The sequence below is a fragment of the Olsenella profusa F0195 genome (assembly GCF_000468755.1).
Classification (GTDB): domain Bacteria; phylum Actinomycetota; class Coriobacteriia; order Coriobacteriales; family Atopobiaceae; genus Olsenella_F; species Olsenella_F profusa.
The window spans coordinates 1-57,192 of the sequence record NZ_AWEZ01000050.1 but is presented as its reverse complement, the minus strand read 5'-3'; the positions used below and the strand labels follow the sequence as shown (position 1 = coordinate 57,192).

Sequence of the window (57,192 nt, the reverse complement as noted above, 5' to 3'; positions counted from 1 at the left end):
CAGCATATCCGATGGTCTGCAATGCGCCCGTGGGCGTGTAGCCATACGAGGTCGCGTATCCGTCCGCGTCCATGACGCGGACGGGGTGCCCAAGCGCATCGTAGGCGTAGGACGTCTCGTTGCCCACGGCATCGGTTGACGTGATCACGCGCCCGAGCAGGTCATGCGTCAGGGACCATGACGCCCCCTCCTCCTGGCGCAGCCCTGTCAGGCGACCGCACCCGTCATAGGCGAACGACCAGGTGACGCCCCGCATGGTGCGCGTGCGGGCGAGGAGGCCGCCCGGCAGGTACTCATAGGCCTGTCGCATGCCATGCGGGTTGGTGATGGCGCTCACGTGCCCCATGGCGTCATAGTCGAGGAGCGTCCGTGCCCCCAGCTCGTCCGTGAGGGCGACGAGCTGCCCCACCTCATCGAACTCCGCCGTACGCCTATGGCCGACGGGGTCAACGACCTGCGCCACCTGCCGAAGCGATTGTAGGTGAGGTGCGTCACCGCATCGGAGCAGTCCCTCACCCGTATCACGCGTCCCAGGCCATCGTAATCGAAGTGGGCCTGCGCCCCGTTCTGATAGGTCACCTGCGTGCAGCGGTCATCCGCGTCGTACTCGTAGCGCACGGATCCCCCGAGCGCGTCCGTCACGCTCTCAAGCCGTCCAAACCGGTCGTACGCATAGGTGGTCGATGCCCCGAGCGGGTCGGTGACCCTGGCAAGCCGCCAGAGCCTGTCGTACTCGAAGGTGCAGGTCCCACCCTGCTTGTCCGTAGCGGTGCGCAGCAGGCCGAACGCGTCGTAGGAGCGCTTCAGGGAGAGCCCGTCGTAGTCGCGCATCTCGACCATGTTGCCACAGGCGTCATAGCGGTAGTGACGGCTGTCGCCCACCGCGTTGGTCACCCGGACGACCTTGCCGCGCGCGTCATACTCGTAGCGCGTGACGCCTCCGTCGGCGTTCGTCCGCGCCACCACCCTGCCCAGCTCGTCGTAGGCATAGTCGACCCTGATGCCGGGGTCTCCCTCGATGCGCGTGACGTTGCCCCGCGCGTCCCTCGTCAGCACCACGACGCTGCCGTCCGGCTGGGTCAGCCTGATGGGCCGTCCCGTCGCGTCGTACGAGAGCCTCACCGCCCTCCCCAGGGCGTCCTCGCGTACGGTGAGGTGACCCTGTCCGTCGAAGGTGTTCCGTACGAGCATCTTGCCGTCGAGCCTGACCTCCAGGGGACGGCCCATCTCGTTGCGTTCGAACGCAAGCGTCTGACCAGCAGCGTTGGTGATGGAGCGGACCCGACCGGCCCTGTCATACCGGAAGCGTGTCGTGTGCCCCAGCCTACTCGTGTGGGCGGTCTTGAGGTTGCGCCGGTCATACTCGAAGCGCTCCGTGCCGTCGGGACGGGTGTACGCGACCGTCCGGTACAGCCCATCGCTCTCGTAGCTGCTCTCGTGGCCCTCCTGGTCGACGAGCGTGAGCTCATGCCCCAACTCGTCGAAGCGATAGGTGATCTCGGCACCGTTGGCGAACGCCTGGCGCGCCACGCGTCCATGCTCGTCATACGCGTTCCTGAGGGTCACCTCGCCCCTTGGGTTCGTGAGGCTGGCCATCCTTCCCAGATGGTCATAGCCGTACCGCCTGGTGTGTCCCAGCTCGTCGGTAAGGGCCACGAGCAGGGCGCCCTCATGCTCCAGGCCAATGGATCTGCCCGTGGCGTCGCTGACGCGCACAAGGAGGCCTCCCTCATGGTGGAAGTCGAGCCGCTCGCCCGACACGCTCACGACGCGCTCGAGCAGACCGCTCTCGTCATAGGCAAGGTCGGCCCCGGATCCGTCCACGTCGACCATCCGCACGAGGGTGCCCTCGGCGTCAAAGAGGAACTCCGTTGCCAACGCATCGGTGTAGCTCCAACCGCCCTCCGCGCGAGGCGTGAGCGACCCCTCGACGGTGGCACCGACATACTGGCCGCCCTCGGGAAAGAAGAGGGCCTCGTGCCCATCCGCCATACGGACGCTCACCATGCCCGAGTCATGGCGCAGCACGTGCAGACCAAGGTTCTGGCTCCACCCCTTTCCTATCGTTGCGTCCCCCTCGTCCACCGAGTTGTAGAAGAGCGAGAACGAGAGCGGAAACAGGCCACCCATGCGCAGGAAGACGCGCTGGTGGATGAAGTTTCCCGTGGAGAGGTTGACGGGGTCGCCCCCGAAGAGAGCGCTGTCGTTGGTTCCCTTGAGCTCGTTGAGGACGTACTTGCGAACGGAGGCCGGTGCGTCCTTGTTGTCGAGGATGAGGTTGATGACCGACCGCCAGTACTTGCTCTGCATGTCCTGGCTGTTCCATGAGCCATCGGACACGTTGCTGAGGTCGTACGTGTGCGACTGGGGGTCATAGGCCACCTGGCCCAGCGCCTCGCCCGCCTCCTTCAGGCGGGACGCCTCGCCTTGGGATGCCGAGTAGATGGAGCCGTTGCCCGTATAGTCGTACAGAACCTTGAGCTTCCTCTGCAGCTCGGCCCTGGCCCCCTCATAGACTTGGGCAAGGTGCTCGATCGACTCGATCGACCGCTGGCTCGCGTCGGTCGACTGACCCGCGGCGGACTGCTCCCGCTGCAGGCTCTGCTGCTCCTGTTGCTGCTTATACAATCTGTCGATGAGCCCATCGTACAGGGATATATTTGCCTCGAGCTCCTCGGAGTCGAGCGTCTCCCCACCGAACGCATCAAGCGCCGCGATGTCCGAGTCGAGGTCTCCGACGAGGGTGTCGAGAAAGACGAACTGGCATTGGAGGGCGGGAAGCTTCACGCGCAAGAGGTAGGCTCGGGCGCTGTCATACGCCGCCCCCTGGGTCCTGGAATCCGACTTGACGACGTCGTACACCGCATCGATCTGTGCCTGGCAGGCATAGGCCTGCTGTCGCGCCTTGGTCTTGTCGGAGTCCAGGATGGACTGGAGCTGGGACGGGTCAACCCTCATGGTGGTCTCCGCTCGAATCGATGGCCCGTACATGGTTCTGGATTGGTCAGCATTATAGCAGAAACAGATGGCGCCCCTTATGGGAATCGGATGGAAGCCTCCCGGGTGTCGGATGCCGGAACCCCATGACCACATGCCCTACAGCGCACGGTGCACGAGGCATTCCTCGCCGACGTTGCCGCCACCCTCCAGCGCCCTTCCCATCCTGGAGCCAAACGCCGCGGCAAGGAACTGCTGGAAGAGCGTGCCCGCCATCACGGGAAAGAGGGCGTCTGCGGGCAGGCTGCCCACTGCGATGACGGCACCGGCGGAGATGTTCTTCATCGCACTCGCAAACGTCATGCTCACGAAGCGGTCGCGCGGCTGGTGGGTACCTCGCGCGAGCAGCAGGCCCAACAGGTACCCCAGCGTACAGAGCACGCCCGAGAACGCCAGGACCCCCACGAGCAGGGGCGTCAGATGCAGCATGAGTGACGAGATGCCCGTGGTGTTGGTGGTCACGATGAGCACGAGCAGGATGCGTGCGAGCGGTGCCAACGCGGGCGCAAGCGTGCGGGCTCCCCAGCCATGCGTGGCGTCATTGAGCGTCGTGCCTGCCACCGCGGGCACGGCGACGAGCACCGCGAGCTCGCGCACCATGCCCGCCACGTCAATCTGCACGGAGGTCCCCACCAGCAGCTGCATGGCAAGGGGGATGGTGACGGGACTGACGAGCGCCGAGAGCAGCACCGCCGAGAGGCCCAGCGAGATGTCGCCCCCGTACAGGCTGATCCAGAGGATGCTGGAGGTTGCCACCGGTACCGCATACTCCAGCGTGAGACCCGAGACGACAGCCGGGCTCGCGCCAAAGAGCGCATGCCCCACCCCAAACGCGATGAGTGGCATGCCCACGTGGGAGAACAGCAGGATGAGCACGAGCGGCAGCGGATGGGCAAACGTCTCGCGCACCCGCGCGACGCTGTTGCCCAGTGCCCCCTGGAACGCCATGACCATGAACAGGGGCCCCACGAGGGGACGCAACGGCACGAACCACTCGGGTCGAAGGATACCCAGCGCCAGGCAGCAGGGCATCACGATGATCATGTGGCGCGCAATGAGCGACCCCAGACGCCTCCATAGGTTCCCTGCCACCGCCATGTTCCTCCGTCCCTGAGCCACGCGGTACCAGATGTGCAATGCACCAGGTATCATAGGCATACATGCCCACCCGCCACCCGTCAGTCCAGAGGAGCTTCACATGTACCGCGTAATCGCCAGCGACATGGACGAGACCTTCCTGGACAGGGGCCACGCCATCCCCCCAGCCAACATCGATGCCATCGCACGCATGAGGGAGCAGGGGATGCTCTTTGTCCCGGCATCGGGCAGGCCGTACGACTCCATCCTCGCGTCCCTCGACGGCATGCCCCGCAACCTGCTTGAAGGCTCCTATGTCATCTCCTTCAACGGCGGCTGCATCACGCGGGTGGGTGACGATGATCCCATCGTCTCGGCCTCCCTGCCCTTTGCCAAGCTCAAGGCCCTCTTCGACTACGGCACCACGCTGGACGTGGGCATCCATGTCTACGAGCTCTCGGGCACGGTGCGCACCTGGAACATCGACGAGGAGGAGACGGCGTACCTGCGTGGCCACATGGACACCAGACCACTCGCAAAGCCCAGCGTCAGCCCCCTCGCAGCCAGCCCCTGCGCCAAGATCCTCTACTGTCTCCCCGGCGGGATCGACCGGCTGCGCGACATCCTGGCCACGATGCCAGCGGGACTCCTCGAGGGCATAGCACCCACCTTCTCGTCCGAGCGCTACCTGGAGTTCAACCCGGCGGGAGTGGACAAGGGAACGGGCCTCGCGCGCCTGGCAGACCTTGTGGGAGTCCCCCTGTCCGAGACGATAGCCTGCGGTGACGCCGACAACGACATCGCCATGCTCAGGGCAGCCGGCGTGGGCGTGGCCGTCGCCAACGCAAACGATGCCACAAGGGCGCAGGCGGACTACCGCGCCACGGCCACCTGTGACGACGGTGTCATCGCCGAGGTATGGGAGCACTTCTGTGCCAGCGCATGAGCCTCCTGCCCGTCACGCTTGTGGCTTGAATGAAGCGCACGCAAGGGGGTAAACTCCCACAGCGTAAGTAGGAATTACCTCATATGCCGCTCTCCCGGGGGCGGCTCGCTGCCTTGTGGAAAGGGGCATCATGTCCGAAAAGCTGCTCGATGTGACGGGGCTCTCGGCAGGAACCGAGACCAAGCCCATCCTTCACGACATCAACCTCGGCGTTGGCGCGGGCGAGACCCACGTGCTCATGGGCCCCAACGGCGCCGGCAAGTCCACGCTCGGCCATGTGATCATGGGTGACCCCATCTACAAGGTCTCATCCGGCACCATCACCTTTGGTGGCGAGGACATCACGGACCTCTCTGCCGACAAGCGCTCGCTCGCGGGCGTCTTCCTCTCCTACCAGGCACCCGTGGAGGTGCCGGGCGTGCCGCTGTACAGCTTCCTGCGCACCATCACCCAAATGCGCCCCGAGCTCAAGACGGGTGCCCGCACGTTCCGCAAGCGCATCGCAGAGATCTCGGAGCAGCTGGACATTCCGGAGAGCTTCCTCACCCGCGAGCTCAACGTGGGCTTCTCCGGGGGCGAGAAGAAGAAGGTCGAGATGCTGCAGCTCCTGCTGCTCAAGCCTCGTCTCGCCATCCTCGACGAGACCGACTCCGGCCTGGACGTGGATGCGCTCTCCGTGGTGTCCCACGGCATCGAGGCCTATCGCCGCACGTGCGATGGCGCACTGCTCATGATCACGCACAACACGCGCATCCTCGAGAGGCTCGACGTCGATCGCACGCACGTGATGGTGAAGGGCCGCCTGGTGGCCGATGGCCCGGCCTCCCTCATCGGTGACATCGACGTCAACGGCTTCGCCCGCTTCGAGGGCGAAGAGGCCCAGGCCGAGGAGGCCGAGGCATAGCCATGAGCGACATCATCCAAAGGCCCGAGCTCGACGAGAAGGGCCGTACCAAGGTGACCGACGTCGACCGCTCGCTTTACGACTTCAGGATGTCCGAGGAAGGCTACGAGCGCTACGCCGACGGCCTCACCCCTGACATCGTGCGCTCCATCAGCCACAAGAAGGACGAGCCCCAGTGGATGCTCGACCTGCGCCTGAAGGCCCTCGAGGTGTATCACGACCGCGCCATGGCAACCAACTGGGGGCCCGACATCTCGGGCCTGGACATGGACCACATCTCCACCTACGTGAGCGCCGGCACGAAGCAGGCGCGCGACTGGGACGACGTTCCCAAGGACATCAAGGACACCTTCGAGCGGCTGGGCATCCCCGAGGCGGAGCGTGAGAGCCTCGCCGGCGTGGGCGCCCAGTATGACTCAGAGATCGTCTACCACAACATGCGCGAGGAGGTCGCCAAGTCGGGCGTCATCTACACCACGATCGAGGACGCCCTGCACGATCCTGAGTGGGAGCCCGTCGTGAGGGAGTACTTCGGCACGCTCATCCCCCTGTGTGACCACAAGTTCGCCGCGCTGCACTATGCCGTGTGGTCCGGTGGCTCCTTCGTGTACGTGCCCGCCGGCGTGCGCGTGGACTACCCGCTGCAGAGCTACTTCCGCCTCAATGCCTCCGGCGCGGGGCAGTTCGAGCACACGCTCATCGTCGTGGAGGAGGGCGCCGACCTCCACTTCATCGAGGGGTGCTCTGCGCCCAAGTACTATGAGGCGAACCTCCACGCCGGTGCGGTGGAACTCTTCGTGAGGGACGGCGCGCGCCTGCGCTACTCCACGATCGAGAACTGGTCCAAGAACATGTACAACCTCAACACCAAGCGTGCCAAGGTGGGCGCCGGGGCCAAGATGGAGTGGGTCTCCGGCTCGTTTGGCAGCCACGTGAGCTACCTCTACCCCACCACCATCCTCGAGGGAGCCAACTCCACCTGCGAGTTCACGGGCATCACGTTCGCCGGCGCCACGCAGGACCTGGACACCGGCTGCAAGGTCATCCTCAATGGTGCCAACACCACCGCCTCCGTGGACACCAAGTCCATCTCCAAGGACGGCGGTCTCAACACCTTCAGGAGTTCCGTCGTGGTGGGGCGCCATGCGGACAACGCGCGCGCAACGGTCAGCTGCCAGTCGCTCATGCTGGATGACATCAGCCGCTCCGACACCATACCTGCCATGGATGTGCGCAACAGCACGGCCTCGGTGGGTCATGAGGCCACCATCGGCCGCATCTCGGACGACACGATCCTCTACCTCATGAGCCGCGGCTGCTCCGAGGCCGAGGCGCGCTCCATGGTGGTCAACGGCTTTGCCAACCCCGTCTCGAAGGAGCTGCCGCTCGAGTACGCCGTCGAGATGAACAACCTGATCAAGCTCGAGATGGAAGGGGCGATCGGCTGATGGACACCGCCTATGCCACGCTCGAACGCGTCAACACCCCACCGGCACAGACCTGGAACTACCTCAAGATCGACGAGGCCACGCTCAGGCTGCCCGTCCCCACGAGCACGGGAGAGGTGCCCGCGCGCCTGCCCCAGCTCTTTGGCACGGTGGAGGACGGCATTGGGCCCGAGGCCACACAGTGGGTGGAGCGCTCCGCCGGTGACTCCCACTACATCGAGGTCCCTCGCAACGCCGTGCGCGAGCGTCCCATCGTCCTGGAGGCCGAAGCCGCCAGGGGTGCCGTGCGCGACACGGGCGTCATGCTGCGCGAGGGCTCTGAGGCCACCGTCGTGCTCGTGAGCCGTGGCACGAACGACGCCGAGACCACCTCTGCCAACCTGGCGCGCATCGTGTGCGAGGGCAACGTCAGGCTCACGGTGGTGGAGATCGTCGCCCTCGGGGAGGGCGGCACGCACCTCGAGGGGCTCGGCATCGCAGCCGGCGCGCACACCACCGTCAAGCTTCGTCAGTATGCCCTCGGTGGCCGCAACGTCGCCCTGGGGCTCGGCGTGAGCCTCCTGGGGGACGGTGCCCGTCTCGAGCTGGAGACCCGCTACTTTGCCAGGGGGCAGGAGCGCCTCGACGTCAACCACGTCGTGCGCCAGCGTGGCCATGACACCCGCGCCGACCTGCATGCACGTGGCCTCTTGGACGACGGCGCCCACAAGACCATGCGCGAGACCATCGACCTCGCCCACGGCGCCAAGGGCTCCCGGGGCAACGAGACCGAGACCGTGCTCGTCCTTGGTGACGACGTGGTCAACAAGACCCTGCCCATCATCCTCTGCGACGAGGACGACGTCCAGGGCAACCACGGCGCCTCCATCGGTTCGGTTGGCCCCGAGCAGCTGGGTTACCTTGCCAACCGCGGCCTTGCCGAGGACGAGGCGTATGCCCTGCATGCGCGCGCCATCTTCGACGATGCCGTCATTCACGCGCGCTGCGACACGGGACGCGACGCCGTGCTCACCCGTGCCCGAGCGGTGCTCGGCGACGAGATCGCCGGCGACCTCGCGGAGGCGTTGGAGCTCTAACGATCATCATATTTCCCGTACGACAGGGGGCCGCTCACGCCGCGAGTGACCCCCTGTGTCCCATGAATGATGTTCCTAACGCAGCGCACGGGTGGCATTGAGGACGGCGAGCACCATCACGCCCACGTCGGCAAAGACGGCAAGCCACATGGGGGCAAGGCCGAACGTCGCCAACACCAGCACGACGATCTTGACGCCGATGGCGAACCAGGTGTTCTCGCGGGCTATCCTCAACGTACGGTGGGCGCGCCGTATGGCCGCGGCAATCTTGGACGGCCTGTCATCCATGAGCACCACGTCTGCCGCATCGATGGCGGCATCGGATCCCATGGCGCCCATGGCGATGCCCACGTCGGAGCGTGCCAGCACGGGCGCGTCGTTGATGCCGTCGCCCACGAAGGCGAGCCTGTGGCGGGCATCCTCCTCCGTGAGCAGACGCTCCACGGCGGCCACCTTGCCCTCGGGCAGAAGCTCGGAGAGGCAGGTGGCGATGCCCAGTCGCCTGGCCACGTCATCCGCGACCTCATGGCGGTCACCCGTGAGCATGACCGTGCGCCTCACGCCCGCGGCCGCGAGGTCGCGGATGGCGGAGGCGGCATCGTCCTTGACCTCGTCCGCAATGAGGATGTGTCCCGCATAGGCGCCGTCGATGGACACGTGGATGACGGTACCCACACGCTCGCACTGATGCCATCGCGCGCCCTCGGCCTCCATGAGCGCGCCGGTGCCCACGGCAACGCGCCTGCCGTTCACCGTGGCCACGATGCCCCTGCCCGCGCTCTCCTGCACGTCACTGACCGTACAGTCGTCATCCACGTCCGGGTAGGCGGCGCGCAGGGCGTCCGCGATGGGGTGCGTGGAGAAATGCTCCACATGGGCAGCCAGGTGGAGCAGGTGTAGGCGCTCGGCCTCGCTGCCCCCGGTCTCGAGCCCCGCCATGCATGTGGGGTGTACGGCACGCACGTCAAACACGCCACGTGTGAGGGTGCCGGTCTTGTCGAAGACGACGGTGTCCGTCCGTGCGAGGGCCTCCAGGTAGTTGGAGCCCTTGATCAGGATGCCGTGACGCGACGCGCCGCCAATGCCGCCAAAGAACGTGAGCGGCACGCTGATGACGAGTGCGCAGGGGCACGAGACCACGAGGAACGTGAGGGCACGGTTGAGCCATGTGGGGAAGCTGGCCAGGTAGTCGCCCGTAAAGAGGGGTGGGACAAACGCAGCCACGAGGGCAAGCAGCACGACGACAGGCGTATAGACGTGCGCAAATCGCGTGATGAAGCCCTCGGACGTGCTCTTGTGCTCACTCGCGTTCTGCACGAGGTCGAGGATCCTGTTGGCCGTGGAGTCGCCAAAGGGCTTCTCCACACGCACGCGCAGCACACCGGAGACGTTCACGCATCCGCTCGCGACGCCCTCGCCTACCGTCACGTCACGCGGGACGGACTCGCCCGTGAGCGCGACGGTGTTGAGGCTGGACGTGCCTTCGACCACCTGCCCGTCCAGGGGCACGCGCTCGCCCGGGCGGACGACCACCACGTCACCAACCCGGACCTCCTCGGGCCTCACGACCACGACGGAACCGTCGCGCTCGAGGTTGGCGCTGTCCGGGCGGATCTCCATGAGGTGTGCGATGGAACGGGTGCTGTTGCCCTCGGCAAGCTCCTCGATGAGCTCTCCCACCTGGAAGAACAGCATCACGAACACGGCCTCGGCGAACTCGGGCTCGGAGCCCGGGAGAAAGCCGATGCACAGCGCGCCCATGGTGGCGAGCGACATGAGCAGGTCCTCGTCGAAGGGATCGCCCTCGCATATGCCCTCCCAGGCCTCCTGGAGCACGTCGTAGCCCACCACCAGGTACGGGATGGCGAACAGCAGCAGGCTGCCCCAGAGCGGCAGCGCGACCAGCCTCGTGAGTGCGACTGCGGCCACCAGCAGGACGGCCGCCACGATGATGCGTGCCAGGAGCGCGCGGCTCTCCCTCTCGTCCATCGCTTCCCCTCTCTGGCGCAGGCCTCGCCGTGTCTTGGGTGCAGCCCGCCCACCTGCGTCGTGGGCGCGACCGCTTTTTCTCTTTATATGAGTAAGTGCTCATATACTCAATCATAAGGGAGCGAGATGAGCTGTCAAGTGGTCAGCGGCCGAGCGGACCTCCCATCCGATTGTCCTTGAGGGAACGAAATGGCCCCAAGTGCGTGCTCGAGCGTGTGCTTACGGTGCATCGACGGCGCCCACGGATGACAAAAGCCCAGGATTGAGATTCGTAAAGGCGTCAAATGGCTCTCGATTCCTCGATGAGTCCGCCCTGCGCCTTGATGTCGGCACGCACTTGGGGCCATTTCGTTCCTTTGCCGCCATCGCGTGGCTACAACGACGTCACGATATTGCGGTTGATTGCCAAAGCTAGTGCAACTTTGGCGGGCTTAGCGCATCCGCCAGAGCAACTGCAGGTCGCGAGGGGTTCCCGAGGGCTTGCCACTTGCATGTTTGGCGGAGTAAGCGTAGGGAACCGACCAAATGGCACATGGCCACTGCATGGCTCACGGTGATTGCGCCAGCCTGTGTCAGACTTAGCGCGGCCCTCCGCCTTGCCCCGTCCCTGTCCGTGCCCGCGACCTCCGTCCCGCGTGGCTTACTCTCTGGCTAGCCGTTGGTGCTGTCGTGCTCCTTCCTGAGTCGTTCGACGAGCTCCGGCCGCATCTCGACCTCGTCTGGCGGGACGGGGGCAAGGCCGAGGCCTTCGAGAAGCGACGCCGGCAGCGCCGCCCTCGCGAGGGCCATCGGCGAGGCGTCGCCGACGGCCAGCCTGAGGCTGGAGTCCACGTTGGGGCAGATGCCGGCAAGGGCTCACGCATCGAGCCCAAGCCCGTCGATCGAGGTACCCTTCGGGATTACCTTCCTGAGCTCGACGTGGTTCTTCTCGCAGGCTCCCTTCTGGCCAGAGCGCTGGGGGTCGGCGTAGAAGGCGCGGCAGCGCCCGCCCCGCTCGATGCCGCCCACGTCGTCGAACTCGCTGCCCCGGTCGGTCAGGATGAGCCCGAAGGCCCTGCGGAAGGCCTCGGGTCCGCCCAAGGGGCCCTCCAGCCAGCCCGGGGCCGCCACGACGTGGGCGCAGCCGTGCCCCTTGAGCAGGATGTAGATCTGGGATCTGATCTGGACGAAGCGGGGCGTGAGCAGGGCCTGGGAGTCTCCCTCGGCACCCTCCACGCAGTCCATCTCGACCGTGCGCATGCGTTGCACCTCGGGAAGGGCGAGGTAGTCCGCGTACTCGCGGCCCCGGTAGAACTCCTTCTCGTGGCGGTTGGCCTTCCTCCTGTAGCGCCTCTTGTATCTGGCCTTCTTGCGCGGGCCCATCTCGGCCACGTCGATGCCCTCGTTCTCGACGTGGCGGCAGGAGGAGCGCTCGGAGCAGGGGAGGTCGTCCCTCAAGGCGAAGACGTGATGGACCGACTGGCCCCTCGCCAGCCCCGCCTTGACCTCCTGGGCCAGGAACGCCATCTCGCGGCCGGTCATGTCCAGCCCCCGCCTCGGCTCGACGAGGCGCTCGTCGGCCTTGGCCTGTGCCACCCTGGCCGAGTGGGTGAAGTGCCCCAGGGGGCAGGTCGGGCGCCTGCCGCAGCCGTTGCAGACCCAGGGCGCCCGGTGCGTACGAGCACACCACTGGCGCTCGTAGCCCGCGCATCTCCCTTCGCGCAGGAGAGGCACCTCCTCCTGCAGTCGGGGTCGCACATCCCTCGCCTTCCGCAGGTCTTGCGCCGGGCGCAGTCGTTCCTGAGGAAGCCGTTGCGGTTCCTTCCCTGGGCGCAGCGGTTGCGCCTGAGCTCCCGGGAGATGCTCGTCGTGTCGACACCGAACCTCTCCGCCATCCGGGCGAGGCTCCTGCCCTCGACGGCCCCGTTCTCGATCTCCCTGCGCGTCTCGAGGGTGAGGTGGACGTGATGCCTTGCTGTCGCCATGGTCTCACCGCCTTTCTGGGCGGCGTGCAGAGCAGGGACCAACAGCTTGGGGCGCAATCCGTTCCCAGGTGCGGATCCCTCGACGTCAAGGCGACTTCACGAGGTCGTCCGCCAGTATCGAGACCCTATGACAGACCTGCTGCAGGCTTTCCTGCACCAGCTTTGGCAATCAACGATTCAAGACAAAAGATGGAAGGCGATACTCTCATATAAAGAGGTAAAGGGTTTGCATCACTGAACAAAATATGTTATATATAGTCCACCTAAAGAAAGATTCCGTAATGGGTGCCTTGCTCTATATTGTTTACAGGGCGATACAACGTCTCCGATGTTTTGTGTGACCGTGTGATTCTCCCAATCCATCCGGGAGGCTGACATGATTTCCAACCGCGTTCGCCACATAGGGCCCATCTTCCTTTCCCTGTGCTTTGTTACGCTTGCACTCATCCTGCTGCCCCATCCTGCATTTGCGGCAGAGTTGTCCTAGCATAAGATAGATATGCGATTCCAGCAAATCGGTCAGACATACTCCCCTGGTGAGGAACTCTCCGAACAGGATGCAGCCTTTGTTAGACGGTATGCCACGCGCCCGGAAGCGACTCCCAATCCAGGCACCCGTGCAAGCAGTGGATCAAAGAATGTTAATGCAAGCCGAACCATGTACGGTGTTACCGCCAAGTTGAGCGGGAACGTTTGGCATAGTGGCACGTTCACGTACCAATGGGGAGCAACCCTTACCGGCAGAATACTGTCAGGATCAACCCCAAGGAGCATGACTGCATCTGCCAAGGTCCAGGCTTATGGAGCAACCACCTCTGGTGGACTTAGCCTTGCATACACACGTACACTCAGCAACACCTCATACAATTCCCGCACCGTCCAGATGAGTAAGAGCGACTCTTACGCTGGACTGGTTGTCGCATACTATGTCACCTCCCAACTTGACGTCACCACCTCATCCGGAAGCTCCTTTACCGTTCAAAGTAACTGGTAAATGCTGCGATTTCCCTCGCGGTATGCGCCATTTTCCGGAGGAGGCATCATGCGCTGGCTCAAGGCTTCGCTCCCACTGGCTGTCGCCGTCATGATCCACTGCTGGGCCCTTGGGACAGATGAGTTTGGGGGCCATTCACTCATTCACGATCAACTGACTTTTGTTTCGTGGAATGGATCGGCGCTTGCCTTGCCCTTCTGCGAGTTCATGCAGCGCCTCATCTGTGCGTACCTCTTCTTCGTCGTTCTGGTTGTGTTAAAAGAGCTTCCCCTGCCGCGACGCCTGCTGGCAGCAGCTGCAACCACATGGCTCTTTATAATGGTGGGAACCATGTTCTCTGGCCTTCTTTCACTACCAGGAACGCCGGCCGTCGTATGGTTTATCGCCCTATTCATAGAGCTAGGCTTCCTCCTCGTTCTTGTCTTGACGTACCGGCGCGAGATTGCGAGTGCCAGCTAGGCCCAAGGCGATTATGTGTTGAAACCTGGCCACCTGCCCAGCGGGCGGCTAGGTTCGTTAGGTAAAGAACACATGATGTGGGGTAGAGGGAACTCGTGTTCAAAGGCCATCCGAACGCCCATGGAAAAATGATTGACGGCGGGGCGAAGGGGTAAAATCCTACCCCGTAAGTAGAGATTATGTTCCACGGTGTTCCGTGGGTAAGGAGCATGTGCCCCATGCTGACCGAGACTCAGCTCTCCCTGATCGAGGACAACCCCCATAGGCAGGACTTCCCGCTGCTCGCGTCCAACGAGCGGCTCGTGTTCCTCGACAGCGCCGCCACCTCGCAGCGCCCCACCACGGTGCTGGACGCACAGCGCCGCTTCTATGAGACCATGAACGCAAATCCCCTGCGTGGCCTCTACAGGCTCTCCGTCAATGCCACCTCGGCAATCGACAAGGCCCGTGCGCATGTCGCACGCTTCATCGGCGCGCTCGACGAGCAGGGACGCCCTCAGGCCCACCAGATCGTGTTCACCCGCAACACGAGCGAATCCCTCAACCTGGTGGCAAGCTCGCTGGGCCGCACCGTACTGGGGCCCGGCGACGAGGTGGTCATCTCCATCATGGAGCACCACTCCAACCTCATCCCCTGGCAGCAGGTGTGCGCCGCCACGGGTGCCAGGCTCGTGTACCTGCGCCTGGATGATGACTATCGCATCACGCCCGAGGAGCTTGGGGCCAAGATTGGCCCGAGGACAAAGATCGTCTCCGTCACGCAGATATCCAACGTGCTCGGCATAGAGAACGACGTCGCCGCCATCGCGGCCCGTGCGCACGAGGTGGGTGCCTACCTGGTGGTCGACGGCGCACAGAGCGCCCCTCACATCGCCGTCGACGTGCGTAAGCTGGGATGCGACCTCTTTGCCTTCAGCGCGCACAAGATGATGGGCCCCATGGGCATTGGCGCGCTCTGGGGCACGGCAGAGGTACTGGACAGGATGCCGCCCTTCCTCACCGGCGGTGAGATGATCGATGCCGTCACCGAGACCGATGCCGTGTGGGCGCCGGTACCCCAGAAGTTCGAGGCGGGCACGCAGGACGCAGCGGGCATCTATGCCTTTGACGCCGCGCTCTCCTACCTCGAGAGTCTGGGCATGGAGCAGGTCGAGCGGCGCGAGCGCGCACTCGCCGCCTACCTCACCGAACAGCTGGCAGCGCTCGACTTCGTTCGGGTGATTGGCCCTGTGGACGGCAGCCGCCATGTGGGTGCCGTCGCATTCAACCTTAGCCACATCCACCCTCACGATGTCGCGTCCATCCTGGATGGCTTTGACATCTGCATCCGTGCCGGTCATCACTGTGCGCAGCCCCTGCTCTCCTACCTGAACGTTCAGATGGGCAGCACCTGCCGCGCCAGTGTGGCCCTCTATAATGACAAGCACGACATTGACCGCCTCGTTGGCGGGCTCGAGCAGGTTTGGACGGTGTTCAGCAATGGATAACAGGGAGCGCGCCGCGGGTGTGACCGGTCTCTACAATGCCGAGTTCATGGACCACGTGCAGCATCCAGACTACAAGTATCCCATGGAGGACGCCACCTGCAGCCATGAGGGCGTGAACCCCTCCTGTGGCGACGAGCTCACGTTCTACGTACGCATGGCGGATGACGGAACCATCGACGAGGCCTCCTACCAGGGCCATGGCTGTGCCATCAGCCAGGCGTCCGCAGACATGATGAGCGATCTCATGGTGGGCAAGACTCCCGAGGAGGCCATAGAGCTCTGCAGGCTCTTCGGGCGCATGGTACGAGGCGAGGAGACCGACGAGGACCTCTTGGACGACCGGCTCGAGGACGCTGCCATGCTGCGCGACATCTCCCATATGCCCGCACGCGTGAAATGCGCCGAGCTGGCATGGCACACCCTTGAGGAGATGCTCGAAGATGGCGGCACAAGCGAGAGGGTCATGGAGGCCTAGCCATGGCCGGCATGTTCTCCACAAAGGGACGCTATGCCCTGCGCATCATGAGCGACCTTGCGACGCACCCAGGCTGGGTATCGCTCGGGGACGTCTCGAAGCGGCAGGGCATCTCGCGCAAGTACCTCGAACAGGTGGTCTCGCTGCTGCATAGGGCAAAGCTCGTGGAAAGCGCACGCGGCAAGGGCGGCGGCTATCGTCTGACACGCAGGCCCGAGGAGTACACTCTGGGACAGATCTTGCGCGCCGCCGAGGGTTCGCTTGCTCCCGTGGCGTGCCTGGATTGCACCAATGACGAGATATGCCCACAGGTGACCACCTGTCTCACCGTGGGCATGTGGCGCGATCTGGGCGCGATGACCGCAGAGTTCTTGGACAGCCGAACACTTGCCGACATCACACGGCCGCAGAGCGAAGGTGACTGACGCGTGGTGGGTCAGTCGCCTTCGTAGAGCCTCCAAGCGTGCCATCCGATGGCAAGGCCCATACACTAGGGAAGAGAGTCACACGTTCGCGCCTCTGGGACAGCCTCTCGTATTCTGAGATGCAAGAGCCTCACGATACGAGATTCCGTTCCAGAAACCAACATCGAAACAGACGAGGCGGCATAGGGAGGGGCCATGGGATTCCGCATCATCGTCTCCCCCGCAAAGAGGATGCTCGTCAGTGGGGACGAGCCGTGCGCCACCCAGCGCCCGCGGCTGCTGGGCGAGGCGCTCGTGCTCGCAGGGGAGCTCCGCTCCCTGGGGCGCGCCGAGGCACAACGCATCTGGAGGTGCTCGGACAGGCTCGCCGACGAGGCATGGGCACGCACCCAGGCGCTGCCCGACGAGCTGCACCGAGATCCCGCCGCCCTCACGCCGGCAGCCTGCGCGTACCAGGGCATCCAATACACGCACCTTGCCGCAGGTGTCATGGACACCGTCCAGCTCGGCTGGCTCGAGCATCATCTGCGCATCCTCTCAGGGCTGTATGGCATCCTGCGGCCCCTCGATGGCGTCGCTCCCTATCGTCTGGAGATGCAGGCCAAGCTGCCCGTCGGAGGCGCGCGCGACCTCTATGAGTTCTGGGGCGGCCGCCTGTACGACGCCATCGCCTGCGAGCCACAGGTGACGACCATCGTCAATGTTGCGTCAGTCGAATATGCCAGGACCATCGTGCCGCATGTCCTGCCCGATGGGCCCCAGCTGCTCACCTGCTTCTTCGGCACCATCCGCCCGCGCGATGGCAGGCTGTTGCAAGGGTCCACCGAGGCAAAGGCCGCACGCGGCAGCCTGGTGCGGTGGGCGGCAGAGCGCCAGCTGGGGGATGTCCGCGAGCTCAGGAGCTTCTCCGAGCGTGGCTACGCCTTCAGTCCCCAGCGCTCGACCGATGATGTTTGGGTCTTCGGACGTGCATAGCGCGGCCCTACCTGTTCTCGATATGCGTCACGTTCTTGATGAGGATGGACACCATGCCCTCGGCATCGCTCGTGAACTCGATGAAGTTGGCATCGGCCGCGTACTCGCTGGGGAAGCTGATCTCTATGCCCGTGTCGGTCTTGATGCGATGGCTCTTCGTGATGCGCCTCGCGGCCGAGCGTCGCACGGGTACCTCCTCGGGCAGGCGTTCCTCGCGCGTGGCCTGCTCGTAGCGCTCGCGCAGCTGTGGCTGGCCCTCGAAGACGGCGCGCCCCACCTCGGCCGGCGAGAAGGACTCCTCGCGCTCGGCACTCGAGGCAACCATGTGCTTGGCCTGTGCCACGGCTTCGACCGCATTGGTGCCATACGCCTGGGCAACCTCCTCCACGATACGCTCCACATGCTGCACGACCTCCCTGCTTGACGCCTGGGGGCTACACCGCAGGATGCACTCTGCGATGATGCTCAGCGCGCGGCCACCCTGCGCGCGCTCGCGGTCATGGAAGTCGATGGACCCATCAGCCAGGTTGACAAGCAGATAGGTATCGAACTTCTGCGTGGGATTGGGCAGTGTGGCATCTTGGCGCAGAATCTCGTTGTCCGCAATGCCCGAGCCATCAGACCCCAGGTCATGCACGAAGGCCAGCTTGCGTGGCAGCAAGATGGCCCCAACGTACCGCACGGAAAGATCCTCCACATCCGCAGGGACTAAGGCAGCGGCCATGGCCTGCGCCACCTGGCCCTCCCCCATCTCCTTGGCATGCTCCCCTAGACCCTGGGTGTCCGTGAAGTCGGCGAGCAGGAGGTCGGCCTGCTCGAGCTCATCGCAGCGACGCAGCTCCTCCCAGAACACCTGTGCCAGCTGTCGGGAGACCTCGATGAAGCCGGACGAGCCGCCGGCATACGACTCCAATGCGTCAGCCAGGGGGTTCTCCCCCTCGAACACCCCATGGCGGCTCTCGGCGGACGAGACGATCCGGCGCATGCTGCGCTGCACGTATGACTTCACCTGGCGCTCGCCCAGATCGAGTTCCCGGTCACTCAGATAGGCAGAGCCCGTATCAACGTCAAATGCGTGCAGGATGGCATGATCTACGTGCATCATGGCGATTCATCATCCCCCTCGTGAGCAGCGGCGCCACAGGATACCGCATGCCCCGCAGACGGCGCGACGCACAAGCGGGGCGATGAACGACAGAGCCTTCAACCCTGTGCCGTACATTCTTTGCGCGATACCCAAGGCCACCCGCTATGCGGGTGGGCATGATTCTTGGCGGAGCGAAAAGGCCCCAAGTGCGTGCTCGATTGTGTGTGCACGACACGCCAGTGGCATCCATGGACGAAGAAAAGCCCAGGAATGAGATTTGCGAAGGCGTCAGATGACTCCCGATTTCCCAACGAACCCGCCTTGCGCCTCGATATCGGCACGCACTTGGGGCCTTTTCGCTCACCTGCCACCGTGCGGCATGCACGGGACCTATGTCCTCGCCCTGTACTCGTTCGCGAGCTTCTCCAAGTTGGCAATGATGCCATTGAGGGAGGCGTACATGGCCGCGCGCTCGTCCTCAGGAATGTTGTCGATCGCACGCTCCACCACGACGCGCACGATGCTGTTTATGCGCTCGGTTGCCGCCTCCCCCTTCTTGGTAAGCACGATGGGGCTGCGGTAGTTCTTCCCCTGGGGGCTGAGCACCGTCTTCACAAACCCACTGTTCTCCAAGCGCGTCACCATACGGGAGACCGCCGCACGATCAACGCCGATCTGGCGGGACAGCTCGGCGGATGTGGCACCCCCATTGTTCTTGCCAAGATAGTACAGGCACATGGAGTCAGTGCCCTTGAGACCAAACTGGCCCATCTCTTGACCCTTGATGCGGTTGATTGCCTTACTGGCCCGTGAAATGGTGCCCACGAAATTCTCGAACTTGTCGGTCATAATATGTTCCTCGCGCTCCTATTTTGACACTGACATCTCAACTATACACAAATCCACTACCCTTTCACCGCATAATTGCTAGAAATCTGTACTCCTACCAAAAAGCCTACACGTTAGGGGTGACCCCCGTAATCCAGGCGTCTGGCAGGTACAGGCCCTAGGCATGATAGAATGCCCCCCTCAACGGTTGCGGGGATCCCTTGAGCGAACGCCAGGCCATGATGGCGGCTGGCAGGTACAGGGCAATGTACACAAGGTACATGACGATGATGACGCCACCATCGCTGCCATCTGACACATAGCTGGTCTCCACCATGGGGCCCATGAGGGCATCAGGCACAAACATGATGAGGAAGTCGGTTAGCGCGTGCATGAGGCCAACGCCATAAATCCTATTCTGCCTGGCCGAAAACGCAGCGAACACAAAGCCCAGCAACCCGGCCTGACAGATCTTGAGGATTGCCTGGGCAACCTGCAGGCCATCGCCAAAGTCGACATTGCCCGGCGAGATGTGTGCCATGCCAAAGAGCAGTGACGAGATGACCAGGGCGCCGATGACGCCTCGCTGGTTGGTGCCCATGCGCGCAAGAAGGCCATGGAGCAGGAGTCCCCTGAAGAGCGCCTCCTCGAAGAGTCCAACGGCTGTCGTGAAGACAAGCAGGTAGAGAATATTGAGGGGCCAGTTTGGATCAAGGGTGCTGCCCTCTGCCAGAGAGGAAATAAGCATCAACTGAACGAAGAACAGAATGGGGATGAACATCCACCACAGCCTAGAGAAGCACTCCCTGAAGGTCGCCCTGTCCCACGTGAGCAGCTGCCTGCCGCCAAGCATCAGACAGCAGAGGGAGGCGACGACGGCACAGGACACCTCGATCGTAAGCAGGTAGTCAGCCCCTGTCGCCCACGAGATGAGGAGACCGACGAGAGCGCCGCCGAGATAGGCGACAAAGCCCAGGAGCAGGCCGCCGATGAGCCTACCCCAGCCTGACCTTGGCTTGCGTGGTGCAATGGGAATGGCTACGGGCACCTGCTGCTGATAGACCGGCTGATACGCCTGGTAGGGGCCAGGAGCCTGCTGGTAGGGCTGCGGGTAGGCGGCTTGCTGGCAGGACTGGGCCTGTGGAATGGGCTGCTGGTACGCTTGCTGTGGCTGCCAATAGGCCTGTTGGCAGGGAACCTGTTGGTTCTGCTGCAACGGGACGGGTGCCTGATACGCCATCGTCTGCTGCGGCATAGGCTGTTGCGGAGGAGAAACGGGCGCCTGGCAGCCGGGCTGTGGCTGGGCTTGAGATGGGCATCCCGGTTGGGGTTGGGGTTGGGGTTGGGGTTGTACCTGGCACGTCTGTGCAGCGAGCCATTCCCGGGGGGGCTGAGCCTGAGGCCCGACATACCACTGTGGGGGTTGCTGCAGGACGGGCGCGCCTTGCTGCATGCCCATGCCAACGGGCTGTCGTGCGTCTGGCTGTGGCTGAGGTTGAGACTGGGTATCCACACATGCTCCTTTCACCTGCGGCTAGGATACCCGTTGTTGACCAATCCGTCGACTGGGAAAATCGAACGAAATGGAATGGGGCGCGCCCGCGTCCCTTCCCGCGAGTCGAATGCGGGCGTGCCCCACGGTGATGCGACCGCCGTCCGCGGCCGGACACGCCTACAGATCCATGGACAGGTAGCGCTCGCCCGTATCGGGCAGGATGGCCACGATGGTCTTGCCCGCGCACTCGGGACGACGTGCCAGCACCACCGCTGCGGCCACCGCAGCGCCGGAGCTGATGCCCACCAGCAGCCCCACTTCGCTCGCCAGGCGCTTCTTGACGTCAATCGCATCATCGGAGGAGATGGGGACGACCTCGTCGACCACGGACGCATCGTAGGTCTTGGGCACGAAGCCGGCACCGATTCCCTGGATGCGATGGGATCCAGAGGGCTTGCCGGCAAGCACCTGGCTCTCCGCCGGCTCGACGGCAACGACCCTCACCGAGGACCTCCGTTCCTTGAGGTACCTACCGGCACCGCTCACGGTACCGCCCGTGCCGACACCGGCCACGAAGGCATCGACCGTGCCATCGGTGTCGGTCCAGACCTCGGGGCCCGTGGTCTTGTAGTGGGCCTCGGGGTTCGCGGGGTTCACAAACTGGCCAGCGACGATGGCGCCGGGGGTCTCGTCCTTGAGCTCGTCGGCCCGCCTGACGGCACCGGTCATGCCTTCGGGACCCGGCGTGAGCACGATCTGCGCACCGTAGCTGGCAGCAAGCTTGCGCCGCTCGATGGACATGGTCTCGGGCATGACGAGCACCATCCTGTAGCCGCGCTCGGCCGCGATCATCGCCAGCCCGACACCGGTGTTGCCGCTCGTAGGCTCGATGATGGTGCCGCCGGGCCTGAGGCTGCCGTCCCCCTCGGCAGCGTCGACCATGGCCTTGGCGATACGATCCTTCACGGATCCACCGGGGTTCGTTGCCTCGTACTTGCCCAGGACGGTGGCCGCGCCATCTGCGAGGACCGAGAGATCGATGAGGGGCGTGGAACCAATGACGGACTCTACCTTGCTTGCATACTTCATGGTGCTTCCTCCAAATGACATGCGTTCCCAACTTGAACCTATGACCAGCCGAGCAGGACGCCCACAAAAAAGGGACGCTACGGCGTCCCGTTCAACCTGTGTCTGAGTGAGGGGCATGGCGCCCGACCGGATGCAGGCTAGCGTATGCTACGAACATCCGTGCGACACGGCGAAGGGAGCGCGGGCGTACAACAACATGGTGCGATGCACTGACGCACGGGCATGCTCCTCTCCCCTTGTCGATCGATGTCCTATGCTCCTGGAAGACAATCTATGACCCGACCCCTGCAATGTCAAGCAAAATGGTAGGAATTACTCGTCGCAGGGGTATAGTCATATGCGTACGCCTGTGATAGGAAACGTCGATGCGGCGCAACAAAGACGTAACGGCATATCCTGACGCATGGGGTACACTGAGCAGGAATGCCGAATGCATACGGGAGGAGACGGTCATGGGCATGCACCGCCGTATCTGTTGCACGTGTTGCCTGTCAGCCATCCACCACCGTCCGTACGTACCGTCCAAGAAGGATTCCTCTCATGTGCGAGCTGTTTGCCGTCAATGCGGCCTCACCCATAAATGCCAGCCCCTATCTCGCTGAGTTCTACACCCACAGCCGCCAGCATCCCCATGGATGGGGCCTCACCTATCGTGACGACGCCGTCCCCGCCTCACAGGACAACGTGCGGCTCTGGCGCGAGCCCGTTCCCGCATACGCATCGTCCCTGCTTCCCACACTGCTCAGAGAGCCCATCGTGGCGCGCCATATGCAGGCGCACATCCGCAATGCCACCTGCGGAGCCCTTTCCGAGCCCAACTGCCACCCCTTCCTGCAGACGGACATCATGGGGCGCGACTGGACGCTCATCCACAATGGCATCCTGTTCAATGAGGGCATGCTCTGGGGATATGAGGAGCGCACGGCCGGCCAGACGGATTCCGAGCGCATGTCGTTGTTCCTGATGGACATCATCAACGAGGCCGTGCTGCGCGCAGGTGGCAACCTGGGCTTTGACCAGACCTTCTCGGCTTTGGCAGGCTCCATCACACAGCTGGGAAACCTCAACAAGCTTAACCTCGTCTTGGACGACGGCAGCTATACCTACGTGCACACCAACACATCGAGCACGACGCTCTACTGCTTCCAGCCCAAGGATGACACGCTCCTCTTTGCCACCACACCCCTGGGCACCGACGATGAGAAGGCCCTGTGGAAGCCGGTTCCGCGCTACCGGCTCCTTGCCTATCGCAATGGCCGGCTCGTGCGCGCAAGCGTGCCGCATGGCAACGTGTTCTGCGAGGCGCTCCTCGAGGCACGGAAGGCGCTCACGGGCAGTCTCTGGAACCCACAGGAGGCCCCCCAGGCCCTGAGTGCCTAAGGGGCGTCCACTTGCCAAGCGCTTCCCTGTCGCACAGGCTACACTTGATGTGATTGGCGGGTCTTCGAACGACGGGGGATGCATATGAACCTGAGTCAGGCACTGGAGCATGCGAGCGCTTTCGTCTTTCCAGGATTCGTGGCGGATGACGCCACGCTCACGGCCGAGCGCGAGCGCAACGAGGAGGCCATGGAGCTTCTCTCGGCCGCCTGGTGGGAAGCGCCACTCGGGCAGGAGCCCTTCTCGTATGACCTCGTGAGAGGCCTTGCCGATCGCAACCGCACCGCCTGTGACAGCTACGGCATCGATCGCCTGCGCAACGTCTCCCCTGCCATGCTCTCCAAACGCCTCTCGGACGAGGACCTCATTCGTGCCGTTGCACGGATGCAGCACCGCAGCGAGGACGAGGTGGCCAAGACGGCAGGCCCCAACTGTGTGGACTTGGGCATCGCCTATGTGGAGGCTCCCGTTTCGGGCATGGTGTGCGGCATCGACATCGAGACGACCGAGCGCGACCCCGGCCGCGGCTATGTGCTCAATGTCGGCCTGGAGTTCATGGAGCTCTCGGCACGGGCAAGGCCCGAGCACCCCTTCAGCGCCTACTGCGGCATTCCCGAGATGTACAGGAAGACGGGCATCCCCCTCTCGTTTGTGCACCACATCACCTGGGATGACATTGCCGACAAGAAGCCCCTGCGCTCCAATGGGAAGATGCAGCGGGCCCTCCTGACCACGCTTGAGACCTATCCGTTCATGGCACACAATGCCGCATTCGAGGACTCATGGTTCATACTCACCATCGACGGCTACGCCGAGGCACGCAAGGCCGGCAAGATCGTGCCCATAGACACACGCGACATCTGCCGGCGCATCGACCCTGAGTACCGCATGCTCCCCCGCGACTCGCGCCCTGCCGCCTTGGAGAGCTGGGCGCGCCGCCGCGGCACCCTGGATGCCAACCAGCAGGAGACCCATCTGGGCCTCGAGGACGTCGACCTCATGTTCCGCACGGTACAGGCAGAGTTCATGGAACGCAACATGTTTGCGTAGTGCTGGTCGCAGGGCACGGAGGGGGCGGAAGGAAAGCACCCCGTCCGCCCCCTCGTACGAGCATGTGCGTAGCCTAGGCCTCGAAGGCCTCGGCCTCCTTCTTGGCAAGAGGCTTGACGTCCTCCGTGGGATACGGAGAGTCGGCGCCACCGGCGCCAACGACGAAGTACAGGCCCTGCTTGGTCTTGTAGAGGGTCTCCTCATAACCTGCCGGATCGCCAAACTCGCCAAAGCTGCGGCTGGCGACCTCGGTAGAGGTGGCCGTGTCGTACGTGTGGCGCTTGCCCTGGAACGTCTTAACCTTGCGCATGATACCTTCCAATCCCTCAGTTGACTGCACTCACGTTTACGGACAAAACAAGCCTTCGCCGGAAAAATAAACCGTCTAGAGGATTATTTTCTCCTATGGTATCAAATTTCGCGGGTAATGCTGCCTTGCAACACAAATGCAAGAAACCACATTGAATGACGTGTCTCGGCATATCTAAAGCCCGCCGATGTCACCGCACCTTTCTCGACATCCCATCGCGCATGCCTCCCCATATAGACAGGGACATGCAAGGTATCCACACATGTGACGGCCCGGGAGACGATCGAACATGGCCGACCATCCAGGGATGGGCGGCCATGTGACTCGGTGGAACGTGTCGATGGCTTACATCAGCTCGGTGACGTTGCGGGCAAATGCGACCGGGTCGTCGATGGGCAGCCCCTCGACAAGCAGCGCCTGATCGTAGAGGATGGAACCCAGCAGCTTGAGGCGGTCCTTGTCGCCGGCGTCCTGGGCGGCCTTGAGCTTCCCGAAGACGGGGTGGGCTGCGTTGAGCTGCAGCACGCGCTGCGCCTTGGGAGCGCTCTGCGCCTCGGGCCCCTGACTGATGACGCGCTCCATCTCGAGGGAGACGGGACCCTCGGCGGCGATCGCTGCCGGAGCATCGCCTAGACCCGCGGCCACGCGTACGGCGGACACCTTGTCGCCCAGGTCCTCCTTAAGCTGATCAAAGAGGCCCCTGTTGTCCTCGGTGGCCTTCTCGGCCTCCCTCTTCTCGTCCTCGGTCGCGAGGTCGAGGTCGGCGCTGGCGACGTTCGCAAGCTCGAGGTCACGTTCGTCGGTGCCCTTGTGCTCGGAGTCACCGGCAACGGCGGCCTGGTGATAGACATGCATCACCTGGAACATGAACTCGTCCACGTCCTGCGTACAGAGCAGCACGTCAAAGCCATGGTCGAGGGCAGAGCGCACGGCGGGCACCTGCTCCAGGCGCTCGCGGGAGTCGCCGGAGGCAAAGTAGACCTTGTTCTGCCCCTCGGGCATGGCGGCAGCGTATTCGGCGAAGGTCACCTGCCCGCCCTCCTTGGCCGACCAGAAGAGCAGCAGGTCGGCAAGGTCGGACGCCTTCGACCCATAGCTGTTGTAGATGCCAAACTTGAGGCCACGGCCAAAGTTCTCGAAGAACTTTTCGTAGGCCTTGCGGTCGTTGTCGCGCATGTCCTCGAGCTCGGAGCGAATCTTCTTCTCCACACGGCGGGCGATGGCACGCAGTTGCGAGTTCTGCTGCAGGGTCTCACGGGAGATGTTGAGCGAGACGTCTGGGCTGTCCACCACGCCGCGCACGAAGTTGTAGTAGTCGGGCAGAAGGTCGGCGCACTTCTCCTGGATAAGCACGTTGGAAGTGTAGAGCGCCAGACCCTTCTCGTAGTCCTTGCTGTAGAGGTCGAAGGGCTGCCGGCTGGGGATGAACAGCAGCGCATCATAGCTGAGGGCACCCTCGGCGTGGAAGCTGATGGTGCGTGCGGGATCGGCGAAGTCATGGAAGGTAGACTGATAGAACTCGTTGTAGTCCTCCTGCTTGACCTCGTTCTGACGCTTCTTCCAAATGGGAGTCATCGAGTTGATGGTCTCGAGCTCCTCGTAGCTCTCGTACTCGGGTTTGTAGTCGTCCCCGGCGTCGGCGGGCCTGGGCTTCTCGCGGCTCTTGGTGACCATCATCCGCACCGGGTGGCGCACATAGTTCGAGTAGCGCTTCACGAGGTCACGCAGGCCCCACTCGGAGAGGTAGCGATCCGTGTCCTCGTCCTCGGTGGAGTCACGCAGCCAGAGGGTCACGTCGGTGCCGTGGTCGTTCGCCCCTCCACGCTCGTCGGGCTTGGCCTCGGTAAGCGTGTAGCCCTTGATGCCATCGGACTCCCAGGCATAGGCGGCATCCGCCCCCAGCGCACGGCTCACGACGCGCACCTTGTCGGCAACCATGAAGCTCGAGTAGAAGCCCACGCCAAACTGGCCGATGATGTCGATGTCATCACCCTGATGCTCGGCGTTCTCCTCCTTGAAGGCCTTGGAGCCGGAGTGCGCGATGGTGCCCAGGTTCTTGTCCAGGTCGTCCTTGCCCATGCCGACGCCGTTGTCACTCACGGTGATGGTGCGGGCATCCTTGTCAAACGACAGGCGAATGGCCAGATCGGACTGGTCGATGCCCAAGTCGGGGTTCTTGATGGCCTCGAAGGCGAGCTTGTCGAGCGCATCAGACGCATTGGAGATCAACTCGCGCAGGAAGATCTCCTTGTTGGTATAGACCGAGTTGATCATGAGGTCGAGCAGCTTCTTGCTCTCTGTCTTGAACTGCTTCACGGTTGGCGAAATCCCTTCTCTCGAGGTGGATATGACACGGCACCCTGTGTTCCTACCCCTAAGTGCACACCATATACCGGTATGAGGCATAAAACCTCATGCGATGACACTTAAGTCTAGGACGCCCCAGGCGTGACCGTCGTCAAACGACACCGATGGAGCAAGGTCTGGAATAGAATCTCGTATCCCGAGTGCGGCGCCCGTCGGCGTCAACGCCCAAGGGCACCCACGGCAGCGCCCCCTGCAGCTCTCGGACACGTCAGGATGCGAACTCTCATCCCATACAGGGGATGGGGCCGCAAAAGGGTGACCGATGTCCCCGCTCAGCGCACGCCCTCGACGGCAATCCAGGTGGTACCGTCCCTAAGGTGCACCGTGACACTCGAGAGCCCCGCCCTAGTCAGCGACGCCTCGTACTCATCGGGTGCGAGCACCGTCAGGTTGCGCTTGCGAATGTTCTCCAGCGTCTCCGCGGGAAGACCATCCTTCTGGTACACGTCTGCCACCAACAGGAAGTGCGCTCCTGGCGCAAGCACACGTGCGACCTCGACAAGGTCCTCCTGGGGACGAGGCCAGAAGTAGAAGCTCTCCACCGTCACGGCAACGTCAAAGCTCCCGTCCGCAAAGGGGAGGCTCTCGACGTCCGCCTGCAGGACCTCAGCCCTTCCAGCGGCAATCGCCTCGGCATTGAGGGCACGCGACTCCTCGCACGAGATCTCGGAATGGTCGACGCCACACACGGTGCCATCCCGTCCACCCATGCGCGCAAGCAGGCGAGCCATGGTGGCTCCCCCACCGCAGCCGATATCGAGGGCATGGGCCACATTCGAGAAGTCGATGAAGTCAAGCGCCCAGTTGGTGACGTCCGCATGGCTGCGGTTCATGCGGTGCAGCATTCGTGCGCCGTAGACGCCCGTAGGCTTGGCAGGATTGCCCGCGTCGGTTATCTGCCGTTCCGTCAGTCGGTCTGACATGCCGCCACCTCCATGGAATCATGGTCCCAGGGGGGATTTTACTCGAGTGGCGCCGCCTGCACATGCGGGGGCGGCCCGCCGCAGTGGAATAGAGCGATCCCCGTGAAGGGCAGTCGGGACATGCCATGAAGCCACTGATAGGAGTCACGCCACACTACGAGAGCACCGAGGGAACGATTGGCGTTCGTCCCGCCTACTTTCCTGCGCTCCAACATGTGGGCGGGCTGTCGGTCATACACCCCATGACCGATGGCCCCTCTGACCTTGGCCAGCTGCTGAAGGGTATAGACAGGTTACTGCTCACGGGTGGCGCGGACGTCGACCCTGCGCGCTATGGCGAGAGGTGCCTTCCCGCGACGCACCCCGTCTTCAGGAACCTCGACGACTTCGAGCTCGCGCTCGTGCGCCTGGTGCTCGAGATGCCCAACAGGCGCTACCTCTGTGCCGTGCAATGGCACCCCGAGCTTCATGTGGGTAACCAACGGAAGGCAGCGCGCACTCATGCGCCAGTTCGTGGGAGCCTGCATGCAGCGAGCGACTCGCCGCGATTGCAGGACATGGGAAAGGAGGCCGCCCACCTGCTGGTGGACGGCCTCCCCCTGTCTGACGTGTGTTGCGCTCGGGCAGCTTGGTCTACGCGAACGTCGAGGTGTCCATGGTGTCACCCACAAGCTCGTCATCGATAAGATCACTCACGTTGCCCTTGATGTCGCTAAAGTTAGACTTGAGATTCTTTGCGTTTTGCTTGTCACCATCGGTGACCAGCTTTTTGAGCACGGCCGAGGTGCCTTCCATGCCCTTCGCCTTTTTCACCAGATCATCCCGCTGGGAATAATAGGTACCCAAGGCCGCATTGGTCCCATCGACATCCCCCTGGTTCATCTTGTCAATGGCCGCGCTGAGATCGTCGACAGTTGTGCTCAGAGCGCCGCACACGTCATCATAGCTTGAGAAATCCGCATCCGGCGCATCCTGCTCCAGCGCATCCAAATCCTTCTTTGCCTGCTCAAGCGCGCTTGAGCACTTGTCAAGGTAGGTGCTTATTGCGCTTGTATCCATACCGCCGCCATTGTTTGCTGAGGATATGGCCTGTCCACGGGCGTCATCGGCCAAGCCTAGGTAAACATATGCGGCAGCAAAATCATTCAAAAAGGTGCTGGCGTCATCAGAGACGGTCTTTGCCTGGTCAGTCGCATCCATGAGTTTGCCAACGGTATCCGTGGCGTCTCTACGAGACTGGATGCCCGCCTCAAGCGCAGTGATGGTCGACTTGTCCGCGTCGCTCAACGCCCACTCGGACTGCTTGGCCTCGTTCAGGCTTGCCTCGGCAGTGTCAAGAGCCGAGGTAGCATCGGAGACCTTGTTGCGGTCGCCATCGGTGTCAAGGTCGGTGTCAAAGCCGCTGTCAATCTTTGCGTAGGCATCAAGGCCATGCAGGCTGTCATCCGCCTCAACGATGGAGCTGGCGGTGTCCTTGATCTTTGCCTCTGCCTGCTGTGCGACGTTGTTCCGCACGAGCAGGAAGATGCCACCGCCCACGAGCACCACGACCACTGCAATGATGGCAGCGAGGAGCCCCTTGCTCATCGGCTTCTTGGGTGCGGGAGCACCGGGGGCAGCATATGCGTCCGGTACGGCCGGACCGTTGGGAACACCGGGAGCAGCAGCTTGTGCGTCAGCGGGAGCACCGGAACCACCTGGGGAGGGCGCACCAATACCAGACGCCACCTGCGTGGCATCCATGGGGGCAGGGTCGGGTATCCCTGTGGGCTGGGGCTGTGCGGGTGCAGCGTCCGCCGGGGCAGCACCGGGCACCCCTGTGGGTTGGGGTTGCACCGTCGTGGCGTCCATGGGTTCCTGAGGGGCCGCCTCTTGGGGCTGGGCGGGCTGCTGGGGCGCATCCTGGGACTGATCCGTCTGCGTGGCGGGCTGCCCTCCAGGCTGCCCTGCCGGTGGCTGGGCGGGCTGAGGCACTGGCTGCTGGGGCGCATCCTGTGGCTGCTGGGGCGCATCGGGCGCTCCCATGGGGGTTGGCTGATCTGCCATGGCATACATCTCCTTGTATGAGGAACGGACTGGCCATCTTATTCTAGCGTAGCTGATGCGTAATCAACTTTATAAGATAACCTGAAAGAAAATATGCACGAAATGAACGGATATGCAGGCTTCGAACACCACGATTACCGCCATAGAGTCACCTTATGCCAAGATGGAATGCGCACCTCTCCTCAAAAGCGTCATACTAGAAGCGGTTTCCTGCATCCAGGCAACCGCTTCTGTCCTTTGGCCACGCGCCAGGTAATGAGGGAAGGCATACGCATGAAGATCACCGACCTACTCAGACCAGAGGGAATCAGGATTGGGGTGGAACCGTCTGACCAGATGGACGCGATCGACCAGTTGATCGCCCTGCAGGATGCATCGGGCAACATCAACGACACGATCGCGTACAAGGAGGCCATCCTCGCACGCGAGAAGGAGTTCTCCACGGCCGTGGGGGACGGCATTGCCATCCCGCATGCCAAGACGGCAGCCGTCAGGCAGCCCGGCCTTGCCGCCATAACCATGCCCAAGGGCGTGGACTGGAACGCCCCGGACGGGGCGCCGGCAACGTTGGCGTTCATGATCGCGGCACCCGAGGGCGAGGCCAACACGCACCTGCAGATTCTGGCAAAGCTCTCTCAGCTGCTCATGCACCCCGAGTTCGCCGACGCCCTGCGCACCGCCAAGACCCCCCAGGAGCTCCTTGCCACGATCGACTCGGCGGAGGCCAAGCGCGACGAGATGGATGCCGCAAGGACCCAGGCCGCCGCCCCCAGAGGCGAGTCCGACCTGCCGGAGATCCTGGCCATCACCGCCTGCCCCACCGGCATCGCCCACACCTACATGGCCGCCGAGGCCCTGGGGAAGAAGGGTGCCGAGCTGGGCGTCAAGGTGAAGGTGGAGACCCAGGGCTCCGCGGGGGCCAAGAACGTCCTCACGTCCGAGGAGATCGCGCACGCCAAGGGCATCATCATTGCCGCAGACAAGAACGTCGACCGCACGCGCTTCGCCGGCAAGCGGGTGTACTCCACCAACGTCTCCGCCGGCATCCAGGAGCCCGAGAGGCTCCTCAGGATCATCCTCGACAACGAGGCCCCCGTGCAGGAGGGCCAGGCCACGTCGGCGGGCTCCACGGATGCGGCGGGCGAGAAGGACTCCGCCTGGCACGTGATCTACAAGCACCTGATGAACGGCGTGAGCCACATGCTGCCCTTCGTCATCGGCGGCGGCATCCTCACGGCCATCGCGTTCCTCGTGGACATCGGCGCCGCCGGCACGGGAACCTATGGTTCCACCATCCCGGCGGCCGCGCTGTTCAAGACGATAGGCGGCGAGGCCTTCGGCCTCATGCTGCCCATCCTTGCGGCCTTCATCGCCGAGTCCATCGCCGACAGGCCCGGCCTCGCGCCCGGCTTCGTGGGTGGCCTCTTTGCCAAGACCGGCTATGACCTGGCCTATCTCGCCAACATCAATGCGGCGACCCCACCGACCACCATTTCTGGCGGCTTCATCGCGGCGCTGTTCGCGGGCTTTGCGGCAGGCTACCTCACACTGGGCATCGAACGCCTGTGCGACCACCTGCCTGCCTCGCTCGAAGGCATCAAGCCCATCCTGCTCTACCCGCTTTTGGGCGTGTTGGGCATCGGCGTCATCATGCTCATCCTCGATCCACTCTTTGGTGCGATCAACACCGGCCTCTCCAACTTCCTGAACGGCATGGGCACGGGCAACATCGTGCTCTTGGGCGCCATCGTCGGCGGCATGATGTCCATCGACATGGGCGGTCCGTTCAACAAGGCTGCCTACGTCTTTGGCACGGCGGCACTCGTCTCGCCCGGTGGGTCCACCGGCCAGATGATCATGGCCTCCGTCATGGCGGGCGGCATGGTTCCCCCGCTGGTCATCGCCCTGTCCACCACGTTCTTCAAGAACAGGTGGACCCGTGCCGACCGCGACGCCGGCCTGGTGAACTACATCATGGGTCTGTCCTTCATCTCCGAGGGCGCCATCCCCTACGCGGCGGCCGATCCCGGCCACGTGCTGCCCTCCTGCATCGTGGGTTCCGCCGTCGCCGGCGCGCTCTCCGCGGCCTTCGGCTGCACGCTGCCCGCCCCGCACGGCGGCATCTGGGTCATCGCCGTCATCGGCCACCCGCTCATGTACTTTGTGGCACTGGTGGTTGGTTCCATCGTTGGCGCGCTGATCCTCTCCGTGTGGAAGAGGGGGCTGCCCGCCGAGGAGGCCGGCCTGGCGTAGGGGTCATTCGCAATCCTCGCATCTCTCCGGGGGAGTCGTTCGCAATTGCGGGCGACTCCCTTTTTGCAGCGCCGCAGGTACACGAGTTGCCTCTTCCTTGAATCCCAAGAAGTCCCCCGATAATTTGCGAACGACTCCCAAGTACGTGGGGCGAAATTGCATACAACTCCATGTGAAAAGGGCATGGAGCGGGCAGATGCCAAAAATGGGGCAGGGCTCGACGACGATGGCCACAAAGACACGATGAACTCGGACGCTCATGGTGCGCTCGCCGGGTCAGTGCAGAACGCTGCAGGTCTTGCGGGCATTTCTGCCAGATAGCCCCTGCACACTGTCGGGCAGGGACATCGTAAGGATAGGGACGCCCGTGCCAACCATCTGCCTGTCACACTCATCCGCACGCGAGCTCTGGGGTCTTTTGCGTAAGGGCTCCCTCTCCGCCATGCCCTCATGCGCCATCGACGAGGTGCCGGACCCGTGTCGGTTGCAGCGGCACGTGCTCGATCACCTGTCCCAAGCAGAGGCCATCGTCGGTTCGCTCAGTCGTCCACTCCACGTCTGTTCACACAGCCGCGAGGCACTCATGCGCGGGAAGGACGTCCGTGGGCATCTGCTTTCCGATGAGACCACGGACGAGCAGATCCTGCGGCTGGGAGAGGGCCTGTACGTAACCTCTCCCGAGCTCACGCTTGCGCAGCTCTCGCTCACGCTCTCGCCGCTGCAGAGAGCTGCCTATGCGATGGAGCTCATGGGAGCCTACTCTCTGGGTCCAGATGGGCATCTGTCTGCCGTGCAGCCCATAACGACGCAAGCTCAGTTACGGCACTTCTATTCCCAGCTCAGGTGGCCTCTCGTCAAAGGCCACATGCGCCGTGCGGTCGAGTTGGCGCGTGAGGGCTCGCGCTCCCCGGCAGAGACCGAGCTCTACCTCTTGCTCTGCGCCCCGCCCAGGCAAGGCGGCTATGGTCTGACGAAGCCGGAGCTCAACATACCGTTCTCGCTCCCCACCCAATGGGACGCGCTGCTCAACACCCCCTATATACTTCCAGACCTCTGCTGGCCCTGCAAGAAGCTCGCGATGGAGTATGACAGCAAGAGGTATCACAGCCTCGAGCAGGAACGTGACCGCGATGACGACCGCCGATGCGCGCTTGAGGAACTGGGCTTTACGGTCATATCCTTGCGTACCAAGCGCTTCATGGATCCCCATCGTTTCGACGAGCTGGTACGCCATCGCGTCGCGCCCCGGCTGGGTGTCAAGCCCCCGCCTAGTGATCACGAGTTCTGGAACGCCATCTATGCCGCCCGTCGCGAGCTCCTATCCCCAGCGTCTTGAGTCGTGGTTCCGAGTCATAGTTTCGAGTCGTGATTCTGAGTCGTATGCGATTTCCAATGTCACCCTGCCGAGTCGTTCGCAAATTATCACTCCTCATTCGTACCGAGAAAGGAACAGCGCGCAATCTACCTGCAATTCCTTAAACGACCCATCTGACAAAATTGCGAACGACTCGCAGGCACATGAGTCGCGATTGCATACGACTCGACAGGGTGCCGCGGGCTGGCTAGCGGGCGACAAGGCCACCGCCGAGGCAGGTGAGGCCGTCGTACACCACCACGCTCTGGCCCGGGGCCACGCGACGCTGGGTCCGGGCGAAGCGGACGTGCGCATGTCCGTCCTCGGGACACTCAACCCATGCATCCATGAGCGCACCCGTGTGGCGGCAACGTACCCGATACGCCCCCGCCACAGGTGGCGTCCCCGCAATCCAGCGCGTGTCCTCCAGCTCCAGCTCATCGGCAAGCAGGGCCGGGCTGTCGCGATCCGCCGTCACGTAGACGACGTTGCTCCCCACGTCCGTGGAGGCGACGTAGCGTCTGGGTCCCCCACCCAGGTCGAGCCCCTTGCGCTGGCCCACGGTGAACAGGAACGCCCCCTCGTGGCGCCCGAGCACGCGGCCCGTCTCCAGCTCCACGACGTCACCGGGACGGCGCTCCAGCGCATCGAGCAGGAACGTGCGGATGCCCACCTCGCCCACGAAGCAGATGCCGTCCGAGTCGGGCTTGTCCTCCACGCCCAGACCGCGCTCGGCGCACCTGCGGCGCACCTCCGCCTTGCTGGCGATGTCCCCCACGGGGAAGAGGGTCCGCGCAAGCACCGAGGCGCCCACGCGCCACAGGAAGTACGTCTGGTCCTTGCGCTCGTCCACCGCACGCATCAGCCGCGTTCCACCCGCGTCCGTAACCACCTGGGCATAGTGTCCCATGGCCACAAGGTCTGCCCCCTCGGCGAAGGCCCGATCGGCAAACGTCCCAAACTTGACCGTCCGGTTGCACATGACGTCGGGGTTGGGCGTGTAGCCCCGCGCATAGGCATCCACAAGATAGTCCACCACCGTGGCCCTGTACTCTGCCTCGCAGTCCCACACGTCGAGCGGGATGCCCAGCGTGACGGCCACGCGCTCGGCGTCAGCCAGGTCGTCGGCCCAACGACACCTGAAGCCCGGCAGGTCCCGGCTCCAGTTGCGCATGTAGACGGCACGCACGTCGTACCCCCGCTCCTGCAGCAGGGCCGCTGCCAGCGCGGAGTCAACACCACCGCTCATGCCCAGGTAGACCTTCTGTCCTCCACTCACCGGTGCCCTCCTCCACATGGCAGCCCGCTCTCGGAGCGCCCCAGACGTCCCGCCTCATCCCGCACGACCTCAGTGATGCACTGGGCGGCATAGGCCACCTCGGCCTCGGTGGTGGGCCGACCGAGAGTGATGCGCAAGCTCCCTGCGGCGACCTCCTCAGGCACGCCCATGGCCGCGAGCACGTGGCTCACGCGCATCCTGCTGGCGGCGCAGGCAGAGCCCGTCCCCACGCTCACGCCCCGACGCTCGAGCAGGATGACCAGGCGGCGCGCATCCAGGCGGGGGAAGCTGATGTGCAGCAGCCCCGGCAGGCGGCCCTTGCCCCTGCGCGGGCCGGCCACCCACGCCCAGGGAAACGCCCGCATCAGCGTGCTCTCCAGCCCATCGCGCAGGCCCGCCAGACGACGGGACTCCACGCCTCGCATCTCCTCGGCAAGCTCGAGGGCTCGCGCAAAGGCCACGACGCCCGCCACGTTCTCCGTACCGGAGCGCACGCCACCCTCCTGGCCGCCGCCCAGCACAAGTGGGCGCAGGCGCACGTCGTCACTGCTCCACAGCAGGCCGACCTGCTTTGGTCCATAGGCCTTGGCTGCCGAGAGGGTCATGAGATCCGCACCGAGCGAGCCCACGTTCACCGAGAGATGGCCCGCTGCCTGGGACGCATCCACATGCAACCAGATGGGACGCCGCTCCCCCGCCGCAAGCCGACGCGCGCGCTCGCGGCCGACCATCTGGGAGAGCTCCCGTATGGGCTGCACCGTGCCCACTTCGCCATTGGCAAGCCCCACCGAGACAAGCCCCACCTCGGGCGTGATGGCGCGCTCGACGGCACCCATGTCCACACGGCAGCGCGCATCCACGCCCACAAGCGTATGGGGCCGTGCACCGGCGCACGCCAGCACGCTCTCATGCTCTGCCGCATCCGTGACCACGACCCCATCGGCTGCAGCCACGGCAAGGTTGTTGGCCTCGGTGGCGCCTGCGGTGAGGGTCAGCCCATCCGCACGCGCACCAATGGCCCGGGCAAGCGTCGTGCGCGCCTCCTCGAGCGCGCGCTTGGCCTCACGCGCATGGGCATACGGTGCCGAGGGGTTCCAGAATCGCTCCGTAAGCCACGGCAGCATGGCCTCGACAACGGCAGGGTCCATGGGTGTCGCCGCGGCATAGTCCAGGTATGCCCCATGCACGGATGCGCCCACGGCACCAACATCCGCACCAGCCGCCTGACTAGTCACCGCTCATCACCATATTCTGGAAGCGGCTCGCCATCCACGAATCCGTGTAGTGGTCGCTCACCCACTCCTCAAGCTGGTTGCGTGGCTCCCTGCCCTCATAGCGTGCCGCACGCTGCTGAAAGGCCATGAGCGTCATGAAGATGTCCAGCGCAAGGTAGAGCGCAAGCAGGCTGACGAAGACGACTTGCCTGACGGTGGTGGGCTCGCCGATGCGAAACAGCATCTCGGGCATGATCAGCTTCGTCCAGATGAGTCCCAACGCCCCCCAGAAGAAGAGGAAGCGCCAGGCAACCCACTGTGTGATATGGTCGGGCTCGGCAAGGTACGTCCACGACTGCGCATGGAAGAAGTGGTCCATGCCCCAGCCCGTGACCTGCTCCAGCACACCACCAACCACCATGCACACGAGAAAGATCGTGGCCAGGTTGGCATGCCGACGACGCAGGTGGAAGGCGACGAGGGTCAGCAGTACCGTCCCCACCCCATACAGCGGCGAGAACGGCCCCCACACCAGCCCCACACGGCTCTGCGTGAGGCCGGCCGTCACATACATCCAGGCCTCCTCGAGCACAAGGCCGCTCACGGAACCGATCAGAAAGAGATACACCACCTGATACCATCCGAAGTACAGGGAGTCCAGATAGTACTCGCGCTCCGCGACGACCGCGCGCCACACTTCTTGGATTTGGCTGCGCGCCAGGCGCTCACCGTTCAGATGGGTGGCAACCGCCTCCTCGGAGAGACGCTTGTGGTCAACCGCATGGGCCAGGTCCTTGCCGCGTCCGAGCCATGCCCACAGCCAGTGGATGGCAAAGGCCACGAGACGCACGATGAGCATGAGGGCAAGAAGGGTCAGGATGCTGGTAAGCATGGGCCTCCGGAAATACTCGCAGGGATGTATGCATTTCTCTCGATTCCAGCATAGCCCATGCCCTGGGGCACCCTCCCGCTCCCATAGTAATTTCTCATACCATCCGGCCAGGTACAGTGGCATGTTCGACAGCATGGGACGAAATGTTTCCCAACTTTTTGCAATTCAGGCTTGCATCGCCATCGTGGCTCACGTATATTATTCCTCGCATTCGCGGGCTTGGCGCAGTTGGTAGCGCGCCACCTTGCCAAGGTGGAGGTCGCGGGTTCGAACCCCGTAGCCCGCTCCATGCGATGCACCGGCCGGATTCATTCGGCCTTTTTCATATGGTTACATGGCGAGATGGCCAAGTGGTAAGGCAGAGGCCTGCAAAGCCTTTATCCCCGGTTCGAATCCGGGTCTCGCCTCCAAGAACGTGTCGGGCGGCTGCGTGAGCAGTCGCCCTCTCTCATCTCCCGTCCCATCGTCGGCAGCCAGCCTCCCGTCAGTGTGCCGCATGCAAGGCATCCCTTACCGCAGGGACGTCTGCCCCAGCAGCTTGACCAGGCGCACGATGGTCCCCGTGCCACTGGGCCGCCGCGCGATGGTCACCGAATCGGTCAGCAGGCGCATGAGCCTGATGCCACGACCCCGCTCGACGTCGTCGTGGGGACGGGCGGCCACCTCCCGCGCGTCAAACCCACAGCCGCAGTCCGTGACGTCCACCACCACACGATCCGAGTAGCATGCCATGGAGATGGCGGAGCACTCGCAACAGGCATGGTCAACGGCATTGCCCATGGCCTCTCCCACCGCAAGCGTAAGGTCAAAGAGCTCATCGGACGTAAGGCCAACATGGGAGAGGCGCCGTCTGACACCCGCACGCGTTGCGAGCATGTCCATGGGGTTGACGCGCAGGGAGCAGCGCCAGAGGGGCTCGGCAGAGGGATCAAGCTCCTCGATCGTGCGACGCTCCCCCACCCATGAGACGGGCATGAGGTCAACCAGACGACAGATGCGCAGCGTATGCATCACGCAGGGACTCGCATTGACGATGGAGAGTAGCCCCCCCAGCGAGCGGATGGCGCGCATCTCCCCCAAAAGCAGCCCCACGCCCGCGGAGTCGATATAGCCCACGTCGGCCATGTTGAGCACGATGCGTCGACACCCCCCCGCTACAAGGGCATCCACCATGCGGCGCAGGCACGGGGCGGTCGTGACGTCAACGTCCCCCTCCACGGGAACGAGTGCGATGTTGGTGGAACGTTCCATACGGTGCTTGTTCCCCATCATGGAGAGCATCTATCAGAGAACGTGTGAGCCAGGCGGAATGCGTCTGGCGTCCGCCCCGTCACGACGGCTATCCCCCCACGTCATCAAAGCGCAGGGCGACCATGGCGACGTCGTCATCCAAGGTGCGCCCCGTGAAGTCGTCAAGCGTGGCAAGCAGGCGGTCGAGCAGGCCATCGAATCCCTTGGGCTCCTGGGTCATGACGGCATCGCGCAGGCCATCCTCCCCGAAGAACGCGCCGCTCGGGGCGCGCGCCTCTGTGGTGCCATCGGTATAGAGCAGCAGCGCATCACCCGGTCGCAGGCTCATCTGGCCGTCCCGATACACCATGTCGTGGAACGCCCCCACCACGCCTGACTGCACGTCCAGACCTTCCAGCTCACCCGAGTCGCCGCGCACGAGCAGCGCCGGGGGATGCCCCGCCGAGCAGTACGCGAGCGCCGCCCCCTTGAGGTCGATGATGCCCACAAAGAGCGTCGCAAACGTCTCGACGCGCGAGAAGCCCAGCAGAAACTCATTGAGCAGCCTCACCATATGCGCTGGCGAGAGGCCCTGCCAGGCGTAGGCGCCGAGCGCGGTCTTCACGGCGGCAGAGACCGAAGCCGCCTCCACACCCTTGCCAGACACGTCGCCCATGATCACGCAGGCACGCTGGTCGGGCAGGCGGATGAGGTCGTAGAAGTCCCCGCCAATGACGGCCGTCGCCGTCGCAGAGCTGTAGATGCCCTGCGCCGTGATGCCATCCACCTGTTGGAGCTCGTTGCGCATGCCCGTCTGCAGGGCCTGCGCGATGTGCCTGTTCTGACGCTGCGCCTCGCCGCCCAGCACCAGCTCGTGGATGTCGTGGGCAACCGTCCCAAGAAATGCCCGCTCCACCTCCATGAAGGGCTCGCTGCCCTGGGGCCTTGCAAGCAGGAACACCCTGCGTGCGCCCCAGAGCACACCAAGATCAATGAGGGCCGTTGGCATGTCGGCCACATTCACCTGCTCTCCAAGGGGGCTCTCGGGCTCCACGACCATGACGGCAGGAGCCGCCTCCCCCAGCAGCGCGCCATCGACGTGCACGACCCCCAGTTCGGAAAGGTCCGCGGAAAGCAGACCGTCCTCACCTTCCACAAGGGGCTGAAGGATGGTGCCCCCCAGCTCCTCGCACGCATGGGCGAGACAGGAGAGGACTTCCCGCTCCGACGTGCCCTCATCCTCCATGAGCATCTCGCGGATAGACGAGGCGACGCTGTCGAGATGCATCTCGCGACGCGTACGCATGGTCTGGAGCGCCCCCGCCAACTGCACGGAGAGATACTGTGCCACGGCATCGAGCAGCTCGGCATCCTCGCGACGCATAGGGTGCACACGCTCCCAACCGACCTCGAACAGGGCGATGACATGACCGCCGAACCAGATGGGAACCGCCATGAGGCTCGTGAATGGCGGCAGGGTCGCGGCACGCACGCGATGTGTCTCGCGCGTGGTCTCATCCACCACGTCCCGATAGGCAACGCTCCCCTGCCTGAGGTCGTCCCGATGAGGCGCGAGCACCCGTAGCATGAGGGCCGTGCCCACCCGTACGGACAGCGTTTCGATGGAACGGCCGAGCGGCACATAGGGAGACACCGGGACGCCCTCGAGCGACGAGCTACGGCCGCGCAGGTGATAGCCCTCCCTTCCCACCACGTAGAGGATGGTGCCCGTGGCCTCCATGGTCTGGGTGATCTCCTCGAGCACGTGTCCGAAGAGCGTGGGGATGTCCTGGGCCCCAAGGGTGTCCAAGACGATGCCGAGCGTGCCCGCAAGGCGTTGGTTTGCCCGGGAGAGCTCGCCCACCAAGCGGTCATGCTCTGCCTGGGCTGCCTGCAGGGCATCGGCCACGTGTGCCACGAGCAGGAAGGCGCCCGCGTTCAGGTGCTCACAGCGGATGTCAAAGTCGACCGAGGTGCCATCCCTCCCTAGGCACGTGAGGGCGTTGCGCTGTCCATCCACCGTGAAGGGCAGCTCGGAGAGGTGAAAGGGAGTCCGGGGAGCAACGCCCACCGCAGGGGGGAAGATGGCCCGCACATCGGTGCCAATCAGGCTTTCCGACCCGCCGCCATGCACGAAGAGATGCTCCGCGGCATCGTTGGTGAGGGCTATGCGTCCCGCGTCATCAAACAGCACCGCGGCATCGGACATGAGCGCAAGCAACCTGGCCAGCACGGATTCCGTGGCACGGCTGCCCATCACATGCGAGCGCCGCGCAACGCCCTCGATGCCCTCTTCCTGCATCACCGCACTCCCTTCCCCGTCTTCCCGCCAGCATACCCCGATGATGGCATCGCATGTGCACGGCGCGATCCGAGGTGCTGGGGGCGGCTTCCAAGGGGTCATGCGCTCCCGCCGCTGCCCAAGACACCCATGGCGGGCTCTCGGCCCTGGCACACCCCCCCGGCGAGGCGACTACGAGGTGGTGACGGGGAGCACGTGCACGTCGCTCGGGCCAAACGTGACGCAGGCCGCATCTCCCACCCCGTAGATGTGCTTGCTCTTGGTGTCGTACTCCGTCACCCTCACGAGGTGGTCGCCGCACGTGACCTGATAGTTCTGGTAGGCGCCCATGAAGCGCGAGAGCGTCACCGTGCCTGGCAGCACACCCTCGTCGGCCAAGTGTGCGGCCTCGGGGCGCAGCACCAGCGTCACGTCCTGACCCTCCTGGGCACCATTGAGGTCGGCCACCTCGATGGCCTGATCCTCCACGGCAACCACACCGCCTGTGCCCTCTGCCGCCGAAACCCTGCCCCGCAGGAAGTTGGACTCGCCGATGAAGTCGGCCACGAACTCGTTGGCGGGACGGTCATACACCGCGTGGGGATCGCCGACCTGCTCCACGACGCCGCCCCTCATGATGATGATGTCGTCGGAGATGGCCATGGCCTCCGACTGGTCGTGCGTGACATAGATGGCCGTGATGCCCGCCTCCTGCTGGATGCGGCGGACCTCGGTACGCATGCTCACGCGCAGCTTGGCGTCGAGGTTGGAGAGCGGCTCGTCGAACAGGAGCACGCCCGGCTCGATCACCAGCGCGCGGGCGAGGGCCACGCGCTGTTGCTGGCCCCCTGAGAGCTGGTTGGTCATGCGGTCCTCCATGCCGTCCAGTCCCACGAGGTGCAGGATGTCGGCAACCTTCTCGCGGATGACGTCCTTGGGCATCTTGCGCAGCTTGAGGCCATAGGCGACGTTGTCGAAGATGTTGTATTGAGGCAGCAGGGCATAGCTCTGGAACACCATGGCCGTGTCGCGCTTGTTGGGCGTCAGGCCGTTGATGGGCTCGCTGTCCATGTAGATCTCGCCCTCGTCCGGCGATTCGAAGCCGGCGATCATGCGCAGGATCGTGGTCTTGCCACAGCCCGAGGGACCCAGCAGGCACACGAACGAGCCCGGCTCGATGGTGATGGTGGCGTCGTGGACCGCATAGAAGTCCTTGCCGGTCTTGGGATCCTGGTAGATCTTGGACACGTGCTCCAGACGCACGCTCTTCTTCTCCTTGGCCATGGAACTATTCCTCCTTGGAGGTTGCGGTACTGGTGCCAAAGCGCCCGATGATGAGGTTCATGAGCAGGACGGCGGCATAGGTGATGATGATCAGGATGGTGGAGAAGGCGCAGGCGACACCGTAGTCCCCCTTGCCGGCGAACTCGTTGATCTGCACCGTGATGAGCAGGAACTGGGGCGTCACGAGCAGGATGATGGCCGAGATGGCCGTGATGGAGCGCACGAAGGCGGTCACGAGGCCGGAGAGGAACGAGTCCTTGATGAGCGGCAGGGTGACGGTCATGAACATCGTGAAGCTGTCGGCGCCCATGTCGTAGGCGGACTCCTCGATGGACTTGTCGATCTGGCGCAGGGCCGAGATGCCCGAGCGCGTGCCGGTGGGCAGCGAGCGCACGATGAAGACGATGACCAGGATGGCCGCCGAGCCATAGAGTCCCTGCATGACCCCCGTATGGAAGAGGCCTCCCGAGAAGCCGCGGATGTAGCCCACGCCCAGCACGGTGCCGGGTACGGCCATCGCGAGCATCGACACCGCCTCGATGAAGCCCTTGGAGCGGAAGCTTCGCTTGACCACCAGGTAGGAGATGATCATGGAGAGCAGGGCGGTGATGGGTGCCGACACGAACGAGAGCAGGAAGGAGTCACGGAACGCCTGCAGGCCATGGTAGCGCGAGAACACGAGGCCAAACCACTTGGTGGTGAGCGAGTAGTCGCGTCCCCAGGTCTTGAAGAGGGCCCCAAGCGGCACGCAGGCATACATGACCACCACGAACAGGGCCACGGCGCCACAGAGGATGGAGAGTGGCAGCCGCACGGAGGCGTCCGTGATGAGCATGCGGGCGCGCGAGGCCTTGCCGGAGAGCGTGGAGGTGCTCCTGGCCTCGAGCACGTACTTCTGGACGACGAACATGAGCAGGGTGATGCACAGGAGGACGACGGCCATGGCCGCGGCGCCCTCCTTGTCGTAGGCTCCCGTGATCTGCAGGTAGATGGTGGTCGCCAGCGTGTCGTAGGAGCCACCGATGATCATGGGGTTGGCGAAGTCGGCGATGGACTCGATGAAGGTCACCAGAAACGCGTTGCCCAGACCGGGCAGGATGAGCGGCAGGGTGACGGAGGTGAAGACCTTCCAGCGCGAGGCCCCCATGTCGCGGGCGGCCTCCTCGAGGGAGGGATCGATGTTCTTGAGCAGGCCCTTGAGCATCATGTAGCACACCGGGAAGAACGTGAGGCTCTGCACCACGAAGATGCCCCAGAAACCATAGATGTTGTTGTCGGGGATGCCCAAAAGGCCGCGGGTGATGAGGCCCGACTTGCCAAAGAGCAGGATCATGGAAAGCGAGAGCACGAAGGGAGGGGAGACCACCGGCAGGATGGAGACCACCCTGAAGAGTCCTGCCATGAACCTGCCCCCGAGTCGCACGTACACCTCGACGTAGGCAAAGAGCAGTCCCACCAGCGCCGAGACGACGCTCACGCAGAAGCCCACCGACAGCGTGTTGGTGATGGCCGTGTCGAACGATGGCAGGGCGAGCACCCGCGCGAACACGTCGAGGGTGATGCCCCTGTCGGTGACGAACGAGTCCACCAGCAGGATGGCCAGCGGATAGAGGATGAACAGCGTCAGGAAGGCGATGAGGACGACGATGGTGGTGACCATGATGGGGTCGGCCATCAGCTTCCTGCGATCGAGCCTGGCTCCTTGGTTTGTGGCCATGCGGCGATCCTTCCTGCGATCACGCCCTGCAACGAACGAGCGGACGGGACGTGCCCGTCCGCCCTGACATGCTCCCGGGGTGCGTATGCGAGCGGTGGCGTTACTCGGTCTTGAAGCGGTCGTCACCGCCGCCGAGGGCGACCATGACGTCAGAGACGTACTGCTCGGTGTTGTCCTTGGCGTCATCGAAATCGTAGTCCATCACGTTGTCGGGGTCGAGACCGTACTCGCCGGCAAGCTTGGGCTGCGTGGCATTGTCAATGACCAGGAACTGGTAGGAGCCATTCTGCGCCGCCAGGTTGACGCATGCGGGCGAGAGCGCATACTCCACCCAGAGCTTGGCCGCGCTCTCATGCTGGGCACCCCTGAAGATGGCCGTGGCGCCCACCTCATAGGAGGCGCCAGAGGATGGGATGACGAGGCCGATGTTGTCATAGCCCTTGTCGGCGATCTGGTAGATGCCGTCATGCAGCATGCCGATGCCGATGGTGCACTCACCGATGCCGATGGACTTGGAGGGACCGGAGCCGCTCTTGGTGTACTGGGCGATGTTCTTGTCGAGGTCCACCAGGTACTGGATGCCCGCATCGTGGCCGTACTTCTGGATGATGGTGTTGATGAGCAGCTTGGCCGTACCAGACGTGTTGTAGTTGGATGACCAGATGAGACCCTTGTACGTGGCATCCGTGAGATCGGCGTAGTCGGCAGGGACGTCTATGCCCAGACGGTCGATCTCCTCCTTGTTGTACATGATGCCCAGGATGCCCTTGTAGATGCCGTACCAGTCGCCCTCGGTGGACCTGAAGGTGTCCGCGATGAGGTGCGAGGCGTTTGTGGGCTCGTACTTCTCGAGCAGGCCCTTGCCGGACGCAACGTTGTATGGGTCGGTGGTGCCCCCGAACCAGACGTCACCGGAGGGGTTGCCGTTCTCCTCCTCGACCTTGGCCTGGACCTCGCCCGTGGAAAGACGCTGGTACTGCGTCTGGATGCCATAGAGCTCCTGGAAGTGCTCGCAGGCGGCGGCCAGGTACTCCTCCTCGCAGGAGCCATAGACCACGAGGCTGCCCTCGTTCTGCGCGGCAGACCTGAGGCTCTCGTCCGCGCCGACGGCGTCGGTGCCAGAACCACCCGAGCCAGAGTCGCCGGCATTGGAGCCGCCACAGGCAGCAAGGCCAAGTGTGGTGGCCGAGACGGCGGCAGCGCCCAGGAAGTTCCTACGAGACAGATTCATGGCCATGTCATATCCCTTCATTGCCCAACGAGATGCGATGCACACGTCGTGCATGCCCAGACACAGTCTCGCAATAAAGTGGGAGCTTTTGGGCAGTATTCGACGAGCGCGGGGTTAGCCGTGGGTGAGCGCGACCGCGGGCACGAAGGATCATGAGGAGGAGCGGGGCCCAGAGAAGACAGGGCAGCGCACCGCGTGCGGGCCACGTTGGCATCTTGTGGCGACAGGAGCTCCCCTGTGGCGCCGTGTGGGTCCCGATCGATTCGTGTGGGTGCGATCCGCCGCGTGTGGGTGCCATTTGCCGCGTGTGGGTGCCTTTCTCCCGGGCGAGCTCCCGGCGACCTGACGATATGTTCATCGGCTTAGAGGCTGGTGGGCTGTCTCCTCCAAAGCAAGACAGCCCCCTTGTCTCCTGAGTCGTGAGCTAGCATGAAACCATCAAACCTCAGCCAGGGTCACAAAGAGAAGAAAGGGGGCCTTCATGAGGGAGTATACCACGCAGGTAGGAATGGACGTTCACGCCAGGAGTATTGTGTGCAAGGCGCCTGTTGTCACTTCGGGAGAGGTAAAGGAGCACTGCCTTCGTGGTTCTACTATGGTCTTGGACCTTCTTGAGTGGCTGGGGAAGCTACCTCAGCCCGTGCGCCTTGCGTACGAGTCGGGCTGTACGGGCCATGAGCTTGCTCGCACACTGAAGGCTGCAGGCTTTAGCTGTGACATTGCTGCGGCAACAAGCATTCCTAAGTCCCCGAAGAACAACCGGCACAAAAACGATCGCAATGACGCATCGATACTCTTGAGAGAGATGCCCAGTCCTGCAAGTGACATTTCCTACATCTGGATTCCTGATCGTGAGACCGAAGGGGCACGTGACCTCGTGAGAGCGTACACATCCCCGGCTACTCTTGTAAGCTCACAGAGGCGCAGGATAGCAGCCTTTCTTCTTAGACATGGCTGCGTTTGGAACGAGAGGACCTCCTCAGGAAGACTGAGGTCAACTCATACTGCGACCTACAGAGCCTGGGTCGCAAGCTGTGATCTGGGATGTGAGGGCGCAAATCTCACACTGAGACCCATGCCTGGAGGGCTCTGCGCCTTAGAAGAGAGCCGTGCTGCCTTCAAAGAGAGTGTAGAGGGACTCCGTCAGTCTTTGCGCTGGGCACCTTATGTTGATGCGATTTCTTTGCCCTTGGGTATAGGTAGTGCCACTGCTCTTCTTGCGGCAGCTGAGTTTGGAAGCTTTTCTCGCTTTGGCTCAGGCAGGAAGGTCTCTCGGTGGATAGGATGTTCTGCAACCGATCGCTCAAGTGGCCCAAGATGCAGCCCCGGGCACATCCCCAGGGAAGGGCCAACCCTTCTGCGCCGCTTGCTTATTGAGGGTCCTGCATCCATCTGCAGAGGGAAGGACTATACCAAGAGGCATGTGCGTACGTGTGGGGTGTCGCCTGAGATTGGGCGACTTGCCCGTAAGGCCAACAGACGTCTCAAGTCCCGCTTTGACGAGCTTGTTGATGCAGGCAAACATCCCAACGTCGCAAGAGTGGCGGTGGTGCGCGAGCTTGCTTGTTGGATTTGGGTAATTGGGCTTAAGGTGGAGTCTGAGATAGGCTCCATGGCCTAGGCCTGCCACTGACAGAGCCACATCCCCTCGAGCATTCTTATCATCGATGCGTGAAGATGACCCGCGAAAACCGCACACGCAGCCAAAAGGGTCATGTGTGAGACCTGACAGATCACCTTATGCGGTGGTCATGCGGCTCCATCTATACCGAAAGCATCGTAGTGCGGCTCAGTGTATAACCGAAGACCCGCGAATATGTGAGTGGATCGCATGTGAAGCATCCGAAGCTGGATAGATCTTTTTATCCGCTATGAGGACACGCAGGAAGATGAGAGCTCAAAGGGTTTGGAAGCCAGCCCCTGGCTTAGCTATCTAGGGGCTGGCGAGCTCTGCTAAAAATGTCTCACTTGACAGGCCGACGAACATATGTGCGGTTTTGTGGGTGACTTTCGGGAGAAAGACACCCACATGAATCGATTGACACCCACATGCAACGATTGGTACCCACATGACAGGAAACCCCGGCGTGCTCGCACACGCGACAGCGAAGGAGACCCATAACCCGAGACAAGCTCGCGGACGCCATCAATGAGAAAGGCCGGGACCATGAGTGTCCCGGCCTCTGCATCTTCTGGAGCCAGCTATCAGACTCGAACTGATGACCCCCGCTTTACGAGAGCGATGCTCTACCAACTGAGCTAAGCTGGCATCCCCAGCACACCCGCAGATGCGGCACAGATTCTATATGAACCATCGCTACGAATGCAAGCGCCGTCCTCGAATCTACCGAATGGGTCGGGTTGATGCGCCGAGCACGGCGGCATCGGAGGGATCGGTTATCCACTGATAGGTGTACTCGGAATCCCCCGTGGCGTGATACGATGTCTTGCCGCCGCTCGACGTACCGGTAAAGGACTCCATCTTGGTTGTCACCTTGGAGATGTTACCGTCGTCGTCATACTCGAACTCGAGGCGAGAGCGCAGCGGGTCGCCTTGCCCATAGTCGTTCGAGATGTTCGCAGCCGTCACGACGCCGTCATCATCCGTCTCATACTCATACGTGGACGTGGAGGTGAAGCCGTCCCCCTCGTCATCCGTCTCGGTCACGAAACCATCCGTGTTGAACAGCATCGTGGATACGTATGTGGATGAGCCGTCCTTGGATGAGGACGTCGTTGTCTCCTTGGTGAGGTTGCCGTCGGCATCGTACTCGTACTCGACCGTGGATACTTCCGTACCATCATCGGGATTCGTCGCCACCCGCCTTGCCAGGGTCCCATCATCATTGAACTCGAGGTCATAGTGACCCTTGCCTGAGTGCTCGTCGGTATCGCCCGTGGTCTCCCAGTCGGTGGTCCAGCCATTCTCGTCCACAGCAAAGGTGGTTGTGAACGAGTATTCCTCTACTTCCTGAGTTGACTTGCCATTCTCATCGCGTTTGTGGTCGCTTCGTGTGCCGCTCGCGGAAATCATACTGCCATGATCATCCAGCTCGTACGTGACATCCGAATCCAGTCCCGAGGAGTCCGTGTGCTTGCGTGATGCCGTCACAAAGATGGGCTGATGCTTGGGTGCCAGAACCCCGAGCCCCCCATTGCCCGAGCTGTCAGGGGATGTGAATCCCAAGGGATTGCTGCAGGCGGAGAGTGCTGCCAGCGTGCCGCCTGCAGCCGATGACAGAAGCGCACGCCTGCTCAGGGAGTGGGCGCCGAAATGAGGGACGGGACTGCTGGTGGACATGCTCTGCTCCAATCGCTGACACACGAATGTGATGGCTACACGGTCACGAGCAAGGAGTCAAACACCGCTGCGGGTGAGGGGTCGTCGATGAGCGTGTATGTGTAGGTCGTGCTGGTGGTCCTTGTGACCGGCCGCCGCTTCGCCCCTGTGTCAACGGTTCCATAGACGTCCACGTCCATCTCGGCGGTTCTCTCGCACTGAACGAGGTTGCCGTTGTCGTCGTATGTGTACGCATCCTCGTAGGCGGAGGGGCTCGGCGTCGATGGGCTGCTTCCCGAAGCATCGGACGTTAGCTCCACGTGCGCCCCCGTTATCACACCATCGTCATCCATCTGGTACGTATAGGTGCTCAACGAGGTGCTTCCTGATCCCTTCCTCCGCGTAAAGGTGTATTTGCTCCGCGTGGGGAAACCCTGCTCGTTGTAGTCGGTGACAGATCTCGACTGTCCGCTCTCGTCGGACGAGGATCCTGACGTGTTTGTCACCTTCGTGATGACACCGTCGTCGTACTCATAGGTCGTCTCAGAGGACGTGCCATCCTGGTCGTTAGCGTTCCCGTATGTGGTGTGCGTCAGCCTGCACGGCTGGCCGTCGCCGTTGAACTCGTACGTCACATCGCTACTCGAACTGTCAGTGGTGCTCCTCTGCGAATCCTTCCTCGAGGTCGACGAGCCGCTCGAGCCTCCTGCGGTGGTCAACGTATAGGTCGACTCCACGGAGGTCACCCATCCGTTCTCGTCACGCGTGTAGGTGGACAGCATGCGCTGTATGCCACCACTGTCATCCTCCGTCCCCTCTGGATCAGTGAAGTCGGTCGTACGTTGCATGACGTTCCCATGCTCATCTAGGGTAAGGTCGACGGTGACATCAGACATCCCAACGGAGAAACCGCTCGATGTACTCTTGTAACCCGTCAACACGTAGAGAGGGGCCCTCTTGGGTCCGATAACACGCTCGATCTGGTCGAATGGGCTGCTGCAGCCTGCCAGGGCTGGTGCGAGAAGTCCCAAGCCCAGTGCAGCGCCCAGCAGGGAGCGACGGTCAAGAGGGCGAGCGCACAGAGAGCCGCCAGACATGATTGCTCCCCTGTCATCGAATGGTGGATGGTAACGCCCTTAGCCTAGCACCAATTGGTAATTGCACACTCAACGATACGAGATGGAAACGGCCAACGCGCTCTGGGAGGGATGGCGAGCGAGGTGTCATCCTTCTCACGCGGGCGCCCTAGAGCAGACGCAGCACGCCGCGCACCAGCCGCTCGAAGCTGTCCGCATGGCGCTGTGCCCCTGCGCGCACCGACTCGTGCGATGTCCCCGGCGCACCGGATGCGTTGGCTGCGAGCGTGAGCCCCAGCACGTGCATGTCCAGGGCATGGGCCATGATGACCTCGTTGACCGTGGACATGCCCACATATGAGACGCCCAGCTGCCGCATCAGGGCCACCTCGGCCGGCGTCTCGAAGCACGGTCCCAGGACGCCCGCATAGACGCCCTCCTCCACCGCGATGCCCAGGTCGTCCGCCACGCCACGAGCCAGCGTGCGCAGATAGGGCGTATAGGCATCCTTCATGTCCACAAAGGGCGTCTTCACGTCGCGCTCCCCCTCCCATTCGGCAAGGGGATTGCGTCCCGTGAGGTTGACCTGGTCGGAGAGTATGCCCAGGCCCAGGCTGGCGTTGCCCGGGACGGCTCCCGTGGCACAGGCAAAGATGATGTCACGGCAGCCCAGGTGGTGCGCATGGCGCACGAGGGACGTGATCTCCGCGGCGCTATAGCCCTGATACAGGTGGATGCGCCCCGGATAGACCACCACCGGAACGTCGTCCACCGTGCCGACCGTGGCCTCGAAGCAATGACCGCTCACGGGCATGGCGTTTGTGGGGAAGCCCTCGATATCGTGATAGTCGATGCGACGCACAGGCTTGACCAGACTCTTGAGGTGCCCAAGGCCCGTCCCCAAGACGATGGCGACGGGATGCTCGACGGACGGCTTGCAGCTCTTGACGAGATCCTCGGTGACCACGCAGAATCCCTCCTCCCTCAGGAGACGTGCGAGCAGCCCGTCTCCCCGCGTCAGCGTGCCAGTGTAGGAACCATCGTAAATCACATCCACGCCGCAGGAGGGGCTCTTCGCCTTCAGAACGGCGAGAGGTGCCGTCGCGGCGCAGATGCCCTCTTGGCGTGCCCGCTCCAGAGAGAGATGCGCACCCCGCTCGAAGTCCTCCGTGACATCCCTGCCGTCTTCGAGCATGACGCGCCCGCCGCGCTGCTCGGCGGGAGGCCTGGGTATGGGAAGCCCCGAGGCAAGCTCGGGACAGATTCCCACGGCGTCGACTTTCCCACAGAGCTCCTTCACCTCGGGCACGGGCTTCGCCCCACCATCGTAACGGCAGGCGCTGCCCAAGAGGCATCTGCTCACCAACGCGCGCATGCGCGGCACCGTGGCAGGGCGACTAGATCACCAAGGTGCCCAGCTGGAGGTTGGCCTGCGCCAGCTGGCTGTTGACGTAGTTCGTCCAGCCCTGGGAGGCCTGCTGAGCGGCTGCCTGGTACTTCTGCGAGGCAACCACATAGGCAGCCAGCGCAGCGTTATAGCTGGCTGAGTCGGGCGTGACGGTGTAGTTGGCCAGGGCCGAGGCGTAGGAGCCATCCGTAGCGGCCCAGGTACCTGCATTCGCATCCCACTCGCTACCCGCAAGGTTGATGATGTAGTCCGCATACTCCTTGCTCGTGGCATCCTTGTTGCCATCGGAGGGCTCGGTGGGGGCCGTGGGCGCATCGGGCACGGTGGTAGTAACCACGGAGTCGCGCAGCTTGTCTATCTTGGCGGTATCAGTAACCTCCTGTTTTACCTTATCGGCCGAGATGCCGAAGTTGGAGGCGATCTGGTCGAAGTCGGAGGTGCCGGCATGTTGCTGGGCAAACTGGCTCAGCTCGTCATCGGAGACAGTGATGCCCTGATCGTCTGCCGCCTTCGTGAGAATCTGCGTACGCGCGACGGCGAGGACGCCATCGGCGGAGGGCAGGTTGTAGGTGCCATCGGCATTGGCCTGGTTCTGGCTGGAAGTGGTATCGAGCACGTCCTGCGCCGTGATGTTGTAGGTCTGGCCCTTGTACGTGTAGGTGCCCATGACCGTATTGAGCTGATCGGCGGTGACCGTGGTCTTGCCAGAGAGGGAGCCGTCAATCACGCCGCCGGTAATGCGCGTGAGCACGAAGCGGCCGAACAGCATGCCCACAAGTGCGCAGGCAATGGCAATCCAGACCCACGAGGTGGTCGTGAGACCCTGGCGACGGCCAATCGTACGGGGCGACCTGGATGACCTGGTGCCTGCGGAACCCCTATGGGAGGTCTGGGAAGACCCCTTGCCCTTGCTGCGAGGAGCGTTCTTACGTCCCTTGTCCTTGGACCCTTCGTCTTGAGAGTCTCCCTCGGACTTCCCGGACTTTTTGGATCGCTTGCTCCGCTTTGGCGCATTGTCCTCATGGTCGTCCGTGGACTCCTTGTGCCTCTTGGACGTGCGACCTCTCTTGGGCTTTTCGCTGGAGGTCGTGGACTCCTCGTCCTCGAGCGTGTCCTCGTCATCCTGGATGTCAGGCAGAGCCCCGTCAGTCGCCACCTTCGAGGCCCGCGCATTCCTCTTTTCCTTCTTGCCCTTGTTCTTGTTGCCGCGTTTGTTGTGCTTACGTGACATGCTCATCCTCCTACGCACCTAGGGGCACTGATTGCAGGGCCATGATGGCCGCCTATCGTCAACCAATCCTCGAAATTGTAGGCGAGGCACTACCTCTTGTTGAGGGCCTCCACAATCTCACACGAAAATGCCTTTATATAGCCCCTGCCGTTCTGGGCGTCGAAGTCGATGCGCGCATGCAGTGCGTCTGCCACATCAGGAGCGATGGAACCGCCCGCAAACTCCAGAAGACAACCGAGCATGTCACGGTATTCCGGATCTCCGTGATAGCACTGTACCGCCTCATCGAGGATGGGCCACACCTGAGCGGAACGGGCCGGCTCGGTGGCACCAAAGCTCGTGAGAAAGCGGAATGCCGCAAGGCGCACGGCAGAGGACTCCTCGTCGAACAGGGACGCCTCGGCACCTTCGAAGGCCTCCTCCACGCAGCCGGGGTCCTCCTTGGCCATCTCGGACAGGACATCCAAGAGCTCCCAGCGCGTCTGCGCCTCGGGACGGTCGAGGCCGTCGATGACGTCGCCAGCGTACTCAAAGAGATCGCTGACACCCTCCCTGGCACGACGGGCCAACTCACGTGCAGACTCCTGCCTATGGCGACGGTTGGAGCCATCCAGCTCCGCCACGAGCGTCTCTAGATCCTTCTCGGTTTCCTTGTCTGCCATGTCTCCCCTATTCGCTAAACCCATCCACCATGATCGTGCCGCTGCGCGGATCCTGATGGAGTTCGATGAACCCCAGCTTCGACGCCTCACGCAGCAGGTTGCTGAAGGAGCGGTAGCCGTAGCTGCGCTCCGAGAACTGCGGACGCTTGCGCTTCATGGTGTCCTTGAGGCGCGAGGCAAGTATGGCACTGTCGCTCTCGCCCTGCAGCGCGTCGATGGTCTCGAACAGCAGCTCGTAGCAGGCATGGCGCTCCTTGGGCACCGTGGCGGTGAAGTCGGGCGTGCCCCCCTTGCTCACGATGTCCTCATAGAAGAGGAACTCGTCGCACACCTCGGCGAGCAGGCTGCTCGTGGACTCCTTCATGCCCACGCCGATGACGGTCTTGCCGAACTCCTTGAGCTTTGCCACGAGCGGCGAGAAGTCGGAGTCGCCGGAGAGGATGGCAAAGGTGTCGATGTGCTCCTTGGTGAGGCACATCTCCATCGCGTCCACGGCAAGGCGGATGTCAGCCGAGTTCTTGCCGGTATAGGCACGGTCTGGGATCTCGATGAGCTCGATGCCCAGCTCGTGCAGGGGCGTGATGGCGTCATCGAAGCGCTGCCAGTCGCAGTAGGCGCGCTTGGCGGTGATGCGCCCCTTGTCGACGAGACGCTCGAGGATGCGCTTGACGTCGGGACGCGGACCTGGCTCCTGATGGCCGTTGCGCTTGCGCCTGCCCGTCCCTAGGGCGAGGTTCTCGTAGTCGATGAGGACGGCGAGCGAGCTCTGTGCTGCTTCGTTCATGTGGTCGATGGTTCCCTTCGGGACGCCCTAGTGCTGGCGCCCATCACGATGATGATGCCCGTGGTCGTGCTCGGCAGGCTGCTCAAGCAGCGACCAATCGAGCCCGACAGAGGCTCCCGTCTCCTGATCCTGGTAGAGCAGGGTGATGGCCTGCGTCCCCAGGCGCGAGCCGCCGACCTTGCACAGGGCGTCATACAGGTCGAAGGCGTTCTGGGCGCCTGGCAGGGCCATGCCGGCATCATCCGCCTGCATGAGGGCGAGGCCAAGGTCCTTGCGCAGATGTTCCACCAGAAAACCAGGCCTGTAGTCCCCCACCACGGACCTCGGGGCAAGCTTGCTCAGGGCGACCGAGCCGCCCATGCCGTGCGAGACGATGTCGACCATCTGGGCCCCATCGATGCCCGCCGTCTCGGCAAGGGCAAGGGCATCAGCATAGCCAACCATGGCCGAGGCCAAGGCGACCTGGTTGCAGAGCTTGACCGTCTGGCCGCGTCCAGCAGCGCCCACATAGTAGACCGTGTCCGAGAAGCACTCGAGCAGGGGCAGAATGGGGGCGGCATCCGCCTCCGCGGCACCCGCCATGAGCGTGAGCGTGCCGTCGATGGCACCTTGCTCGCCGCCCGTCACCGGGCAGTCGAGCGCATGTTTGTCCATGACCTCCGCGGCATCGTGGATGTCGCGGGCAAGCTGGGAGGAGCTGGTGGTGAGGTCCACGAGCCAGGCGCCCTTCCTCGAGGCTGCGATGATGCCGCCCTTGTCGAGGTACACCTCCTCGACATCGGTGGGGTAGCCCAACATGGTGAAGACGACGTCCGCCTGCGAGGCGGCCTCGCCGGGCGAGGGCGCCCACATGGCACCCCGGGCGACGAGCGCGTCCGCCTTGGCCTTGGTGCGGTTGTGGACCGTAAGGCCATAGCCGGCATCCAGAAGGTGGCCCGCAATGGGGGCGCCCATGATGCCGGTGCCAATGAAGGCAACGCTGTGGATGGTCGATGACATAGGCCTCCTCTTCGTATCGGATGATGGGCAGACAGCGCCAGAGGGGCGCCCGTCAGGAGGGTTGCCTCCCCTTGCGGACCTTGCGTGCGATGCGATCGGTCAGCGAGAGCTTCTCGCGGCGATCGGTGCCCCAGAAGCAGAGCGCCACCATGCCGGGGCCGACATGGCTGCCCAGGATGGGTGACACCTGGCTGCGAATGATGGTCACGTCCTCGCAGCCCTCCTCCTTGCGCACCTCACGCTCGAGCCAGTCGGCGTCCTTCTCGGCGTCCGTGGAGACGATGGCCAGGGGAAGCGACGCATCATGGGCATAGTTGTCACGAAAGTCCTGGATGATGGCCTTGAGCGCCTTCTTGCGACCACGGCACATGCCGCGCAGCGTGAGGGCGCCGGTGAGGTCATAGGACAGCTCGGGCTTGATGTCCAGCTTGCTGCCCACATTGGCCGCTGCCGGAGGAATGCGGCCACCAGCGGCCAGGCTGTCAAAGCTATCCAGCGTGAAGTACCCATGGACGAAGTAGCGGGCGTCGCACGCCCAGGCATAGAGCCCCTCGGCCGAGAGGCCCAGGCTCGCCTGGTGCACCATCTCGATGGCAAGGAGCTCGCCCGCCGCAGAGTCGCAGGTGGTGTCGAGCACATAGAGCTCGAATCCGGGATACCTCTCCTTGATCATCTCCTGCGCCTGACGTGCGGAGTCGATCGAGGAGGAGAGTCCGCCGGAGAGGCCGATGTACACCGTGGGCATGCCGTCCAGTGCCGCGCGCTCGAAGGCCTCATAGTAGCGCCCTGGCGTGACGGCAGAGGTGGTGTAGTGCACCGTGGGGTTCTTGCGCATGGCCTCGTAGAACTCGTGGGGGTCGCTCGTGGCCCAGAGGTCGTCCACCTGCTCCCCCTCGGGGGTCATGTAGGTGAACGGTATGACCTCCACCCCCAGGGCATCCGTGACGCCAGGGGCATAGTCCGCCGTAGAGTCAACGATGAATCGTACGTTACGCCGTTGGTGATAGGCTCGGCCGACGCGCTTGACGTCGGTCGGATCCTGAGCATCCGCGCTGGTAAGGGGAGAGTCCGTGGGCATGTGCTTCCTTACGCCTCGTCGTTCGTCTCGACCTTGGGCTTGATGATGCCGTAGCCGCCGTTGTTACGATGGTAGATGACGTTGATGAGGCCCGTGTTGGCATTCTCGAACACGTAGAAGTCATGCCCGAGCAGATCGGTCTGGACCAGGGCCTGCTCCTCGCTCATGGGTTTGAGGTCGATGTACTTCTCGCGCACCAGGAGGTTGTCCTCCTCCTTGGGGGGCTCGATGAGGCTCGAAAGGTCACCGATCCCCTCGGGTGCCACATCGCCCCGTGCGCCGGCAGAGCGGCGGGTATGGTCGATGACGCGCGTCTTGTACTTGCGCAGCTGGCGGGTGACCTTCTCGGCCGCCTCGTCGATGGCGACGTACATGTCTTCCTGGCTGGCCTCCACGCGCACCACCGCATCGCGCACGAAGACGGTGATCTCACAGGTCTTGCGATCCGGGTTGGAGCGATTGCGTCCCACGCGCAGCACGACATCACAGCTCATGGGGCTGATGTCGAACACCTTGAGGGCCCCGCCGACCTTGTCCGTCACATGCTCGCGCATGCCGTCGGTGATGGAGACCTTCCGACCCGTAATCTTGATGTCAACCATGTGTTCCTCCTTCTTAGAGATCATCCTCTGGAAGAGGTGACTAGCCTAGTTGTACCCCTTGGGGACTTTGCGGGGAAGGCAGATCCCCTGGCGACCGGACGCACATCCGCGCGCCGCACAGGCTAGCTAACGGCATTGGCGCCTGCCGTGGACCCATCGCCCGCATTGCCCGCAGACGACGCTCCCTCGTTGGCGCCCATGGTGCCCGTGGAGGCGCTGGCAGACTGTCCACCCGCGAGCGCACCTGCCGCATTGGCTGCCGCCTCGGGCGTCCCCTTGGTCGGGACCCCCTTGACCTGGTCTGCCGCACCGAGATTGGGGAGGCTCCCCACCCAGTGCGCGCGCACCAGATCGTATGCGCCTGATTCCCGCAGCGCAGAGAAGGCGTCCGAGACGCCCTGCCTGAGGTCGGCGTTGGTGCCGAGCACCGCGATGCCCTTGGGGGTGGGCTCGCCCAGGATGCCGCCCATGGCGACATCGGCATGCGACTGTGCGAGGTACGCGCCGGGATAGGCCTCGCAGAGCACATAGTCCACATCACCGCCCTCGAGTGCCGAGAAGGCGTCATTGAGGTTGTTGTAGCCCGTGGACTGCAGGGAAAGGCTGGTCCGCTCGAGCGCCGAGGCGGACTTGGAGCCTGCCTGCACGCCGACCCTCTTGCCCGTGAGATCGGAGCCGCTGAGGGTGCCACTGAGCTTCTTGCCAAAGAGCGCGGGGGCCGTCTCGGCATAGGAGCAGGCCGTCGTGACATCCGTGCCGGCAGGTGCCACCGTACCCGCCGCGTCCGTTCCGGAGTAGTTCATGACCACGTCGCAGGTGACACCCAGCGCAGCGGCGGGGTCGCTCACACTCACGAAGGAGACCTTGAGCCCCATCTGCTCGGCAAGGGCGGAGGCAAGGTCCACGTCCAAGCCCGATATGGCACCGTCCGCGTTGGCAAAGTAGAGAGGGACGGTCTCCACCTTGGTATTGATGCCCACCGTAAGCGTGCCCGCAGTCACGAGGGCGCCATCAGGCACGCTCTGCGCGTGCTCCGAGGCCAGCGTGGCAAGCGCCTGGTCGACCGAGGGCGTGGACCGCATGGCGCCCGACAGCCCCTGCGCGCCGCATCCTCCCACCACGAGGGCACCAACAAGGGCAAGAGCCCCAACGCATGTGCGACCCCGCATGCCGATGCTCGTGACTGTGATGCCCATCGCTCCCCCGTTTTCGGCAGGCCGCCCACCAAGGGCGTCCGTCCCCTCCCTGTTCCCTCCAGCTGACCTGGTATTTGACCCCACACTCGCGTACGGGAGCCTTCGCTTCGGGGCTACGGCCCCCCACTATCGGCCCTCTCGCCCGTGGGGCCAGATGCCCCCAGCCGCGGACGGTACGACTTGCTTCTAGGACGAGCCATGCTCGCCGGCACGCTCACGCCCGGCTTACGTGGATCCTTTTGACCTCGTCTGCCATGGACTAGGGAGACCTGCCAAAGCGCGCCACCCGCAACCACAGACCTGAACGGAACGCAGCAAGTATACCAGCCCGTGGGCGTTTCGATCCCTCT

At 63.5% G+C, this 57,192-nt stretch carries 48 protein-coding genes and 3 tRNA genes; 18 read left to right on the top strand and 33 right to left on the bottom strand.

Annotated features, from left to right (window positions below; translation table 11 throughout):
• Nucleotides 1-333: 333 nt before the first annotated feature.
• Entirely contained in the window at nt 334-2,958 is a 2,625-nt protein-coding gene (locus tag HMPREF1316_RS07695) for a DUF6531 domain-containing protein (protein ID WP_021726419.1), read from the bottom strand.
• A gap of 138 nt (nt 2,959-3,096) precedes the next feature.
• A complete protein-coding gene (locus tag HMPREF1316_RS07690; RefSeq protein ID WP_051332964.1) occupies nt 3,097-4,095 on the bottom strand; it encodes a bile acid:sodium symporter family protein in 999 nt (332 codons plus the stop codon).
• Between the two features lie 100 nt (nt 4,096-4,195).
• On the opposite strand from HMPREF1316_RS07690, the gene HMPREF1316_RS07685 reads away from it, so the two are divergent.
• The 4 genes from HMPREF1316_RS07685 (at nt 4,196) to HMPREF1316_RS07670 (ending at nt 8,448) form a co-directional block, all read left to right on the top strand.
• A complete protein-coding gene (locus HMPREF1316_RS07685; protein ID WP_021726404.1) occupies nt 4,196-5,020 on the top strand; it encodes a Cof-type HAD-IIB family hydrolase in 825 nt (274 codons plus the stop codon).
• Between the two features lie 130 nt (nt 5,021-5,150).
• On the top strand, nt 5,151-5,924 hold the full coding sequence (sufC, locus tag HMPREF1316_RS07680) for a Fe-S cluster assembly ATPase SufC (protein WP_021726389.1): 774 nt from the start codon (nt 5,151-5,153) through the stop codon (nt 5,922-5,924).
• Between the two features lie 2 nt (nt 5,925-5,926).
• The gene (gene sufB, locus HMPREF1316_RS07675; RefSeq protein ID WP_021726392.1) at nt 5,927-7,372 is read left to right on the top strand and encodes a Fe-S cluster assembly protein SufB; all 1,446 of its coding nucleotides are present in this window, start codon (nt 5,927-5,929) and stop codon (nt 7,370-7,372) included.
• Entirely contained in the window at nt 7,372-8,448 is a 1,077-nt protein-coding gene (locus HMPREF1316_RS07670; RefSeq protein ID WP_021726381.1) for a SufB/SufD family protein, read from the top strand. Before sufB ends, HMPREF1316_RS07670 begins: the two co-directional genes overlap by 1 nt.
• A 75-nt stretch (nt 8,449-8,523) precedes the next feature.
• Here the strand turns inward: HMPREF1316_RS07670 and HMPREF1316_RS07665 are convergent, their stop codons facing one another.
• The 4 genes from HMPREF1316_RS07665 to HMPREF1316_RS15085 form a co-directional block, all read right to left on the bottom strand.
• Entirely contained in the window at nt 8,524-10,437 is a 1,914-nt protein-coding gene (locus HMPREF1316_RS07665) for a heavy metal translocating P-type ATPase (protein ID WP_021726400.1), read from the bottom strand.
• Nucleotides 10,438-11,088: 651 nt separating this feature from the next.
• Complete coding sequence (locus HMPREF1316_RS07660; RefSeq protein ID WP_040651850.1) at nt 11,089-11,268, bottom strand: hypothetical protein; 180 nt, start codon at nt 11,266-11,268, stop codon at nt 11,089-11,091.
• 24 nt (nt 11,269-11,292) lie between these two features.
• Entirely contained in the window at nt 11,293-12,012 is a 720-nt protein-coding gene (locus tag HMPREF1316_RS07655) for a hypothetical protein (RefSeq protein ID WP_198009618.1), read from the bottom strand.
• On the bottom strand, nt 11,955-12,401 hold the full coding sequence (locus HMPREF1316_RS15085) for a helix-turn-helix domain-containing protein (RefSeq protein WP_156901030.1): 447 nt from the start codon (nt 12,399-12,401) through the stop codon (nt 11,955-11,957). Before HMPREF1316_RS15085 ends, HMPREF1316_RS07655 begins: the two co-directional genes overlap by 58 nt.
• Nucleotides 12,402-13,443: 1,042 nt before the next feature.
• On the opposite strand from HMPREF1316_RS15085, the gene HMPREF1316_RS07650 reads away from it, so the two are divergent.
• From HMPREF1316_RS07650 to HMPREF1316_RS07630, 5 genes are all read left to right on the top strand, one after another.
• Nucleotides 13,444-13,854: a hypothetical protein gene (locus HMPREF1316_RS07650; RefSeq protein WP_021726379.1), complete on the top strand. Its 411-nt coding sequence runs from the start codon at nt 13,444-13,446 to the stop codon at nt 13,852-13,854.
• A 218-nt stretch (nt 13,855-14,072) separates the two neighbouring features.
• Complete coding sequence (locus HMPREF1316_RS07645; RefSeq protein ID WP_021726382.1) at nt 14,073-15,341, top strand: aminotransferase class V-fold PLP-dependent enzyme; 1,269 nt, start codon at nt 14,073-14,075, stop codon at nt 15,339-15,341.
• Entirely contained in the window at nt 15,334-15,816 is a 483-nt protein-coding gene (gene sufU / locus HMPREF1316_RS07640; protein ID WP_040651844.1) for a Fe-S cluster assembly sulfur transfer protein SufU, read from the top strand. Before HMPREF1316_RS07645 ends, sufU begins: the two co-directional genes overlap by 8 nt.
• A gap of 2 nt (nt 15,817-15,818) precedes the next feature.
• Nucleotides 15,819-16,241 (top strand): RrF2 family transcriptional regulator, encoded by a 423-nt coding sequence (locus tag HMPREF1316_RS07635; RefSeq protein ID WP_021726421.1) that lies wholly within the window; start codon nt 15,819-15,821, stop codon nt 16,239-16,241.
• Nucleotides 16,242-16,436: 195 nt separating this feature from the next.
• Nucleotides 16,437-17,216, top strand: coding sequence for a YaaA family protein (locus HMPREF1316_RS07630; protein WP_021726407.1), 780 nt, complete (start codon nt 16,437-16,439; stop codon nt 17,214-17,216).
• A 7-nt stretch (nt 17,217-17,223) separates the two neighbouring features.
• Here HMPREF1316_RS07630 and HMPREF1316_RS07625 read toward each other — a convergent pair whose 3' ends face one another.
• From HMPREF1316_RS07625 to cysK, 4 genes are all read right to left on the bottom strand, one after another.
• Nucleotides 17,224-18,321, bottom strand: coding sequence for a nucleoid-associated protein (locus HMPREF1316_RS07625; RefSeq protein ID WP_040651842.1), 1,098 nt, complete (start codon nt 18,319-18,321; stop codon nt 17,224-17,226).
• Nucleotides 18,322-18,693: 372 nt separating this feature from the next.
• On the bottom strand, nt 18,694-19,152 hold the full coding sequence (locus tag HMPREF1316_RS07620; RefSeq protein ID WP_021726402.1) for a MarR family winged helix-turn-helix transcriptional regulator: 459 nt from the start codon (nt 19,150-19,152) through the stop codon (nt 18,694-18,696).
• A 157-nt stretch (nt 19,153-19,309) separates the two neighbouring features.
• Entirely contained in the window at nt 19,310-20,386 is a 1,077-nt protein-coding gene (locus HMPREF1316_RS13275; protein WP_021726423.1) for a CPBP family intramembrane glutamic endopeptidase, read from the bottom strand.
• Nucleotides 20,387-20,803: 417 nt separating this feature from the next.
• Nucleotides 20,804-21,715 (bottom strand): cysteine synthase A, encoded by a 912-nt coding sequence (cysK, locus tag HMPREF1316_RS07610; protein WP_021726383.1) that lies wholly within the window; start codon nt 21,713-21,715, stop codon nt 20,804-20,806.
• Between the two features lie 540 nt (nt 21,716-22,255).
• Between cysK and HMPREF1316_RS07605 the strand changes: the two genes are divergently transcribed.
• Entirely contained in the window at nt 22,256-23,095 is an 840-nt protein-coding gene (locus tag HMPREF1316_RS07605) for a class II glutamine amidotransferase (RefSeq protein WP_021726406.1), read from the top strand.
• An 84-nt stretch (nt 23,096-23,179) separates the two neighbouring features.
• Nucleotides 23,180-24,145 carry a 3'-5' exonuclease gene (locus HMPREF1316_RS07600; RefSeq protein WP_021726387.1) on the top strand — a complete coding sequence of 322 codons (966 nt, stop codon included), beginning with the start codon at nt 23,180-23,182 and terminating at the stop codon, nt 24,143-24,145.
• A 73-nt stretch (nt 24,146-24,218) separates the two neighbouring features.
• Here HMPREF1316_RS07600 and HMPREF1316_RS07595 read toward each other — a convergent pair whose 3' ends face one another.
• From HMPREF1316_RS07595 to HMPREF1316_RS07585, 3 genes are all read right to left on the bottom strand, one after another.
• Nucleotides 24,219-24,455, bottom strand: coding sequence for a hypothetical protein (locus HMPREF1316_RS07595; RefSeq protein WP_021726393.1), 237 nt, complete (start codon nt 24,453-24,455; stop codon nt 24,219-24,221).
• Nucleotides 24,456-24,800: 345 nt separating this feature from the next.
• Nucleotides 24,801-26,771: a molecular chaperone HtpG gene (gene htpG / locus HMPREF1316_RS07590; RefSeq protein ID WP_021726420.1), complete on the bottom strand. Its 1,971-nt coding sequence runs from the start codon at nt 26,769-26,771 to the stop codon at nt 24,801-24,803.
• A gap of 323 nt (nt 26,772-27,094) precedes the next feature.
• Nucleotides 27,095-27,745 (bottom strand): class I SAM-dependent methyltransferase, encoded by a 651-nt coding sequence (locus tag HMPREF1316_RS07585; RefSeq protein WP_021726427.1) that lies wholly within the window; start codon nt 27,743-27,745, stop codon nt 27,095-27,097.
• 125 nt (nt 27,746-27,870) lie between these two features.
• Here HMPREF1316_RS07585 and HMPREF1316_RS15080 point away from each other — a divergent pair, with 125 nt between their 5' ends.
• Nucleotides 27,871-28,431, top strand: a complete 561-nt coding sequence (locus tag HMPREF1316_RS15080; protein ID WP_084620894.1) for a gamma-glutamyl-gamma-aminobutyrate hydrolase family protein — start codon at nt 27,871-27,873, stop codon at nt 28,429-28,431.
• Here HMPREF1316_RS15080 and HMPREF1316_RS07580 read toward each other — a convergent pair.
• A complete protein-coding gene (locus tag HMPREF1316_RS07580; RefSeq protein ID WP_040651840.1) occupies nt 28,379-29,332 on the bottom strand; it encodes a hypothetical protein in 954 nt (317 codons plus the stop codon). The two genes, HMPREF1316_RS15080 and HMPREF1316_RS07580, sit on opposite strands and share 53 nt — an antisense overlap.
• Before the next feature lie 81 nt (nt 29,333-29,413).
• Here HMPREF1316_RS07580 and HMPREF1316_RS14090 point away from each other — a divergent pair, with 81 nt between their 5' ends.
• The 3 genes from HMPREF1316_RS14090 (at nt 29,414) to HMPREF1316_RS13270 (ending at nt 33,380) form a co-directional block, all read left to right on the top strand.
• Nucleotides 29,414-29,812, top strand: a complete 399-nt coding sequence (locus HMPREF1316_RS14090; RefSeq protein ID WP_156901028.1) for a hypothetical protein — start codon at nt 29,414-29,416, stop codon at nt 29,810-29,812.
• 252 nt (nt 29,813-30,064) lie between these two features.
• Nucleotides 30,065-32,044 (top strand): PTS fructose transporter subunit IIABC, encoded by a 1,980-nt coding sequence (locus HMPREF1316_RS07570; protein ID WP_021726384.1) that lies wholly within the window; start codon nt 30,065-30,067, stop codon nt 32,042-32,044.
• A gap of 367 nt (nt 32,045-32,411) precedes the next feature.
• Entirely contained in the window at nt 32,412-33,380 is a 969-nt protein-coding gene (locus HMPREF1316_RS13270; RefSeq protein WP_021726376.1) for a hypothetical protein, read from the top strand.
• 226 nt (nt 33,381-33,606) lie between these two features.
• Here the strand turns inward: HMPREF1316_RS13270 and mnmA are convergent, their stop codons facing one another.
• Genes mnmA through HMPREF1316_RS07550 form a run of 3 tightly spaced genes read right to left on the bottom strand, consistent with a single transcriptional unit; the run spans nt 33,607 to nt 36,783 of the window.
• Nucleotides 33,607-34,647: a tRNA 2-thiouridine(34) synthase MnmA gene (gene mnmA / locus HMPREF1316_RS07560; protein ID WP_415752643.1), complete on the bottom strand. Its 1,041-nt coding sequence runs from the start codon at nt 34,645-34,647 to the stop codon at nt 33,607-33,609.
• Nucleotides 34,648-34,673: 26 nt separating this feature from the next.
• Nucleotides 34,674-35,912: a cysteine desulfurase family protein gene (locus tag HMPREF1316_RS07555; RefSeq protein WP_021726422.1), complete on the bottom strand. Its 1,239-nt coding sequence runs from the start codon at nt 35,910-35,912 to the stop codon at nt 34,674-34,676.
• A complete protein-coding gene (locus HMPREF1316_RS07550; protein ID WP_040651837.1) occupies nt 35,905-36,783 on the bottom strand; it encodes a putative ABC transporter permease in 879 nt (292 codons plus the stop codon). The genes HMPREF1316_RS07555 and HMPREF1316_RS07550 overlap by 8 nt, the downstream gene beginning before the upstream one ends.
• A gap of 213 nt (nt 36,784-36,996) precedes the next feature.
• Between HMPREF1316_RS07550 and HMPREF1316_RS07545 the strand changes: the two genes are divergently transcribed.
• Together HMPREF1316_RS07545 and HMPREF1316_RS07540 are read left to right on the top strand one after the other, a co-directional pair.
• A tRNA-Gly gene (locus HMPREF1316_RS07545) sits at nt 36,997-37,072 on the top strand.
• Nucleotides 37,073-37,119: 47 nt separating this feature from the next.
• A tRNA-Cys gene (locus HMPREF1316_RS07540) sits at nt 37,120-37,193 on the top strand.
• 100 nt (nt 37,194-37,293) lie between these two features.
• Here the strand turns inward: HMPREF1316_RS07540 and HMPREF1316_RS07535 are convergent.
• From HMPREF1316_RS07535 to HMPREF1316_RS07515, 5 genes are all read right to left on the bottom strand, one after another.
• On the bottom strand, nt 37,294-38,034 hold the full coding sequence (locus HMPREF1316_RS07535) for an anti-sigma factor antagonist (RefSeq protein ID WP_040651860.1): 741 nt from the start codon (nt 38,032-38,034) through the stop codon (nt 37,294-37,296).
• A gap of 88 nt (nt 38,035-38,122) precedes the next feature.
• Nucleotides 38,123-40,315: a GAF domain-containing SpoIIE family protein phosphatase gene (locus tag HMPREF1316_RS07530; protein ID WP_040651836.1), complete on the bottom strand. Its 2,193-nt coding sequence runs from the start codon at nt 40,313-40,315 to the stop codon at nt 38,123-38,125.
• Nucleotides 40,316-40,486: 171 nt separating this feature from the next.
• Nucleotides 40,487-41,578, bottom strand: coding sequence for an ABC transporter ATP-binding protein (locus HMPREF1316_RS07525; RefSeq protein WP_021726417.1), 1,092 nt, complete (start codon nt 41,576-41,578; stop codon nt 40,487-40,489).
• A gap of 4 nt (nt 41,579-41,582) precedes the next feature.
• On the bottom strand, nt 41,583-43,295 hold the full coding sequence (locus HMPREF1316_RS07520) for an ABC transporter permease (RefSeq protein ID WP_021726395.1): 1,713 nt from the start codon (nt 43,293-43,295) through the stop codon (nt 41,583-41,585).
• A gap of 100 nt (nt 43,296-43,395) precedes the next feature.
• Nucleotides 43,396-44,532: an extracellular solute-binding protein gene (locus HMPREF1316_RS07515; RefSeq protein ID WP_021726412.1), complete on the bottom strand. Its 1,137-nt coding sequence runs from the start codon at nt 44,530-44,532 to the stop codon at nt 43,396-43,398.
• 475 nt (nt 44,533-45,007) lie between these two features.
• Here HMPREF1316_RS07515 and HMPREF1316_RS15075 point away from each other — a divergent pair, with 475 nt between their 5' ends.
• Complete coding sequence (locus HMPREF1316_RS15075; protein ID WP_021726390.1) at nt 45,008-46,147, top strand: IS110 family RNA-guided transposase; 1,140 nt, start codon at nt 45,008-45,010, stop codon at nt 46,145-46,147.
• A 572-nt stretch (nt 46,148-46,719) separates the two neighbouring features.
• Here the strand turns inward: HMPREF1316_RS15075 and HMPREF1316_RS07510 are convergent.
• The 11 genes from HMPREF1316_RS07510 to HMPREF1316_RS13265 all read right to left on the bottom strand — a co-directional run bounded on the left by HMPREF1316_RS07510 (nt 46,720) and on the right by HMPREF1316_RS13265 (nt 56,842).
• Nucleotides 46,720-46,795 (bottom strand) — tRNA-Thr (locus HMPREF1316_RS07510).
• Between the two features lie 75 nt (nt 46,796-46,870).
• Nucleotides 46,871-47,827 carry a hypothetical protein gene (locus HMPREF1316_RS14085; RefSeq protein WP_021726370.1) on the bottom strand — a complete coding sequence of 319 codons (957 nt, stop codon included), beginning with the start codon at nt 47,825-47,827 and terminating at the stop codon, nt 46,871-46,873.
• Nucleotides 47,828-47,862: 35 nt separating this feature from the next.
• Nucleotides 47,863-48,903, bottom strand: a complete 1,041-nt coding sequence (locus HMPREF1316_RS07500) for a hypothetical protein (RefSeq protein WP_021726394.1) — start codon at nt 48,901-48,903, stop codon at nt 47,863-47,865.
• A 148-nt stretch (nt 48,904-49,051) separates the two neighbouring features.
• A complete protein-coding gene (locus HMPREF1316_RS07495; protein ID WP_040651832.1) occupies nt 49,052-50,257 on the bottom strand; it encodes a purine-nucleoside phosphorylase in 1,206 nt (401 codons plus the stop codon).
• 22 nt (nt 50,258-50,279) lie between these two features.
• Nucleotides 50,280-51,521, bottom strand: coding sequence for a SurA N-terminal domain-containing protein (locus HMPREF1316_RS07490; protein WP_021726388.1), 1,242 nt, complete (start codon nt 51,519-51,521; stop codon nt 50,280-50,282).
• Nucleotides 51,522-51,610: 89 nt separating this feature from the next.
• Nucleotides 51,611-52,183, bottom strand: coding sequence for a hypothetical protein (locus tag HMPREF1316_RS07485; RefSeq protein ID WP_021726375.1), 573 nt, complete (start codon nt 52,181-52,183; stop codon nt 51,611-51,613).
• A gap of 7 nt (nt 52,184-52,190) precedes the next feature.
• On the bottom strand, nt 52,191-52,967 hold the full coding sequence (locus HMPREF1316_RS07480; protein WP_021726386.1) for an NYN domain-containing protein: 777 nt from the start codon (nt 52,965-52,967) through the stop codon (nt 52,191-52,193).
• Nucleotides 52,968-52,994: 27 nt separating this feature from the next.
• Entirely contained in the window at nt 52,995-53,966 is a 972-nt protein-coding gene (locus HMPREF1316_RS07475) for an NAD(P)-dependent oxidoreductase (RefSeq protein WP_021726385.1), read from the bottom strand.
• Between the two features lie 52 nt (nt 53,967-54,018).
• Nucleotides 54,019-55,044 carry a DegV family protein gene (locus HMPREF1316_RS07470; protein ID WP_021726405.1) on the bottom strand — a complete coding sequence of 342 codons (1,026 nt, stop codon included), beginning with the start codon at nt 55,042-55,044 and terminating at the stop codon, nt 54,019-54,021.
• Between the two features lie 8 nt (nt 55,045-55,052).
• Nucleotides 55,053-55,646 carry a ribosome hibernation-promoting factor, HPF/YfiA family gene (hpf, locus tag HMPREF1316_RS07465; RefSeq protein ID WP_021726416.1) on the bottom strand — a complete coding sequence of 198 codons (594 nt, stop codon included), beginning with the start codon at nt 55,644-55,646 and terminating at the stop codon, nt 55,053-55,055.
• Nucleotides 55,647-55,768: 122 nt separating this feature from the next.
• The gene (locus HMPREF1316_RS13265) at nt 55,769-56,842 is read right to left on the bottom strand and encodes a substrate-binding periplasmic protein (protein WP_021726410.1); all 1,074 of its coding nucleotides are present in this window, start codon (nt 56,840-56,842) and stop codon (nt 55,769-55,771) included.
• Nucleotides 56,843-57,192 lie beyond the last annotated feature (350 nt).

Bases quoted from the DNA above. Each gene is read 5' to 3' on its own strand.
- HMPREF1316_RS07695 (WP_021726419.1), bottom strand. From the start codon at position 2,958: ATGAGGGTTGACCCGTCCCAGCTCCAGTCCATCCTGGACTCCGACAAG.
- HMPREF1316_RS07690 (WP_051332964.1), bottom strand. From the start codon at position 4,095: ATGGCGGTGGCAGGGAACCTATGGAGGCGTCTGGGGTCGCTCATTGCG.
- HMPREF1316_RS07685 (WP_021726404.1), top strand. From the start codon at position 4,196: ATGTACCGCGTAATCGCCAGCGACATGGACGAGACCTTCCTGGACAGG.
- sufC (WP_021726389.1), top strand. From the start codon at position 5,151: ATGTCCGAAAAGCTGCTCGATGTGACGGGGCTCTCGGCAGGAACCGAG.
- sufB (WP_021726392.1), top strand. From the start codon at position 5,927: ATGAGCGACATCATCCAAAGGCCCGAGCTCGACGAGAAGGGCCGTACC.
- HMPREF1316_RS07670 (WP_021726381.1), top strand. From the start codon at position 7,372: ATGGACACCGCCTATGCCACGCTCGAACGCGTCAACACCCCACCGGCA.
- HMPREF1316_RS07665 (WP_021726400.1), bottom strand. From the start codon at position 10,437: ATGGACGAGAGGGAGAGCCGCGCGCTCCTGGCACGCATCATCGTGGCG.
- HMPREF1316_RS15085 (WP_156901030.1), bottom strand. From the start codon at position 12,401: ATGGCGACAGCAAGGCATCACGTCCACCTCACCCTCGAGACGCGCAGG.
- HMPREF1316_RS07650 (WP_021726379.1), top strand. From the start codon at position 13,444: ATGCGCTGGCTCAAGGCTTCGCTCCCACTGGCTGTCGCCGTCATGATC.
- HMPREF1316_RS07645 (WP_021726382.1), top strand. From the start codon at position 14,073: ATGCTGACCGAGACTCAGCTCTCCCTGATCGAGGACAACCCCCATAGG.
- sufU (WP_040651844.1), top strand. From the start codon at position 15,334: ATGGATAACAGGGAGCGCGCCGCGGGTGTGACCGGTCTCTACAATGCC.
- HMPREF1316_RS07635 (WP_021726421.1), top strand. From the start codon at position 15,819: ATGGCCGGCATGTTCTCCACAAAGGGACGCTATGCCCTGCGCATCATG.
- HMPREF1316_RS07630 (WP_021726407.1), top strand. From the start codon at position 16,437: ATGGGATTCCGCATCATCGTCTCCCCCGCAAAGAGGATGCTCGTCAGT.
- HMPREF1316_RS07625 (WP_040651842.1), bottom strand. From the start codon at position 18,321: ATGATGCACGTAGATCATGCCATCCTGCACGCATTTGACGTTGATACG.
- HMPREF1316_RS07620 (WP_021726402.1), bottom strand. From the start codon at position 19,152: ATGACCGACAAGTTCGAGAATTTCGTGGGCACCATTTCACGGGCCAGT.
- HMPREF1316_RS13275 (WP_021726423.1), bottom strand. From the start codon at position 20,386: ATGCCGCAGCAGACGATGGCGTATCAGGCACCCGTCCCGTTGCAGCAG.
- cysK (WP_021726383.1), bottom strand. From the start codon at position 21,715: ATGAAGTATGCAAGCAAGGTAGAGTCCGTCATTGGTTCCACGCCCCTC.
- HMPREF1316_RS07605 (WP_021726406.1), top strand. From the start codon at position 22,256: ATGTGCGAGCTGTTTGCCGTCAATGCGGCCTCACCCATAAATGCCAGC.
- HMPREF1316_RS07600 (WP_021726387.1), top strand. From the start codon at position 23,180: ATGAACCTGAGTCAGGCACTGGAGCATGCGAGCGCTTTCGTCTTTCCA.
- HMPREF1316_RS07595 (WP_021726393.1), bottom strand. From the start codon at position 24,455: ATGCGCAAGGTTAAGACGTTCCAGGGCAAGCGCCACACGTACGACACG.
- HMPREF1316_RS07585 (WP_021726427.1), bottom strand. From the start codon at position 27,745: ATGTCAGACCGACTGACGGAACGGCAGATAACCGACGCGGGCAATCCT.
- HMPREF1316_RS15080 (WP_084620894.1), top strand. From the start codon at position 27,871: ATGAAGCCACTGATAGGAGTCACGCCACACTACGAGAGCACCGAGGGA.
- HMPREF1316_RS07580 (WP_040651840.1), bottom strand. From the start codon at position 29,332: ATGAGCAAGGGGCTCCTCGCTGCCATCATTGCAGTGGTCGTGGTGCTC.
- HMPREF1316_RS07570 (WP_021726384.1), top strand. From the start codon at position 30,065: ATGAAGATCACCGACCTACTCAGACCAGAGGGAATCAGGATTGGGGTG.
- mnmA (WP_415752643.1), bottom strand. From the start codon at position 34,647: ATGAGCGGTGGTGTTGACTCCGCGCTGGCAGCGGCCCTGCTGCAGGAG.
- HMPREF1316_RS07550 (WP_040651837.1), bottom strand. From the start codon at position 36,783: ATGCTTACCAGCATCCTGACCCTTCTTGCCCTCATGCTCATCGTGCGT.
- HMPREF1316_RS07535 (WP_040651860.1), bottom strand. From the start codon at position 38,034: ATGGAACGTTCCACCAACATCGCACTCGTTCCCGTGGAGGGGGACGTT.
- HMPREF1316_RS07530 (WP_040651836.1), bottom strand. From the start codon at position 40,315: ATGCAGGAAGAGGGCATCGAGGGCGTTGCGCGGCGCTCGCATGTGATG.
- HMPREF1316_RS07525 (WP_021726417.1), bottom strand. From the start codon at position 41,578: ATGGCCAAGGAGAAGAAGAGCGTGCGTCTGGAGCACGTGTCCAAGATC.
- HMPREF1316_RS07520 (WP_021726395.1), bottom strand. From the start codon at position 43,295: ATGGCCACAAACCAAGGAGCCAGGCTCGATCGCAGGAAGCTGATGGCC.
- HMPREF1316_RS07515 (WP_021726412.1), bottom strand. From the start codon at position 44,532: ATGGCCATGAATCTGTCTCGTAGGAACTTCCTGGGCGCTGCCGCCGTC.
- HMPREF1316_RS15075 (WP_021726390.1), top strand. From the start codon at position 45,008: ATGAGGGAGTATACCACGCAGGTAGGAATGGACGTTCACGCCAGGAGT.
- HMPREF1316_RS14085 (WP_021726370.1), bottom strand. From the start codon at position 47,827: ATGTCCACCAGCAGTCCCGTCCCTCATTTCGGCGCCCACTCCCTGAGC.
- HMPREF1316_RS07500 (WP_021726394.1), bottom strand. From the start codon at position 48,903: ATGTCTGGCGGCTCTCTGTGCGCTCGCCCTCTTGACCGTCGCTCCCTG.
- HMPREF1316_RS07495 (WP_040651832.1), bottom strand. From the start codon at position 50,257: ATGCGCGCGTTGGTGAGCAGATGCCTCTTGGGCAGCGCCTGCCGTTAC.
- HMPREF1316_RS07490 (WP_021726388.1), bottom strand. From the start codon at position 51,521: ATGTCACGTAAGCACAACAAACGCGGCAACAAGAACAAGGGCAAGAAG.
- HMPREF1316_RS07485 (WP_021726375.1), bottom strand. From the start codon at position 52,183: ATGGCAGACAAGGAAACCGAGAAGGATCTAGAGACGCTCGTGGCGGAG.
- HMPREF1316_RS07480 (WP_021726386.1), bottom strand. From the start codon at position 52,967: ATGAACGAAGCAGCACAGAGCTCGCTCGCCGTCCTCATCGACTACGAG.
- HMPREF1316_RS07475 (WP_021726385.1), bottom strand. From the start codon at position 53,966: ATGTCATCGACCATCCACAGCGTTGCCTTCATTGGCACCGGCATCATG.
- HMPREF1316_RS07470 (WP_021726405.1), bottom strand. From the start codon at position 55,044: ATGCCCACGGACTCTCCCCTTACCAGCGCGGATGCTCAGGATCCGACC.
- hpf (WP_021726416.1), bottom strand. From the start codon at position 55,646: ATGGTTGACATCAAGATTACGGGTCGGAAGGTCTCCATCACCGACGGC.
- HMPREF1316_RS13265 (WP_021726410.1), bottom strand. From the start codon at position 56,842: ATGGGCATCACAGTCACGAGCATCGGCATGCGGGGTCGCACATGCGTT.